51 protein-coding genes (2 of these 51 running past the window's edge) are annotated in these 57,671 nt (G+C 69.2%); 21 read left to right on the top strand and 30 right to left on the bottom strand.

Annotation, left to right across the window (positions count from 1 at the left end):
* Positions 1-507: the 5' portion of a TetR/AcrR family transcriptional regulator gene (locus ALI22I_RS28625; RefSeq protein WP_238598613.1), read on the bottom strand. 54 nt of this gene lie to the left of the window's left edge; 507 of the gene's 561 nt are visible here — the first part of the coding sequence; it begins with the start codon at positions 505-507; the stop codon falls past the left edge of the window.
* Positions 504-1,769: a glutamate-5-semialdehyde dehydrogenase gene (locus ALI22I_RS28620; protein ID WP_083752074.1), complete on the bottom strand. Its 1,266-nt coding sequence runs from the start codon at positions 1,767-1,769 to the stop codon at positions 504-506. The genes ALI22I_RS28625 and ALI22I_RS28620 overlap by 4 nt, the downstream gene beginning before the upstream one ends.
* A gap of 220 nt (positions 1,770-1,989) precedes the next feature.
* Between ALI22I_RS28620 and ALI22I_RS28615 the strand changes: the two genes are divergently transcribed.
* From ALI22I_RS28615 to ALI22I_RS28605, 3 genes are all read left to right on the top strand, one after another.
* Entirely contained in the window at positions 1,990-4,068 is a 2,079-nt protein-coding gene (locus ALI22I_RS28615; protein ID WP_077008628.1) for a RecQ family ATP-dependent DNA helicase, read from the top strand.
* 24 nt (positions 4,069-4,092) lie between these two features.
* Positions 4,093-4,638: a GNAT family N-acetyltransferase gene (locus ALI22I_RS28610; RefSeq protein WP_077008627.1), complete on the top strand. Its 546-nt coding sequence runs from the start codon at positions 4,093-4,095 to the stop codon at positions 4,636-4,638.
* 61 nt (positions 4,639-4,699) lie between these two features.
* Entirely contained in the window at positions 4,700-5,971 is a 1,272-nt protein-coding gene (locus tag ALI22I_RS28605) for an MFS transporter (protein WP_077008626.1), read from the top strand.
* Here the strand turns inward: ALI22I_RS28605 and proB are convergent.
* The 6 genes from proB to ALI22I_RS28575 form a co-directional block, all read right to left on the bottom strand.
* Complete coding sequence (proB, locus tag ALI22I_RS28600) at positions 5,968-7,098, bottom strand: glutamate 5-kinase (RefSeq protein ID WP_179118391.1); 1,131 nt, start codon at positions 7,096-7,098, stop codon at positions 5,968-5,970. The two genes, ALI22I_RS28605 and proB, sit on opposite strands and share 4 nt — an antisense overlap.
* Entirely contained in the window at positions 7,095-8,552 is a 1,458-nt protein-coding gene (gene obgE / locus ALI22I_RS28595) for a GTPase ObgE (RefSeq protein WP_077008625.1), read from the bottom strand. Before obgE ends, proB begins: the two co-directional genes overlap by 4 nt.
* 96 nt (positions 8,553-8,648) lie before the next feature.
* Positions 8,649-8,912: a 50S ribosomal protein L27 gene (gene rpmA / locus ALI22I_RS28590; protein ID WP_077008624.1), complete on the bottom strand. Its 264-nt coding sequence runs from the start codon at positions 8,910-8,912 to the stop codon at positions 8,649-8,651.
* Positions 8,913-8,926: 14 nt separating this feature from the next.
* A complete protein-coding gene (gene rplU / locus ALI22I_RS28585) occupies positions 8,927-9,241 on the bottom strand; it encodes a 50S ribosomal protein L21 (protein ID WP_077008623.1) in 315 nt (104 codons plus the stop codon).
* Between the two features lie 383 nt (positions 9,242-9,624).
* Positions 9,625-12,519: a translation initiation factor IF-2 N-terminal domain-containing protein gene (locus tag ALI22I_RS28580; protein WP_077008622.1), complete on the bottom strand. Its 2,895-nt coding sequence runs from the start codon at positions 12,517-12,519 to the stop codon at positions 9,625-9,627.
* Between the two features lie 191 nt (positions 12,520-12,710).
* The gene (locus ALI22I_RS28575) at positions 12,711-13,454 is read right to left on the bottom strand and encodes a TIGR03936 family radical SAM-associated protein (protein WP_077008621.1); all 744 of its coding nucleotides are present in this window, start codon (positions 13,452-13,454) and stop codon (positions 12,711-12,713) included.
* Positions 13,455-13,700: 246 nt separating this feature from the next.
* Here ALI22I_RS28575 and ALI22I_RS28570 point away from each other — a divergent pair, with 246 nt between their 5' ends.
* Positions 13,701-15,197: a S8 family peptidase gene (locus ALI22I_RS28570; protein WP_077008620.1), complete on the top strand. Its 1,497-nt coding sequence runs from the start codon at positions 13,701-13,703 to the stop codon at positions 15,195-15,197.
* A 7-nt stretch (positions 15,198-15,204) separates the two neighbouring features.
* On the opposite strand, the gene ALI22I_RS28565 is transcribed toward ALI22I_RS28570, so the two are convergent.
* Both ALI22I_RS28565 and ALI22I_RS28560 read right to left on the bottom strand, forming a co-directional pair.
* Positions 15,205-17,910: a helix-turn-helix transcriptional regulator gene (locus tag ALI22I_RS28565; protein WP_143532475.1), complete on the bottom strand. Its 2,706-nt coding sequence runs from the start codon at positions 17,908-17,910 to the stop codon at positions 15,205-15,207.
* Positions 17,911-18,163: 253 nt separating this feature from the next.
* The gene (locus ALI22I_RS28560) at positions 18,164-18,697 is read right to left on the bottom strand and encodes a sigma-70 family RNA polymerase sigma factor (RefSeq protein WP_077008618.1); all 534 of its coding nucleotides are present in this window, start codon (positions 18,695-18,697) and stop codon (positions 18,164-18,166) included.
* Between the two features lie 281 nt (positions 18,698-18,978).
* Here ALI22I_RS28560 and ALI22I_RS28555 point away from each other — a divergent pair, with 281 nt between their 5' ends.
* Positions 18,979-19,911, top strand: coding sequence for a ferredoxin (locus tag ALI22I_RS28555; protein ID WP_238598612.1), 933 nt, complete (start codon positions 18,979-18,981; stop codon positions 19,909-19,911).
* A gap of 42 nt (positions 19,912-19,953) precedes the next feature.
* Here the strand turns inward: ALI22I_RS28555 and ALI22I_RS28550 are convergent, their stop codons facing one another.
* Genes ALI22I_RS28550 through ALI22I_RS28530 form a run of 5 tightly spaced genes read right to left on the bottom strand, consistent with a single transcriptional unit; the run spans position 19,954 to position 25,034 of the window.
* Entirely contained in the window at positions 19,954-21,918 is a 1,965-nt protein-coding gene (locus ALI22I_RS28550; protein WP_077008616.1) for a TIGR03960 family B12-binding radical SAM protein, read from the bottom strand.
* A gap of 32 nt (positions 21,919-21,950) precedes the next feature.
* Positions 21,951-22,361: a DoxX family protein gene (locus ALI22I_RS28545; protein WP_077008615.1), complete on the bottom strand. Its 411-nt coding sequence runs from the start codon at positions 22,359-22,361 to the stop codon at positions 21,951-21,953.
* Between the two features lie 44 nt (positions 22,362-22,405).
* Positions 22,406-23,299 carry an ABC transporter permease gene (locus ALI22I_RS28540; RefSeq protein WP_083752073.1) on the bottom strand — a complete coding sequence of 298 codons (894 nt, stop codon included), beginning with the start codon at positions 23,297-23,299 and terminating at the stop codon, positions 22,406-22,408.
* On the bottom strand, positions 23,296-24,084 hold the full coding sequence (locus ALI22I_RS28535) for an ABC transporter permease (RefSeq protein ID WP_077008614.1): 789 nt from the start codon (positions 24,082-24,084) through the stop codon (positions 23,296-23,298). The genes ALI22I_RS28540 and ALI22I_RS28535 overlap by 4 nt, the downstream gene beginning before the upstream one ends.
* A complete protein-coding gene (locus ALI22I_RS28530; RefSeq protein WP_077008613.1) occupies positions 24,084-25,034 on the bottom strand; it encodes an ABC transporter ATP-binding protein in 951 nt (316 codons plus the stop codon). Before ALI22I_RS28530 ends, ALI22I_RS28535 begins: the two co-directional genes overlap by 1 nt.
* A gap of 26 nt (positions 25,035-25,060) precedes the next feature.
* Between ALI22I_RS28530 and ALI22I_RS28525 the strand changes: the two genes are divergently transcribed.
* On the top strand, positions 25,061-25,639 hold the full coding sequence (locus ALI22I_RS28525) for a GNAT family N-acetyltransferase (protein WP_077008612.1): 579 nt from the start codon (positions 25,061-25,063) through the stop codon (positions 25,637-25,639).
* Between the two features lie 131 nt (positions 25,640-25,770).
* Positions 25,771-26,283, top strand: a complete 513-nt coding sequence (locus tag ALI22I_RS28520; RefSeq protein ID WP_077008611.1) for a GtrA family protein — start codon at positions 25,771-25,773, stop codon at positions 26,281-26,283.
* A gap of 66 nt (positions 26,284-26,349) precedes the next feature.
* Here ALI22I_RS28520 and ndk read toward each other — a convergent pair whose 3' ends face one another.
* Entirely contained in the window at positions 26,350-26,760 is a 411-nt protein-coding gene (gene ndk, locus ALI22I_RS28515; protein ID WP_077008610.1) for a nucleoside-diphosphate kinase, read from the bottom strand.
* 214 nt (positions 26,761-26,974) lie between these two features.
* On the opposite strand from ndk, the gene ALI22I_RS28510 reads away from it, so the two are divergent.
* On the top strand, positions 26,975-28,417 hold the full coding sequence (locus tag ALI22I_RS28510) for a recombinase family protein (protein WP_077008609.1): 1,443 nt from the start codon (positions 26,975-26,977) through the stop codon (positions 28,415-28,417).
* 126 nt (positions 28,418-28,543) lie between these two features.
* Complete coding sequence (locus tag ALI22I_RS28505) at positions 28,544-29,368, top strand: alpha/beta hydrolase (protein WP_077008608.1); 825 nt, start codon at positions 28,544-28,546, stop codon at positions 29,366-29,368.
* A 3-nt stretch (positions 29,369-29,371) separates the two neighbouring features.
* Here the strand turns inward: ALI22I_RS28505 and ALI22I_RS28500 are convergent, their stop codons facing one another.
* On the bottom strand, positions 29,372-31,012 hold the full coding sequence (locus ALI22I_RS28500) for a helix-turn-helix domain-containing protein (RefSeq protein ID WP_202971085.1): 1,641 nt from the start codon (positions 31,010-31,012) through the stop codon (positions 29,372-29,374).
* 278 nt (positions 31,013-31,290) lie between these two features.
* On the opposite strand from ALI22I_RS28500, the gene ALI22I_RS28495 reads away from it, so the two are divergent.
* From ALI22I_RS28495 to ALI22I_RS55690, 9 genes are all read left to right on the top strand, one after another.
* Positions 31,291-31,683, top strand: coding sequence for a recombinase family protein (locus ALI22I_RS28495; RefSeq protein ID WP_077008607.1), 393 nt, complete (start codon positions 31,291-31,293; stop codon positions 31,681-31,683).
* A 70-nt stretch (positions 31,684-31,753) separates the two neighbouring features.
* On the top strand, positions 31,754-32,011 hold the full coding sequence (locus tag ALI22I_RS49665) for a hypothetical protein (protein WP_143532474.1): 258 nt from the start codon (positions 31,754-31,756) through the stop codon (positions 32,009-32,011).
* A complete protein-coding gene (locus ALI22I_RS47970; RefSeq protein WP_083752072.1) occupies positions 32,008-32,175 on the top strand; it encodes an FxLD family lanthipeptide in 168 nt (55 codons plus the stop codon). The genes ALI22I_RS49665 and ALI22I_RS47970 overlap by 4 nt, the downstream gene beginning before the upstream one ends.
* Before the next feature lie 85 nt (positions 32,176-32,260).
* A complete protein-coding gene (locus tag ALI22I_RS28485) occupies positions 32,261-35,326 on the top strand; it encodes a lantibiotic dehydratase (protein ID WP_077008606.1) in 3,066 nt (1,021 codons plus the stop codon).
* Positions 35,323-36,561: a lanthionine synthetase C family protein gene (locus ALI22I_RS28480; protein WP_083752088.1), complete on the top strand. Its 1,239-nt coding sequence runs from the start codon at positions 35,323-35,325 to the stop codon at positions 36,559-36,561. The genes ALI22I_RS28485 and ALI22I_RS28480 overlap by 4 nt, the downstream gene beginning before the upstream one ends.
* Positions 36,558-37,772: a methyltransferase, FxLD system gene (gene fxlM, locus ALI22I_RS28475; protein WP_077008605.1), complete on the top strand. Its 1,215-nt coding sequence runs from the start codon at positions 36,558-36,560 to the stop codon at positions 37,770-37,772. Before ALI22I_RS28480 ends, fxlM begins: the two co-directional genes overlap by 4 nt.
* Positions 37,773-38,793: 1,021 nt before the next feature.
* Positions 38,794-40,029, top strand: a complete 1,236-nt coding sequence (locus ALI22I_RS49660; RefSeq protein WP_143532473.1) for an ImmA/IrrE family metallo-endopeptidase — start codon at positions 38,794-38,796, stop codon at positions 40,027-40,029.
* A gap of 65 nt (positions 40,030-40,094) precedes the next feature.
* Positions 40,095-40,448, top strand: coding sequence for a hypothetical protein (locus tag ALI22I_RS49655; protein WP_143532472.1), 354 nt, complete (start codon positions 40,095-40,097; stop codon positions 40,446-40,448).
* A 193-nt stretch (positions 40,449-40,641) separates the two neighbouring features.
* Entirely contained in the window at positions 40,642-40,959 is a 318-nt protein-coding gene (locus ALI22I_RS55690) for a transposase family protein (protein WP_443216972.1), read from the top strand.
* 205 nt (positions 40,960-41,164) lie between these two features.
* Here the strand turns inward: ALI22I_RS55690 and ALI22I_RS28465 are convergent, their stop codons facing one another.
* From ALI22I_RS28465 to ALI22I_RS28435, 7 genes are all read right to left on the bottom strand, one after another.
* The gene (locus ALI22I_RS28465) at positions 41,165-42,868 is read right to left on the bottom strand and encodes a relaxase/mobilization nuclease domain-containing protein (RefSeq protein WP_077008603.1); all 1,704 of its coding nucleotides are present in this window, start codon (positions 42,866-42,868) and stop codon (positions 41,165-41,167) included.
* A gap of 7 nt (positions 42,869-42,875) precedes the next feature.
* Positions 42,876-43,445, bottom strand: a complete 570-nt coding sequence (mobC, locus tag ALI22I_RS28460) for a plasmid mobilization relaxosome protein MobC (protein WP_077008602.1) — start codon at positions 43,443-43,445, stop codon at positions 42,876-42,878.
* Positions 43,446-43,702: 257 nt separating this feature from the next.
* Positions 43,703-44,968, bottom strand: coding sequence for a DUF3987 domain-containing protein (locus ALI22I_RS28455; RefSeq protein WP_143532471.1), 1,266 nt, complete (start codon positions 44,966-44,968; stop codon positions 43,703-43,705).
* Positions 44,965-45,147, bottom strand: a complete 183-nt coding sequence (locus tag ALI22I_RS28450; protein WP_077008600.1) for a hypothetical protein — start codon at positions 45,145-45,147, stop codon at positions 44,965-44,967. Before ALI22I_RS28450 ends, ALI22I_RS28455 begins: the two co-directional genes overlap by 4 nt.
* A 56-nt stretch (positions 45,148-45,203) precedes the next feature.
* Positions 45,204-45,413 carry a helix-turn-helix domain-containing protein gene (locus ALI22I_RS28445; protein WP_238598610.1) on the bottom strand — a complete coding sequence of 70 codons (210 nt, stop codon included), beginning with the start codon at positions 45,411-45,413 and terminating at the stop codon, positions 45,204-45,206.
* Between the two features lie 36 nt (positions 45,414-45,449).
* Positions 45,450-46,004: a hypothetical protein gene (locus ALI22I_RS28440; protein WP_077008598.1), complete on the bottom strand. Its 555-nt coding sequence runs from the start codon at positions 46,002-46,004 to the stop codon at positions 45,450-45,452.
* A 430-nt stretch (positions 46,005-46,434) separates the two neighbouring features.
* Positions 46,435-47,142, bottom strand: coding sequence for a DUF6218 family protein (locus tag ALI22I_RS28435; protein ID WP_077008597.1), 708 nt, complete (start codon positions 47,140-47,142; stop codon positions 46,435-46,437).
* 299 nt (positions 47,143-47,441) lie between these two features.
* Between ALI22I_RS28435 and ALI22I_RS28430 the strand changes: the two genes are divergently transcribed.
* Positions 47,442-48,392 (top strand): exonuclease domain-containing protein, encoded by a 951-nt coding sequence (locus tag ALI22I_RS28430; protein ID WP_143532469.1) that lies wholly within the window; start codon positions 47,442-47,444, stop codon positions 48,390-48,392.
* Between the two features lie 521 nt (positions 48,393-48,913).
* On the opposite strand, the gene ALI22I_RS28425 is transcribed toward ALI22I_RS28430, so the two are convergent.
* A complete protein-coding gene (locus ALI22I_RS28425; protein ID WP_077008596.1) occupies positions 48,914-50,122 on the bottom strand; it encodes a Shedu immune nuclease family protein in 1,209 nt (402 codons plus the stop codon).
* A 265-nt stretch (positions 50,123-50,387) separates the two neighbouring features.
* Here ALI22I_RS28425 and ALI22I_RS49650 point away from each other — a divergent pair, with 265 nt between their 5' ends.
* The gene (locus tag ALI22I_RS49650) at positions 50,388-51,674 is read left to right on the top strand and encodes a hypothetical protein (protein WP_143532468.1); all 1,287 of its coding nucleotides are present in this window, start codon (positions 50,388-50,390) and stop codon (positions 51,672-51,674) included.
* Positions 51,675-51,936: 262 nt separating this feature from the next.
* Here the strand turns inward: ALI22I_RS49650 and ALI22I_RS28420 are convergent, their stop codons facing one another.
* Genes ALI22I_RS28420 through ALI22I_RS28405 form a run of 4 tightly spaced genes read right to left on the bottom strand, consistent with a single transcriptional unit; the run spans position 51,937 to position 55,251 of the window.
* Complete coding sequence (locus tag ALI22I_RS28420) at positions 51,937-53,442, bottom strand: hypothetical protein (RefSeq protein ID WP_077008595.1); 1,506 nt, start codon at positions 53,440-53,442, stop codon at positions 51,937-51,939.
* Complete coding sequence (locus ALI22I_RS28415) at positions 53,439-54,425, bottom strand: hypothetical protein (protein WP_077008594.1); 987 nt, start codon at positions 54,423-54,425, stop codon at positions 53,439-53,441. Before ALI22I_RS28415 ends, ALI22I_RS28420 begins: the two co-directional genes overlap by 4 nt.
* Positions 54,422-54,628 (bottom strand): hypothetical protein, encoded by a 207-nt coding sequence (locus ALI22I_RS28410; protein ID WP_077008593.1) that lies wholly within the window; start codon positions 54,626-54,628, stop codon positions 54,422-54,424. The genes ALI22I_RS28415 and ALI22I_RS28410 overlap by 4 nt, the downstream gene beginning before the upstream one ends.
* A complete protein-coding gene (locus ALI22I_RS28405; protein ID WP_077008592.1) occupies positions 54,625-55,251 on the bottom strand; it encodes a helix-turn-helix domain-containing protein in 627 nt (208 codons plus the stop codon). Before ALI22I_RS28405 ends, ALI22I_RS28410 begins: the two co-directional genes overlap by 4 nt.
* Before the next feature lie 130 nt (positions 55,252-55,381).
* On the opposite strand from ALI22I_RS28405, the gene ALI22I_RS28400 reads away from it, so the two are divergent.
* The gene (locus ALI22I_RS28400; RefSeq protein WP_077008591.1) at positions 55,382-55,918 is read left to right on the top strand and encodes a hypothetical protein; all 537 of its coding nucleotides are present in this window, start codon (positions 55,382-55,384) and stop codon (positions 55,916-55,918) included.
* An 84-nt stretch (positions 55,919-56,002) separates the two neighbouring features.
* Here the strand turns inward: ALI22I_RS28400 and pulA are convergent, their stop codons facing one another.
* Positions 56,003-57,671 carry the 3' portion of a pullulanase-type alpha-1,6-glucosidase gene (pulA, locus tag ALI22I_RS51240; protein WP_238598620.1) on the bottom strand. It continues 3,845 nt past the right edge of the window, so only the last 1,669 of its 5,514 coding nucleotides appear in the window; its start codon lies off the right edge, out of view — the gene reads right to left on this strand; it ends in the stop codon at positions 56,003-56,005.

Below are 57,671 nucleotides of genomic sequence, written 5' to 3'. Positions count from 1 at the left end.
CGCCACGTCGGCGCTGTCCGCGCCGGCGAGGGGCTGTTTGCCGAACACGGTCCGCAGCACACCGATGCCCACTATCCACGCCAGCACGAGGTCCGCGCGCAGCTGAGCGTCGTCCGAGTCCGTGAGGGACGCCAGAGCGCGCGCGTACTCCTCCCCCAGTTGCCGCCGCACGAGCTCGGCCGACGAGTCGTGGTGCGAGGACCGCAACACCGCGTACAGCGGGTGGTCCTCGCGCCTCGGCTTCTCCTCCAACATCCGCAGCAGCACGTTGCGCAACAGGTGCTCGGCGGGCGAGTCCTCCAGCAGCTCACGGCTCTGCGTGGCCAGCACGGTCGCGAACAGGGTGTCCTTGCTGCCGAAATAGCGGAACAACAGGGCCTGGTTCACGCCCGCCAGGTTCGCGATGTCCCGCACCGTGGTGCGGTCGAACCCGCGTTCACCGAACAGCTTCGTGGCGGCGTCCAGCAACGCCGCCTTGGTCGCGGCGGCGTCCCGGGGCCTGCTCACGATGTCGACCGGACGTGCCCCTCGCCCCAGACCACCCACTTGGACGAGGTCAGCTCGGACAGGCCCATCGGGCCGCGGGCGTGCAGCTTCTGGGTGGAGATGCCGATCTCCGCGCCCATGCCGAACTCGCCGCCGTCGGTGAACGCGGTGGACGCGTTGACCATGACCGCCGCCGCGTCGACCCGCGTGGTGAACCGGCGGGCCGCGGCCAGGTCGCTGGTCACGATCGCCTCGGTGTGGCCGGAGCCGTGCTCGGCGATGTGCTCGATGGCCTCGTCGATCGAGCCGACCACGCGGGCGGCGATGTCCAGGGACTGGTACTCGGTGTCCCAGTCCTCGTCGGTCGCGGTCTGCACCCTGGGGTCGCTCGCGAACCGGTCGTCGCCGTGGACGGTGACGTTCTGCGCGATGAGGGCGTCGGTGATGCGGGGCACGAACTCGTCCGCGATGGACGCGTGCACCAGCAGCGATTCGGCCGCGTTGCACACGCTGACGCGGCGGGTCTTGGAGTTGAGCACGATGCGCTGCGCCATGTCGAGGTCGGCACTCGCGTCCACGTACACGTGCACGTTGCCCACGCCGGTCTCGATGGTCGGCACGGTGGCCTGCTGCACGACGGCGTTGATCAGACCGGCGCCGCCGCGCGGGATCACCAGGTCGACCAGGCCGCGCGCGGTGATCAGGTGGGTGACCGAGGCGCGGTCGTGGCACGGCAGCAGCTGCACGGAGTCGGCGGGCAGACCTGTGGTCTCCAGCGCGTCGCGCAGGATCGCGACCAGCGCGGTGTTCGAGTGCTCGGCGGTGGACGAACCGCGCAGCAGTGCCGCGTTGCCGGACTTCAACGCCAGGCCGGCCGCGTCCACGGTGACGTTCGGGCGGGCCTCGTAGACCATGCCGACCACGCCCATCGGGACGCGGACCTGCTTGAGCTCCAGACCGTTGGGCAGGATCGAGCCGCGCAGCACCTCGCCGATCGGGTCCGGGAGGCCGGCCACCGTCTCCAGGCCCTGGGCCACGCCCTCGATGCGCGCCTCGGTCAGCGCGAGGCGGTCCAGCAGGCCCTGGGTGAGCCCGGCGGCCTTGCCCGCTTCGAGATCCTTGGCGTTGGCCTCCAGCACCTCGGTGGCGCGGGTGCGCAGTGCGGCGGCCATCTCGTGCAGTGCGGCGTCCTTGCTGTCACGGGTGGCGAGGACGAGCTCGTTGGCGGCGACACGGGCGCGCCTGGCTGCGGCGTGCACCTGTTCGCGCAGGTCATCAGTCACGTCCTCCAGCCTACGGTCACCCGGTCGTGGCTGTCTTGGAGGTTCTCACTGGGCTGGACGCCGCTGAGCAGCGGTATCGATCGAGTGATCGCGGGTGGCGGTGGTGCGGGACCGGGCCTCGGATTGTCGGGGGCACCTGTCATGGTGTGACGCGAGGTCGCCCCGGACGACCGACTTTCCCGGCGACCGAGCCGTCCGAGCGAGCGAGGACAATCCGACAATGGACGACAGCGCACTCCGCGAACTGGCCGAGGAACGGCTGAGGGCTTTGGCGGGCCCACAGGCCGTGCTGCGGGACGACCAGTGGACGGCCATCCACGCGCTGGTGTCCGGGCGGCGGCGGGCGCTGGTGGTGCAGCGGACCGGGTGGGGCAAGTCCGCCGTGTACTTCATCGCCACGGCGTTGCTGCGGTCCCTGGGCGAGGGGCCGACGGTGATCGTGTCGCCGTTGCTGGCGTTGATGCGCAACCAGGTCGACGCCGCCGCGCGGGCGGGCGTGCACGCGGCGACGATCAACTCGGCCAACACCGACCAGTGGCAGGACGTGCAGGACCGGGTGGCGTCCGGTGCGGTCGACGTGCTGCTGGTGTCGCCGGAGCGGCTGAACAACCCCGACTTCCGGGACACCGTGCTGCCGTCGTTGACCGCGTCGGCGGGGCTGCTGGTGGTGGACGAGGCGCACTGCATCTCCGACTGGGGCCACGACTTCCGGCCGGACTACCGGCGGCTGCGGACGTTGCTGACCGAGCTGCCGGCCGGGGTGCCGGTGCTCGCCACCACGGCCACGGCCAACGACCGGGTGGTGCGGGACGTGGCCGACCAGCTCGGGCTGGGCGCCGGCACGGACACGCTGGTGCTGCGCGGGCCGCTGGACCGGGAGAGCCTGCGGCTGTCGGCGGTGCGGCTGCCCACCGCCGAGGCCAGGCTGGGGTGGCTGGCCGAACGGTTGGAGCAGCTGCCCGGCTCGGGGATCATCTACACCCTGACGGTGGCCTCGGCGGACGACGTGGCGGCGTTCCTGCGTGAACGCGGGTACGAGGTGACGGCGTACTCCGGGCGCACCGACCCGGCGGAACGCCAGCGCGCCGAGGAAGACCTGCTGGCGAACCGGGTCAAAGCCCTGGTGGCCACGTCGGCGCTGGGCATGGGGTTCGACAAGCCGGACCTGGGGTTCGTGGTGCACCTGGGCGCGCCGCCCTCCCCCATCGCCTACTACCAGCAGATCGGCCGCGCGGGTCGTGGGGTGGAGCGGGCCGAGGTGCTGTTGCTGCCCGGCCCGGAGGACAAGGACATCTGGGCCTACTTCGCATCGCTGGCGTTCCCACCGGAACGGGTGGTGCGGCAGGTGCTCGACGTGTTGCCACCGGACCGGGCGATGTCGACGGCCGCGTTGGAGCCGATGGTGGAGTTGTCGCGCACCCGGCTGGAAGTGGTGCTGAAGGTGCTCGACGTGGACGGCGCCGTGCGGCGGGTGCGCGGCGGCTGGGTGTCGACGGGACAGCCGTGGTCCTACGACGCCGAGCGGTACGAGCGGATCGAGGCGGCGCGGCAGGTGGAGCGGCAGGCGGTGCTGGACTACCTGGCGACCGACGGCTGCCGGATGGAGTTCCTGTTGCGGCAGTTGGACGACCCGCACGCGGCGCCGTGCGGGCGGTGCGACAACTGCACGGGGCAGCGGCCCTCGGCGGAGGTGTCGGACACGGCGGCGTCGGCGGCGCGGGAACGGCTGCTGCGGCCCGGTGTCGAGGTGGAGCCGCGCAAGCTGTGGCCGACCGGGATGGCGGCGGCCGGGGTGTCGTTGTCCGGGAAGATCCCGCCGGGCGAGAGCGCGGCGACGGGGCGGGCGTTGGGGCGGTTGACCGATATCGGCTGGGGCAACCGGTTGCGGTCGCTGTTCGGGGCGGAGGACCAGGAGATCCCGGAGGACGTGTTCGCCGCGTGCGTGAAGGTGCTGTCCGCGTGGGGTTGGGCGGAACGGCCGGTCGGTGTGGTGACGGTCGGGTCGCGGACCAGGCCGGCGCTGGTGGGCAGCTTCGGGCAGCGGATCTCGGCGGTCGGGCGGCTGCCGCTGCTCGGGCAGGTGTGGCTGGGCGAGGCCACGCACCGGGCGAACAGCGCGCAGCGGTTGGCCGGGTTGGTGAGGGAGTCCGGCGTGCCCGATCTGTCCACTGTGGATGGTCCGGTGTTGTTGGTGGACGACCGGATCGACACGGGGTGGACGATGACGGTGGCCGCCCGGCTGCTGCGGCGGGCCGGGGCGTCGGCCGTGCTGCCGTTCGCGTTGGCGGTGACGGCTTGAGACCGACGACATGGGGCTGACGACGTGAGACTGACGACGGAACGGTTGGTGCTGCGGCCTTTCACGACGGCCGACGCGCGGACGTTCGCCGCGTACCGGTCGGACCCGGACGTGGCGCGGTACCAGGGGTGGGACGCGCCGTTCTCCTTGGCACAGGCAGAGGAGTTCGTCCAGGAGGTCGGCGCGGCGGACCCGACCGCGCCGGGGTGGTACCAGTTCGCGGTCGAGACAGGCGGGGTGCTCGTCGGCGACGTCGGGGTCGGCCTGCACGAGAACCTGATGCAGGCGGACATCGGGTACACGCTGGCGACCGCGTACCAGGGGCGCGGGTACGCGACCGAGGCCGTAGGACGGGTGCTGGCGCACCTGTTCGAGGAGCGCGGGTTGCACCGGGTGGCCGCCGAGTGCGACGCCCGCAACGAACGATCGGCGCGACTGTTGACCAGGCTCGGTTTCCGACAGGAGGGACACCGGGTGCGGAGCACGTGGACGAAGGGAGAGTGGACGGACGACCTGCTGTTCGGCCTGCTCGGCACCGAGTGGCGGGCCGCAGCTGACGACGGGGTGTGAGCGCAACGGGGTTCGGTGAAGGACCTACCGACTTCTACGGCTTTGTGGTTGTGTCCCACCCATGGCTGCCGTGGAGATCGGGACCCCGCACCGCCTGCCCGTCCGCAAGCTCGTCGCGGCGAGTATCGGCAACGCCATCGAGTGGTACGACTGGACCATCTATGCGACGTTCAGCATCTACTTCGCCACCCAGGTCTTCCCCAAGGACAACCCGAGACTCGCACTGATCAACACGCTCGCGGCTTACGCGATCGCGTTCTTCTTCCGACCGCTGGGCGGGTACCTGCTCGGCCGGTTCGCCGACCTGCGCGGGCGGCGGACGGCGATGCTGTTGACCATCGTCCTGATGGCCGGCGGTTCGGTCGCCATCGGAGTGCTCCCGACCTACGCGCAGGTCGGGTGGCTGGCGCCGATCCTGCTGCTGCTCGCCCGCGTCGCGCAGGGCCTGTCGCTGGGCGGTGAGGTGTCCAACGCCTCGGCGTACCTGGCGGAGATTGCGCCGCCGGAGCGCCGGGGGCGGTACTCGGCGTTCTTCTACATCTCCACCGGCGCCGCGGTGCTGGTGGCGTCGCTGCTCGGGTTCACGCTGGCCCGCACGCTCGACACCGCGCAGCTGTCGTCCTACGGCTGGCGCATCCCGTTCCTGGTCGGCGGTGTGCTGGGGCTGGTGGGCCTGTGGTTGCGGCGCAGCCTGGAGGAGACCGAGCAGTTCGAGCACAACAAGGTCAAGGCGCAGCAGCTCAAGAACCCGCTGATGACGACCCTGCGTGAGCACCCGAAGGCGGTCGGGCGGCTCGTCGGCTTCACCATGCTGTCGACGCTGTGCTACTACACGTTCTTCAGCGCGCTGACCCCGTTCGCGGTGTCCAAGCGCGGCGCGGACGCGGTGGACGTGTTCCTCGCCCTGTCGATCGCCACGGTCCTGTTCATCGCCCTGCAGTACCCGATGGGCGCGCTGTCGGACCGGTTCGGCCGCAAACCGCAGCTGCTCGCCTGGTCGGCCGCGACAGCGCTGCTCGTGGTGCCGCTGTCCACGCTGATCGGGCCGGGCGTGGGCAACCTGCTCGTGGTGTTCTGCGTCGGCCTCGGCCTCTACACGGCCATGACGTCCATCGCGCCCGCCGTGATGAGCGAGCTGTTCCCGACCGAGCTGCGCGCCCTGGGCATCGGCTCCTGGTACAACCTGACCGTGGCGCTGTTCGGCGGCACCGCACCGCTGGTGATCCAGGCGTTGCCGGGCACCACGTTCTTCCTCTACGTCGCGATCGGCGCCGTCATCGCGTTCTTCGTGATCCTCACGATGCCCGAGACCAAGGGCAGCGAACTGCGTTAAGGCCGCAATGGCACCAAGTCGTCGGCGTGCACGACCTCTCGGCGCTGCTCCGCCGGGAGGTCGTGGCTGGACCGGCCGATCAGCGCGGGCAGCTCGGCGGCGTCGAAACCGACCACGCCGCGCGCCACCACGTGCCCGGACAGGTCCACCAGCTCCACCACGTCACCGGCCTCGAACGCGCCCTCGACACCGGTGATGCCGGCCGCCAGCAGCGACCGCCGTCGGCCCACGACCGCGGCCACCGCGCCGTCGTCCAGCCTCAGCCTGCCGGTCGCGCCGGCCGCGTACCCGAGCCAGAAGCGACGCGCGGACAGCCGGGACCCGGTCACCGCGAACGCCGTGCCGACGTCCGCCGAGCTCAACGCCCGCATCGCGTCCGCCGCGCCGGCCAGCAACACCGGGATGCCCGCCGACGCCGCCAGCCGTGCCGCGGCCAGCTTGGACGCCATACCACCGGTGCCCAGCCCGGACGCGCCGACCGAACCCGCCCGCACACCGTCCACATCGGACGCGCCGGCCACCTCGGTGATGCGCTGCGCGCCCGGCTGACGGGGATCGCCGTCGTACAGCGCGTCCACGTCGGAGAGCAGGAACAACGCGTCCGCGCCCACCAGGTGCGCTACCAGGGCGGCCAGCCGGTCGTTGTCGCCGAACCGGATCTCCTCGGTGGCGACCGTGTCGTTCTCGTTCACCACCGGCACCGCGCCCAGCGCGAGCAGCCGGGAGAACGTGCGCTGCGCGTTGCGGTAGTGCGAACGCCGCACCACGTCGTCCGCGGTCAGCAGCACCTGCCCGACGGTCAGCGAGTACCGCCCGAACGAGTTGGCGTAGGCGTGCGCCAACGCCAACTGCCCGACGCTCGCCGCCGCCTGCTGCGTGGCCAGGTCACGGGGCCGCTTCAGCACGCCCAACGGCGCGAGTCCGGCCGCGATCGCGCCCGACGACACCAGCACCACCTGGCTGCCCGCCGCACACCGCGCCGCGACCGCGTCCACCAGCGCGTCCAGCCGCGACGGGTCCAGCCCGCCCGCGGCGGTGGTCAGCGACGAGGACCCGACCTTCACCACGACCCGGGACGCCGCGGACACCGCCTGCCGGGCCTGCGACGCCGCCACCGAACCGATCACTCGTCGTCGTCCTCTTCGAACTCGTCGTACGTGCCGGGGATGCGGCGGGCCTTCTTGGCCGCCAGGCGGTCGGACGCGCCCACCCGGTTGTTGGCCTCCAGCCGCGCGTCCGTGCCGCGGCCGGTCAGGGTCATCGCGATACCCGCGGGCGTCGTCGGCTCCCAGTCGAACACCAGCTCACCGATGGTGACCTGGCAGCCCGGCTCGGCACCCATCTTGACCAGCTTGTCCTCGACGCCGAGGCGGTTGAGCCGGTCGGCCAGGTAGCCGACGGCCTCGTCGTTGTTGAAGTCGGTCTGCCGGATCCACCGCTCGGGCCGCTCGCCCCGCACGATGAAGCCGCCCTCCGTCTCCGGGTCCTCCACCACGGTGAAGCCCTGGTCGTCCAGGGCCTTGGGCCGCAGCACGATCCGGGTCGACTCCTGCTTCGGCCGCGACGCCCGGTACTCCTCCACCACGCGTGCCAGCGCGAACGTCAGCTCCCGCAGGCCCTCGCGGCTGGCCGTGGACACCTCGAACACCGGCAGCCCGCGGGCCTCGATGTCCGGGCGCACGATCTCCGCCAGGTCCTTCGCCTCCGGGATGTCGATCTTGTTCAGCACCACCACGCGGGGCCGTTCGGCCAGGTCGTCGGCCAGGGAGGGGGTGTACTTCGCCAGCTCCTCCTCCAGCGCGTCGATGTCCGACAGCGGGTCGCGGCCCGGCTCGTAGGTCGCGCAGTCCACCACGTGCACCAGCACCGCGCACCGCTCGATGTGCCGCAGGAAGTCCAGGCCCAGGCCCTTGCCCTCGGCCGCGCCGGGGATCAGACCGGGCACGTCGGCCATGGTGAAGACGGTCTCGCCGCCGGTGATCACACCCAGGTTCGGCACCAGCGTGGTGAACGGGTAGTCGGCGATCTTCGGCTTGGCCGCGGACAGCACCGAGATCAGCGACGACTTGCCCGCCGACGGGAAGCCCAGCAGGCCGACGTCCGCGACGGACTTCAGCTCCAGCACCAGGTCCTGCGCCTCGCCCGGTTCACCCAGCAGGGCGAAACCGGGGGCCTTGCGCGCCTTGGACGCCAGCGAGGCGTTGCCGAGACCGCCGCGGCCGCCCTGGGCCGCGATCAGCCGGGTGCCCTCGCCGACGAGGTCGGCGACCATCTCACCCTCGGGGGTGAGGACCACGGTGCCGTCGGGCACGCGCAGTTCGAGGTCCGCGCCGTTCGCGCCGTCGCGGTTACCACCCTGACCGCCCTTGCCGCTGCCCGCGGCGGCGTTGGGGCGGAAGTGGAAGTCGAGCAGCGTGTGGACCTGCGAGTCGACGACCAGCACGACGTCGCCGCCCTTGCCACCGTTGCCGCCGTCGGGACCACCCAGCGGCTTGAACTTCTCGCGATGCACGGAGGCGACCCCGTTGCCCCCGTCACCTGCGGCGACGTGGATGACGACCCGGTCGACGAAGCGGGACACGGGGATTTCCTTTCCCAAGAAGCAACGAGGGGCGAGAGCCGGAATGCACCGGTCCCGCCCCTCGTCGGAGGTCGTTCCGTCTTACGCCCGAGGCGCTTAAGCAGCTACCTCGACCGGGACGATGTTCACGGTCTTGCGACCGCGCTTCGAGCCGAACTCGACCGCGCCGGGCGCCAACGCGAACAGCGTGTCGTCCTTGCCGCGACCGACGTTGACGCCGGGGTGGAACTTGGTGCCGCGCTGGCGGATCAGGATCTCGCCGGCCTTGACGACCTGACCGCCGAACCGCTTCACCCCGAGGTACTGGGCGTTCGAGTCACGGCCGTTGCGGGAGCTGGATGCGCCCTTTTTGTGTGCCATGGCTAGTCAGATCCTCACTTACCGGTGATGCCGGTGACCTCGACGCGGGTCAACTTCTGGCGGTGACCCTGGCGCTTGTGGTATCCGGTCTTGTTCTTGAACTTGTGGATGCGGATCTTGGGGCCCTTGGTCTGCTCGACGACCTTGCCGGTCACCGAGATCTTCGCCAGGGCGTCCGCCGCGGAGGTGACGTCTTCGCCGTCCACGACGAGGAGCGGCGCCGCGAAGGTGATCTCGGTGTCCGGCTCGCCTTCGAGCTTCTCGACCTCGATGACGTCGCCGACAGCCACCTTGTACTGCTTGCCGCCGGTCTTGACGATCGCGTACATCGGGACGGAAGTCTCCTGCTACTCGACGGGACGGGATCGCGCGCGCCTCGGCTCCGCTGAAACTAGCGAGCTGGGCTTCACGCGACAGGGCCCACCGGACGGCGGGCCGTGTATCAGGTTACGTGGCGGTGGACTGCGTGGTCAAACCGGGGTCTTCGAACCGGGATCGCCCAGGTCAGAGCCGGTAGCGGGAGCGGACGCAAAGCCGGGGCGGGGGTACCCCTCGGCGCGGGCCCCTCGCACGTACCCAACCACGAGGCACCGACAAATTCGGAAATCCGGGTGGTCCTCGCGTTCGGGAGCCGATTCGGGGGCGAGCGGGGCCGCACACGGCGAACCGCTGCTCAGCCAGGCTGAACAGCGGTTCGCCGGGTAGTGCCGGGTCAGCCTTCCTTGACCGCGCCCAGGGGCGGGCCGGCGGGCCTGGAGGCGGCACGGCGGGCCGTGCGGCGACGTGTGGTCACCGCCGGGGCCGTGGGCTCCTGGGCCCGACCGTTGAGCGGCTGCTCGACCGAAGAATCGGTCGGGATGGGCTCGGCGGTCCGCTGGGCCGGGGCGGGCGACTCGACGTGGGCCGGGACGCTCTCCTCGACGGGCGCGGCCGGGGGTTCCACCTCTGCCGCGGGTGCGGCGGGAGTGGGCTCGGCTGCCGGGACCGGCTGAGCCGCCGCAGCGGGCTCAGGGGCCGTCTCGGCGCCCGTCGTGACCGTGCCCGCGGCTGCGGCAGGGCTCGTCGGGGCGGCGGGCTGGGCGGGCTCGACCGTGGGCTGCACAGCGGGCTGCTCCGAGACCACCGCAGCGGGGGTCGCGGGCTCGTCGCCGTGCTTGACGACCGCACCCGCTTCCCTACGTGCCCGGCGGCGCTGGCGGCGGTCGCGCCTCGGGGTCTCCGGCGCGGCCTCCTCCTCGACCACGGCGGCCACCGGCTCGTCCGAAGTGGACGGCTCGGTGATCGCCTCGGGCTCCTCGGTGGGCTCCACGGTCAGCTCGGCCACCGGCTCCGGGGCCTCCGCGTTCTTCCCGCGACGCGACTTGCGGCCACCGCCCTGCGGCTGTTGCTGCTGCTGCGGCTGGCCACCACCGTTGCCGTTGCCACCACCGGTGCCGTGCAGGTGCGCGGACGGGTCGGTGGTCACGACCACGCCACGCCCGCGGCAGTGCTCGCAGGTCGTCGAGAACGCCTCCAGCAGACCGGTGCCGACGCGCTTGCGCGTCATCTGCACCAGACCCAGCGACGTCACCTCGGCCACCTGGTGGCGGGTCCGGTCCCGGCCCAGGCACTCGGTCAGCCGGCGCAGCACCAGGTCGCGGTTCGACTCCAGCACCATGTCGATGAAGTCGATCACGATGATGCCGCCGACGTCGCGCAACCGCAGCTGGCGGACGATCTCCTCGGCCGCCTCCAGGTTGTTCCGGGTGACCGTCTCTTCCAGGTTTCCACCCGAACCGGTGAACTTGCCGGTGTTCACGTCGATCACGGTCATCGCCTCGGTGCGGTCGATGACCAGGTAGCCGCCCGACGGCAGCCAGACCTTGCGGTCCAGCGCCTTGAGCAGCTGCTCGTCGATGCGGTACTCGACGAACGCGTCGTTGTTGCCCACGTGCCGGCGCAGCCGTTCCTGGAGGTCGGGCGCGACGTGGCGGACGTACGCGTCGATGGTGTCCCACGCGTCCGAGCCCTGGACCACGAGCGTGGCGAAGTCCTCGGTGAACAGGTCGCGGACGACCTTCACCAGCAGGTCCGGCTCTTCGTACAGCAGCTGCGGGGCCTGGGCCTTGGGCACGTCGGCCCGGTCCTTGATGACCTGCCACTGCGCCTGCAGGCGCGTGACGTCGCGGGCCAGCTCCTCCTCGGCGATGCCCTCCGAGGCGGTGCGGATGATGACGCCCGCGTCCTCGGGGACGACGCGCTTGAGGATGTCCTTGAGGCGCTTGCGCTCGTTGTCGGGCAGCTTGCGGCTGATACCGGTCGCGCCACCGCCGGGCACGTAGACCAGGAAGCGGCCGGGCAGGCTGATCTGGGTGGTCAGCCGGGCGCCCTTGTGACCCACCGGGTCCTTCGTGACCTGCACCAACACGCTGTCACCGGTGGACAGGGCCTGCTCGATCTTGCGGGCCTTGCCCTCCAGGCCGGCCGCGTCCCAGTCGACCTCGCCCGCGTACAGCACCGCGTTGCGGCCGCGGCCGATGTCGATGAACGCCGCCTCCATCGAGGGCAGCACGTTCTGCACCCGGCCGAGGTAGACGTTGCCGACCAGCGAACCGCTGCCCGACGAGGTCACGAAGTGCTCGACCAGGACGCCGTCCTCCAGCACGCCGATCTGCGTGCGGTCACCGCGCTCGCGCACCACCATGGTGCGCTCGACGGCCTCGCGGCGGGCCAGGAACTCGGCCTCGGACAGCACCGGGGCACGGCGGCGACCGGCCTCGCGGCCGTCCCGGCGACGCTGGCGCTTGGCCTCCAGCCGGGTGGAGCCGCGGACGCTGCGGACCTCGCTCTGCGCGGCCTCGGAGTCGGCCTTGTCGTCACGCGCGTCACGACTGGGGGTGGTCTCCCGGACGTGCACGACCGTGTTCGGCGGGTCGTCCTCGCTCGGGGCGGCTTCTTCCTCGGCGCCGGTCTTGCGGCGACGGCGACGCCGACGGCGGCGGCTGCCCGCGCCCTCTTCGTCGGCCGACGCGTCGTCGGCGGCTTCGGTCTCGGCTTCGGCTTCGACCTCGGCGGGCTCGTCGCTCGGCTCGTCCTCGCCGTTCTCGTCGCCGACGCCCTTGCCACGACCGCGGCCACGACGGCCACGACGGCGGCGGCGACGGCCTTCGCCCTCGTCACCCGCGTCGTCGGCGGCGTGCTCGTCGGAGTCGTCCTCGGTGTCGTCGAGGTCCTCGTCCCGGCTCACCGGGAGGGCTTCCTTGACCTTGACCACCGGCGTGGGCGGCAGGAACATCGCCGACGGCGGGGCGAACAGGGGCACCAGCGGCGCGACCTCGCGGGCCACCGCCACGGGTTCCTCGGTGTGTTCGTCCACCTCGCCGGTGACGATGTCGTCCCAGCCCAGCAGGCTGTCGGCGACCTTGAGCGCGAGATCCCGGCTCACGCTCGACTGAACGCCCTTGACCGGTTCACCGAGATCGGCGAGGGCGGCCACGACGTCCTTGCTGCTCGCACCGAGCAGCTTGGCCAGCGCGTGCACCCGCAGCTTGGCGGGTAGGTCCGCCAAGTCCGGAGGTGTGGCGTTACCCCCGCCGGCGATGCCGGCAGGCTTTTCCGTGTTCGACAATGCAGCTCCTCCGCCCCCGGGCGCGTCCCAACCGACGCGGCCGCGCAGGGGCCTCTCTTGTCCACTCACCGCCGCGGCTGGCGGCGGGAATCCTTGCCTCGCGCTGTGGCGCCCACCCGTGGGGCACGCGGCACAGCAGGTCCTCATAACTTAAGTCGACGACGCCGTCAGCGCCGTTCCGCACCACCCGGTCAGACCTCCGCCGCCCTGTCCAGGGCAAGCGGGTCGACCAGGCCGCCTTCGTCGTCCAGCCGCCCCTGCGCCATCCGGGTCGCCTTCGCGGGCACCGGCGGAACCAGGTCGGCGACGACTCGGAGCGCGCTCAGCACGTCGTCGGGTCTCACGGTAGGGGTTGTCTGCCGTACGACCGTCATGAGTATCCCACACGGTTGTGACAAATCTCGTGCATCGTGTCCCGCGTCGCTCGAATGCACCTCTACCTGGTGCCCCACCTCGGCAGACACGATCGCCGGACGCACGTCGAGGATCTTCTTGCCGTCCTTGGTCAACCGCTCGACCTCGACGGACTCCGCGGCGAGCAGCGCGGCCACGGCTTCGGTCAGCTCTTCGGGCGACACGCCGGGCAGCTCCACCCGCCAGGCGCTGGCCTCGATCCGCTCCGGCAGCGTGCCGCCGGCCGACTGGACGACCTCCAGCACGTCGAGGCCGGGCGGCAGCACGGCGTCCAGCGCGGTCCGCAGCGCCTCCGGGTCGACCGCGTCGACGACCTGGACCTCCACGTACTCGGCCTCGCTGGCCACCCCGGTCGGCGCCGCACCCACCCACGACACCTTCGGATGAGGGCTGAACCCCTGGGAGTAGGCCATGGGCACACCAGCCCGGCGCAGCGCGCGCTCGAACGTGCGGGCGATGTCACGGTGTGACGTGAACCGCAGCCGGCCGCGCTTGGCGTAGCGCAGTCGGAGTTTCTGCACAGGTGCGGCCGACGGGTTGGTGGGCTGGTGGCGACTCAGGGCTACTCCTTTGGGTAACCGGGTGGCTCACGATGGGGTGAGCACCCCAACGGTCCACGTTCCTACTCCACCAGGACGGTACCTTGGACATGTTCGGGACCGTTGCGCTTGTCTGCTCAGCCCCGTCTGGCTACCGTCCGGCAACAGCAGTCCGATTGACGGCCAGCCGTCCGGGCCACCCGACCGGTCCAGCCCTGGAGGTCCCCCGTGCCTCTGCACCGCCGCGTCCGAGCGGTCGCGGTCAGCGCCGCACTGCTCGCGACCGGGTGTTTCGCGGTGAGCACGCCCGCCGCGGCCGACCCCGACGAGCCGGTGACCGCGGTGGACTGCGTCCAGCCCGGTCCGACGCTGCGCTACCTGGTCGTGTTCTCCCCCGGCACCATCGCGCCGCTGGCGCAGGCGCAGGTCCTCGCCGCGTGCGGCACCACCACCCGGTACTACCCGCAGATCGCGGTGGCCGTGGCCGTGTCCGCCGATCCCCGGTTCGGCCAGAAGATCGGCGCCGACCGGGCGTACAGCGCACAGCTCGACGGCCTGTCCAAGCGCAACGGCGCCCCCGCCCAGCCGGCGGAAGGGCGGCAGAAGCGGGAGGACGAGCCGACCGGCACGCCCACCCAGGCGGGCGCGGTGGACCGCACCGCCGAGCAGTGGGACATGGACCTGATCCAGGCGGCCGAGGCGCACGCGGTGAGCACCGGCAGCCGGGACGTGGTGGTCGGCGTGCTCGACTCGGGCATCGACCCGACGCACCCAGACCTGGTCGGCGCGCTGGACCCGGCGCTGTCCGCGGGCTGCACGACCGGGGTGGCCGATCCGTCGCCCGCGGCGTGGGCGCCGACGACGTCCGGGCACGGCACGCACGTGGCGGGCACGATCGCGGCGGCCGACGACGGCCTGGGCACCACAGGGGTCGCGCCGGGCGTGCGGATCGCGTCGGTGAAGGTCGTGGACGACGCCGGGTTCATCTACCCCGAGTACGCCGTGTGCGGGTTCATGTGGGCCGCCGAGCGGGGCATGACCATCACCAACAACAGCTACTTCATCGACCCGTGGGTGTTCACCTGCCAGAACAAGATGGGCCAGTCCGTGGTCTACGAGGCGGTGCGGCGCGCGGTCGAGTACGCGACCGGCCAGGGCGTGCTGACCGTGGCGGCGACGGGCAACGCGGCGGCCGACCTGACCAAGCCGGGCCGGGACGCGTTGAGCCCGACCAACGCCGCGCCGGAGGACGTGAAGCCGCGGCCGGTGGACAGCACCTGCCTGGTGCTGCCCGCGCAGCTGCGCAACGTGGTGGCGGTGTCGTCGGTGGGCGCGGACAAGGTCAAGGCCGGGTACAGCTCGTACGGGCTGGGCGCGGTGGACCTGACCGCGCCGGGCGGCGACCGCAGGCAGGTGCCGGACGACGACAAGAGCGGGTGCGTGCTGTCGACCGTGCCCGACGCGGGGTACGACTACTCGTGCGGCACGTCGATGGCCGCGCCGCACGTGGCCGGGGTGGCGGCGCTGCTGGCGTCCACGCACCCCGAGGCGAGCGCCGGTGAGCTGACCCGGATGCTCAACGCGCGGGCGGAGACGCTGCCGTGCCCGGCGGACTACGACCTCAACGGCACCGGCGTGCAGGACGCCTACTGCACCGGCTACTCCGAGTACAACGGCTTCTACGGGCACGGCATGGTCGACGCGGTGGCCGCCGTGCAGGAGTGAGCCGGGGTCAGGCCGAGTACTGGTCCTGGTGGCGGCGCAACGCGCCCGCCAGGTCGGCCCGGCCGGCGATGCCGAGCTTGCGGTAGGCGCCGGACAGGTGCAGCTCGACCGTGCGGCGGGTGAGGAACAGGGCTTCGGCGATCTGCCGGTTGGTCAGGCCCTGCGCGGCCATGCCCGCGACGCGGGTTTCCTGCTTGGTCAGGCCGTGCACGGTGCCCTGGGCGGTGGCCGGCTCGCACGCCCGCAGTTCCTCGGCGGCCCGCCGGATCAACGGCTTCGACTCGCACCGGGCGCTCAGCTCGACGGCCTGCCGCAGGTACGGGATGGCGCGTTCGCCCTGGCAGCGGCGGCGCAGTTGCGCGCCCAGCTGCAGCAGCGCCTCGGCGTGCAGCAGGCGGGCGGGCGAATCGGTCAGGTACTCCACCGCCTTGTGCAACGCGCGGGTCGCGGCTTCGTCGTCGGTGGTGAGCCCGACGGAGATCAGCGCGGTGCCCATGGCCCGCGGGGTGCCCCAGCGCTTGGCGCGGGCGAGGTCTTCGGCGGCCAGTTGGGCGGCCACCTCACGGCGTCCCAGCGCGAGGTGTGCACGTACCGCCAACGCACGCCACGGCAGGATCGCCGGGCTGTCTATTTTGGACGCGGTAAGTCTTCGCCCGCATTCGAGCAGGTCCGCCAGCGCGCCCTGCGGGTCGCCGGTGGCGAGCTTGAGCTTGCCCCGGGCGTACAGCGTCACGTTGTGCTGGAACAGCTCCGGCAGCTCGTCTGCGAACCCGTAGCGCGCCAGCAGCTCCCGTGCCTCCTCGAACCGGCCGAGGTCCACCAGGACCTCCGCCAGCCGGGCCGCGCACAGGATCGCCATGGGGCACACCGCGACCGCGTCCAGTTCGTCGAACAGCCGCAGCTGCCACTTGAGGAACGTCTTGGCGCGCACCAGTTGCCCGCGGGCGAGGAAGTCCATGCCGTGCGCCATCGACACGACGGTGCCCTTGCGGAGGTGGTAGTCGTGCGGCTCGGCCTCGTTGCCGATCATGCGGCGGAACCGGTCGGACAGGTCCGGCGCGTCGGCCATGAAGGCCGTGCTGACGGTGAACACGAAGGGCTGCACGAAGATGTCGTAGCGTTCGCCGTCCAACGCCTCGGACGCGTACCGCAGGGCCTCCTCGGCCGACTCTCCGCGTAACGCGTGCCCGAGCGACATGACCGCGGAGTGGATCTGCTTCAGCCGTGGCGCCTGCGGCACCTCCGACTCCAGCTCGTCGGTGAACATGCTGGCGCGCAGCGCGAGGCCGACGTTGTTGCCCATGCCCGCGAGGTAGGACATGACCCGCAGTTCCCACGACTCGTCGTGCTCCTGCGACGTGAGCCGGGACACCAGTTGCAGGCCGATGGACAGCGCCAGCCGGGCCTCCGGGGCGCTGCACAGCCGCAGCAGCATGGTGACCGACTGGCCGGCGGCGGACCGGGCATCGTCGGCGTGGGCCAGTGAGTCGCGCAACCGGGCCATGCCCGCCGCCTGGTCGACCAGGAACGTGATGTGCACGAGTTCCAGTTGGACGGCGAGGCGTTCGTCCGACGACAGGCGTTCCTCCAGCGCGCGCTCCAGGTAGTCCTGTGCGTCGTCCAGCCGGTCGTCGTAGGTGGCTTTGCGGGCCGCGCGCCGCAGGACCTCCACGCCCCACGGGAGCGGCACGGCGCGCGCTCCGCGCAGGTGTTCGGCGATCCGCCCTTCGGACGCGCCCGAGTCCCGCAGCAGCACGGCGGCGCGCGCGTGGTCGGCGGCCTTGGTCGCGACCGGCAGGTCCGCCAGCACGGCGTTGCGCAGGTACACGTGGCGGAAACCGAGCGGGTAGTCGTCGCGGAACACGCGCAGCCGCACCAGGCCGTCGATGACCCGCAGTGCCCGGCGTGGTTCGACGTCCGCCATCGCGGCCAGGCGGTCCACGGTCGCGTCCTCGGCCAACACGGCCGCGGCGCGCACCACTTCGACCGCGCCCTCGTAACGGTGCAGCCGCACCCGCAGCGCCGCCCCGATCTTCTCCGAGCCGAGCGCGTGCACGTCGGCCGTGGTCGCACCGGGACGGTCGCGCAGCTGTTCCACCAGTGCCCCCAACAGCTTGGGGTTGCCCTTGGTGACTTCCCGGCAGGTCGCCGCGGGCGCGTCGCCGACGAGCTCGGCGACCGTGTCAACGTCCAATCCGGCCAGTTCGACGTGCTCGTGGTGCTCGGCCGCCAGTTCCGGCAGCGTCACCTCGCCGACCGGCGACTGGCCGGTGGTGGCGGCGAGCACGACCGCCAACGGCTGGTCGGTGACCCGGCGCAGCACGTAGGCCAGGCAGCGCAGGGACCAGCTGTCCGCCAGGTCCACATCGTCCACGACCAACAGCAGCGGCCCGCGGCCCAGCGCCTCTCGGACCACTCCGTAAAACCAGTCGAGCGACTCGGCCTGCCCGTCGCGCAGGCCCACGGCGAGCCGCCCGATCACGCCGCCGCGCAGATCGCTCTCCAGCCGGGCGCCGGCCGCGGCCGCCACCGTGAAGCCGAGGTCGCGGGCGTCCTCGGCGATCGCGCTCAACAGGGCCGACTTGCCGATGCCGATCTCCCCGCCGACCAGCAACGTCGAGGTCCGGCCCGGCAGCACGCCGCGCAGCAGCGCACGGGCCGCGCGCAGTTCGCGGTCCCGGCCCGGCAGTCTGGTCGGGTTCGATGCTGTCACCGGAGAGCTCCGATCCGCTGCGACGCAGCCGGTGCGGATGATCGGGACCACCACGGTAGGACACCTGTCCAGTCCCCCCGGTACCGAAGGGCCGTGATCGCCGCAGCGAGATTTCCTTCGGTACCCACCGTAGAGACGCCTCGCCGATCTTCGGCGAGAATCGGGTTCCGACTTCGGTATCCCGATTCACCGACCGCGCGAACAATACGTACGCCGTGTCCGGATATTTGCCGAGGGGCCGCTGTTAGCTTTCTCAGTTCCACTCTCGCAACGCGCGACGCAGGATCTTCATCGCGTTATAGACCCGTGACTTCACGGTGCCCTCCGGAATGCCCAGGATCACTGCCGCCTCGCGCACGGTCCGACCGCGCACGTACGTCTCGTAAATCGCGGCACGGTGTTCCTCGCCGAGCTTGCCGATCACGTCGTTGAGCACCATGGCGGACAGCCGCCGTTCGGTCTCGTCCGGGACTTCGACCGTGTCCGGGCTGGTCAGCTCCACTTCCTGAGGTCTCGACTGCCTCGTGCGCCACCCGTCGATGACGATCCTCCTGGCCACTGTGAGCAGCCAGCCCCGCAGCATCCGCGGGTCGCGGACCAGCGTCTCGGCGTTCTGCCACGCACGGATCAAGGTCTCCTGGACCACGTCCTCGGTCCACTGCCGGTCGTGGTTGGTCAGGCCGAGCACATGGGCGTACAACGTGCCCTTGAACTGCGCGTACAGCGCGGTGACGAGTTCTTCTCCGGCTCGTCTGTCGTCCACCCGGACACCGCCCATTGAATTCATGGAGTACCAAACCTCCCAGAGTTCTCGCGCGGCGGGGCGAATAAGACAGTGGGGAACGTACTACAACACAAGGCCGCGATCCACCCACTGCACAGTCGGTTTCGGGGACGTTACCAACCGTTCTAGGGGCCGCATCGTGTTGACCATCCGGGCGGTTCTGGAGTAGCGGTGTGATGCAGATCACATATCTCAATTGAACCTTCTGTCGAACCGTCGCACACGACGTTCGTAGTTCCTCACTAGAGGGTGGATCGGTTCTTTAACAGGGGGGAGCACACGTGGTGCTCGCAGTCTCGGAACAGGACGCCGCCGTGTGGGACGTCGCCACGCTGTCCGGGCGGATGGCCTACGTCACGATGTGCCTGACCGCGTGCTGGGGCGTGCTCACCGCCACCGGCTGGGTCCGCAAGATCACCGGACGTGCCGCGCTGCGCACCACGCACCAGGTGCTGGCGACGTTCGCGATGGCCACCGCCGTGGTCCACGGGATGGCGTTCGTGCTGCTGGAGAACGGCTCGCTGGCGATCTACCAACTCCTGCTGCCGCTCGTCGGCGGCGGTGAGGTGCGGCACGCGCTGGGCGTGGTGGGGCTGGAGCTGATGATCGCGGCCTCGGTGACGGCCGCGCTCGGGCGCACCGTGTTCTACCGCAACTGGCTGCGCCTGCACCGGCTCGCGTACATCGGGGTGTGGCTCAGCGCGATGCACGCCTGGCTCGGCGCCGCCGCCAACGGCCACGTCGCCGTGGTGTGGCTGGGCGGGATCACCGTGCTGATGCCCGCGATAACGCTGACCATGCTGCGGTTCCTGCCGCCGCACGTGCTCGTGCGGATGGGCGTGATCGAGGCCGCACCGCCACAGGCCGAGAACGACGAACCCCGGCCCGACGAACCCCGGCTCGGCCAACGGCGGCTCGACCAACAGCGGCTCGATGACGACCAGCCGACGGTGGAGAACGGTCCGACCGGGCTCCGGGTCGCCGTCGACCACGCCCGGTGCCGGCACTTCGCGCTGTGCCAGGACCAGGCGCCCAAGGTGTTCCGGGTGCTGGACGACGGCCGGCTGCGCTACGCGCGCAACCCCGACGCCGACCAGACGCCGCAGGTGCACGCGGCGGCACGGGTGTGCCCGATGCGCGCGATCCGCGTCAACTCCGCCGACACCGAAGTCCCCGTCCCCCCGGCACCGGTGTCAGCCAGGCACCGCGCTCGATGAGCGGCCAGGATCACTGAGCGACGGTCATCACCGAGGGCCGGATCAGCCCTGCGTCAACGCCGGGTTGCGCACGGGGGACCCCTTGCCGACCGGCGAGATCGGCAGCAGCGTCCGACCGGTGGGGCCGACCTCGATGTCGGTGCCCATCGCCGGGCACACACCGCAGTCGAAGCACGGCGTCCAGCGGCAGTCGTCCTGCTCACGCTCGTCCAGCGCGTCCTGCCAGTCCGCCCAGAGCCATTCCTTGTCCAGCCCCGAGTCGAGGTGGTCCCAGGGCAGGACCTCCAGCTCCTCGCGCTCCCGGGTGGTGAACCAGGCCAGGTCCACGCCCAACGGCGGCAGCACGGCCTCGGCGGCCTGCACCCAGCGGTCGTAGGAGAAGTGCTCGGACCAGCCGTCGAACCGGCCGCCCTCGCGCCACACCCGCTCGATCACCAGGCCGATGCGCCGGTCGCCGCGCGACAGCAGTCCTTCGATCAGCGACGGCTTGCCGTCGTGGTAGCGCATGCCGATGTTGCGGCCCAGCGCGCGGTCGGAGTTCACCGCCTCGCGCAGCTTGCGCAGCCGGTCGTCCACCGTCTCCGGGTCGCACTGCGCGGCCCACTGGAACGGCGTGTGCGGCTTGGGCACGAACCCGCCGATGGAGATGGTGCAGCGGATGTCCTTGCGGCCGGAGACCTCCCGGCCCGCGCGGATGACGTTCTTGGCCATCTCGGCGATCTGGACCACGTCGTCGTCGGTCTCGGTGGGCAGGCCGCACATGAAGTACAGCTTCACCTGCCGCCAGCCCGCGCTGAACGCCGCGCTGACCGTGCGGATCAGGTCTTCCTCCGACACCATCTTGTTGATCACGCGCCGGAGGCGTTCGCTGCCGCCTTCCGGGGCGAACGTCAGGCCGGAGCGGCGGCCGTTGCGGGACAACTCGTTGGCCAGGTCGATGTTGAACGCGTCGACCCGCGTGCTGGGCAGTGACAGGCTGGTGTTCGTGCCCTCGTAGCGGTCCGCGAGGCCCTTGGTGATCTCGGCGATCTCCGAGTGGTCCGCGCTGGACAGCGACAGCAGGCCGACCTCCTCGAAACCGGTCGCCTCCAGGCCGCGCTGCACCATCGCGCCGATGCCCTCGATGGACCGCTCGCGCACCGGGCGGGTGATCATGCCCGCCTGGCAGAACCGGCAGCCGCGGGTGCAGCCGCGGAAGATCTCCACGCTCATCCGCTCGTGCACGCTCTCCGCCAGCGGCACCAGCGGCTGCTTCGGGTACGGCCACGCGTCGAGGTCCATCGTGGTCCGCTTGAACACCCGGTACGGCACCCGCTCGCGGTTGGGCACCACGCGCTGGATGCGGCCGTCCGGCAGGTACTCCACGTCGTAGAAGCGCGGCACGTACACGCCGCCGGTCTCGGCCAGCCTGGTCAGGATCTCGTCCCGACCGCCCGGCCGGCCCTCGGCCTTCCACGCGCGGACGATGTCGGTGATCTCCAGGACGGCTTCCTCGCCGTCACCGAGCACCGCGGCGTCGACGAACGGCGAGATCGGCTCCGGGTTGAACGCCGCGTGCCCGCCGGCCACCACGATGGGGTGGTCCTCGGTGCGGTCGGCGGCGTGGATCGGGATGCCCGCCAGGTCGAGCGCGCTGAGCAGGTTCGTGTAGCCGAGTTCGGTGGCGAAACTCACGCCGAGCAGGTCGAAGGCGCCGACGGGCCGGTGCGCGTCCACGGTGAACTGCGGGACGCCGTGCTCCCGCATCAGCTTCTCCAGGTCGGGCCACACCGCGTAGGTCCGCTCGGCCAGCACGTCCGGCTGCTCGTTGAGGACCTCGTACAGGATCATGACGCCCTGGTTGGGCAGCCCGACCTCGTAGGCGTCCGGGTACATCAGGGCCCACCGCACGGCGGCGGAGTCCCAGTCCTTGACGGTGGCGTTGAGCTCCCCGCCGACGTATTGCACCGGCTTGGACACCCTCGGCAGCAGGGGTTCCAGGGCGGGGAAGACCGACTCGACACTCACGCCAATCAGGGTAACGGCAGCGTCGGCACGCGTCAGAACAGCGGTCCGGTGATGGTCAGGCCCAGTTCGGACCCCGCGCCCGCGTACAGGCCGAAGAACAGCAGCGCGGCGCCGGCGAGGGACAGGTCCTTGCTGAACTGGGTCATCGCCATCTGCTTGGCCTGCGGGTCGGTCTCCTTCCAGAACGGGTGCATCAGGAACGCCGTCGGCAGCAGGAAGATCACCAGCAGCAGGGCGCCGAGATCCGCCCACACACCCAGGAGCAGCATCAATGCCCCGACGATCTGGAGCGCACCAGTGCCGAGGGTGGCGATTTTCGCCGACGGGACGCCCTTGGAACCGGCGTACCCGGCCATGGCGTCGGTCTGGGTGAAGTGGCCGATCGCGGAACCGACGAAGACGAACACGAACAGGATGCGGCCGACGAGTGCGATGACATCCATGGACGGACCTCCGGTACTCGGGGTTCGTCCAGTGTTCGACCACTTCAGGTGAGCAGCAACTTGCCGAGCCTCCGAGCCGCGACAACCACTCCGATGGCCGCCATCACGACGAAGTACACGACGTGGCCCAGCGCGCCCCAGCCGACGTAACCCGTGGTCAGCGCTCTCATCAGCTCGATCGCGTGGTACAGCGGCGTGCACTGGACCACGGTCTGGAGCCAGCCCGGGTAGACCGACAGCGGGTAGAAGGTGGTCGAGAACAGGAACAGCGGCATCACGGCCAGCTGCACCAGGTCGAAGTCGTGCCACGACCGCATGAACGTGGCCGCGGCCATGCCGGCCGCCGCGAACGCCAGCGCGACCAGCAGGCACACCGGCAGCGCCAGCAGCGCCCACGGCGAGCTGATCAGCCCGAAGCCGAGCATGACCACGATGAACCCGCCCGAGTACAGGCCGCCACGGATCAGGCACCACGCGGCCTCGCCGAGCGCGATGTCGACTGGGCCCATCGGGGTGGCCAGCACCGCGTCGTACACCTTGGCGTACTTGAACTTGAAGAACAGGTTGAACGTCGCCTCGAACACCGCGCCGTTCATCGCCGACGCCGCCAGCAGCGCGGGCGCCACGAACGCGGCGTAGGGCATCGGCCCGCCGGGGCCCTCGACGGTGGTGACCAGTTGCCCGAAGCCGAAGCCGAGGGAGAGCAGGAAGAACAGCGGCTCGAAGAAGCCGGAGATCACCGACATCCAGGCGCGCTTGCTGACCAGGTAGGAGCGTTCGACCAGGACGTGCGAACGGCCCGCGTACAGGCCGGGCGGGATGATCCGGAACAGCAGGCCGTTACTGCTCTTCGGCGCGGCCGGCGGGTTCGCGGTGTCCAGGCCGTCGGTGTCCGGGCCGTCGTTTCGCGACGCCTGCGTGGAGGACTCGCGGGTCATACAGCCAACCTCCGGTGGAAGTAGCGGCGACCCAGGACGATGCCGAGCACGACCAGGGCGGACAGGTAGGCGACGTGGCCCGCGGCGGGTAGCAGGCGCAGGGTGCCGAACGTGACGCCGCGGGCGAGTTCGATGCCGTGCCAGACGGGCGTGACCCAGGCCAGCGGGTGCAGCCAGTCCGGTAGTTGGCTCATCGGGAAGAACCCGCCGGTGAACAGGGTCATCGGCATCACCAGGAAGCGGAAGATCACGTTGAACGAGTCCGGTTTCTCCCTGGTCGCGGTGAAGGCGACCACGGGCGCGGTGAACGCCATGCCGGCGAGCACCGCGAACGGCACGGCCAGCACCGCCGACGGGTTGGTGATCGCGCCGAGCGCGACGGCGATGCCGAGGAACACCGCGGTGCCGGCGGCCAGGCGCAACGCGATCCACAGCAGCTGGCCGTAGAGGACCTGGGCGGGGGTGATCGGAGTGGACACCACCCCCTGGTACGACCGCTGCCACTTGAACGCCGAGAACACCGCCCAGGTGGACTCGAACACGGCGTTCTGCACGGCGGTGATCACCAGCAGCGCCGGTGCCAGGAACACCACGTACGGGTGGCCGCCGGTGGCCTCGCCCGCCTGCACCTGGGAGCCGAACCCGACGCCCATGGCCAGCAGGAACAGCACCGGCTGGAGGAAGTTGGAGATGACCGTGGCCCGCCAGTTGCGGCGGTACCAGGTCCAGTGGCCCTCCACCGCGACCAGCGCGGCGCGGAACGGGCCGAGGACGTGCACGTTCATCAGTCCACCAACGTCCGGCCGGTCAGGCGCAGGAACACGTCCTCCAACGTGCCGCGGCGCACCAGGCTGGACACCGGCCGCACGCCCCGCGCGTGGGCCGCGGACAACGCCGCCTCGCCGTCCGCGGTGTAGAGCAGCACCCGGTCGGGCAGCACCTCGACCCGTTCGGCCAGGTCACGCACCTCGGCGGCGCTCTGCTCGCCCGGCGGGAAGCGCAGCTCCAGCACTTCCCTGGTCGAGTAGCGGCGGATCAGCTCGGACGGTGAGCCCTCGGCCGCGATCCGGCCGCCGTCCATCACCACCAGCCGGTCGCACAGCTGCTCGGCCTCGTCCATGTAGTGGGTGGTGATGATGAGCGTGACGCCGGACTGCTTGAGCCGGAACAGCCGGTCCCACAGCAGGTGGCGGGCCTGCGGGTCCAGGCCCGTGGTCGGTTCGTCGAGCAGCAGCAGGTCCGGGTCGTTGACCAGGGAGCGGGCGATGGTGAGCCGCCGTTTCATGCCGCCCGACAGCGGCTCCACCTCGGCGTCGGCCCGGTCGGTGAGCTGGGCGAACTCCATCAGCTCCACCGCCCGCTCGCGCACCGCCGACCGGGACAGGCCGAAGTAGCGGCCGTAGACCTGGAGGTTCTGCCGGACGGTCAGCTCGGTGTCCAGGTTGTCCTGTTGCGGCACCACGCCCAGGCGGGCGCGGATCTTCGGGCCGTCCACGTCCGGGTCCATGCCGAGCACGCGCAGCTCGCCGCCGGTGCGCGGGGACACGCAGGCGACCATCCGCATGGTGGACGACTTGCCCGCGCCGTTGGGGCCGAGGAAGCCGAACGCCTCTCCCTTGCTGACCTCGACGTCGATGCCCCGGACGGCTTCGAACGAGCCGAAGTGCTTGGTCAGGCCCTTGGCGTGGACGAGGGTGGAGGTCACGACCGTCACGTTAGCGGCGGGGCCCGACATTCCCGGAGCGGTTTTAGGGTGGCTCCGTGAAGATCGACCTGATCTGGCCAACGGTGGCCGATGAACAGTTGCGGGCCGAGGTGCACGAGGTGCTGCACGCGGTGGTGGCCGCCGGCGGCGCGATCGGCTGGCTGACCCCGCCGGGGCGTGCGGAGACCGACGCGTGGCTGGACCGCGTGCTCGGCTCACCGCAGGACGGCGCGCTCGTCGTGGCGCGGGTGGACGGTGTGCTGCGCGGCACGGCGACGTGGCGGCGGTCCGACAGCGAGGTGTTCGGGCACATGGCCGAGGTGCGGCGGGTGACGTCGCACCCGGCGGCGCGCGGGCTGGGGTTGGGTTCGCGGTTGGTGCGCGCGGTGATCGAACACGCCCGTGCGGCCGGGTTGGAGATGCTGACGCTCGGCGTGCGCGGCAACAACCACGGCGCGATCCAGCTGTACGAACGCCTGGGGTTCCGCGAGTGGGGCCGGCTGCCGAACGTGATCGCGGTGGGCGACATGCGGTTCGACGACGTCCGCATGTACCTCCCGCTCGGCCACCGCGAGGGCGTCGTGCTGCACGGCTCGGCCGCGGGCGGCCTGGGCTCGTCGCCGCGGCGCTCCTAGGCCACGATTCGTGCTGGCTGCGGCCTTGTCGACCATGCCTGTGCCGCGGATCACCGCTCCACGACGAGGCTCACAGCCCGTACACAGGAAACGCACAGGGCTGAGCGACCCTCACAGATCAGACTCTGACCATGATGCTGACGGGCAAGGACGGACTCCTCGGACAAGCGGCGAAGTTCGCTTCGGTCGGAGCGGTGTCCACGCTCGCCAGCATCGCCATCTACGCGGCGCTGCGCGGGTGGATGCCCGCGATGACCGCGAACGTGGTGGCTGTCACGGTGACCACAGTGGCGGGTTCCGAACTGCACCGCCGGTTCACCTTCGGCGGCGCGCACGCCGCCGCCGGCGGCCGGATGCTCACGCAGAACGTGATCAGCGGGCTGTGGGCCTGCACGTCCAGTTCGCTGGGGTTGTACCTGGTCGCGTCGCTGGTCGTGACGCCGACCGTGGACCAGGAGTCGGCCGTGCTGCTGGCGATGAGCGTGATCGGCGGGCTGGTCCGGTTCGCCGCCCTGCGCCTGTGGGTCTTCGCCGGCGGTCGTCGGACGCAGCGCCTCGGGTTCACACCGGGCCGCTGGTCGGGCGCCGCTCAGAGGTTCGCGAACCAGACCCTGATCCCGGCCTCGGCCGCCCAGCGCTCCTAGGCTTTTCCGCCCGTCACGACGAACGGCCCGGAACCACACGGTTCCGGGCCGTTCGGGGGTGGCAGCTCAGAGGTTCGGGAACCAGAGCTTGATCTCGCGCTCGGCGGACTCCGGCGAGTCCGAGCCGTGCACCAGGTTGAACTGGACCTCCAGGCCGAAATCGCCCCGGATCGTGCCCGGCGTGGCCTTGTCGACCGGGTCGGTGCCGCCGGCCAGCTGGCGGAACGCCGAGATCGCCCGGCTGCCCTCCACGACCAGCGCGACCAGCGGACCACCGGTGATGAACTCCACCAGGTCGTTGTAGAAGCTCTTGCCGTCGTGCTCGGCGTAGTGCTGCTCGGCGGTCGCGCGGTCCACGGTGCGCAGTTCGAGGGCGGCCAGCGTGAGGCCCTTGCGCTCGATGCGGGAGATGACCTCGCCGACCAGGCCGCGGCTGACGCCGTCGGGCTTGACCAGGACCAGGGTGCGCTCGCTCACGGCGGTCAGTACTCCTTCGTACGGGATTGTGCGACTGGGTCAAGGGTAGCCGCAGGTGCGATAGTGCCCCCCGTGACCACCGAAAAGCCCCACGCGGACACCGTCCTCGTCACCGGTGCCGCAGTGATGTTCGTGCTGTTGCGCCTGCTCGCGGTATCGCACTACGAGTGGCACACGACGTTGGATTACTGAGTACCGCAGTTACAGTAACACTATGACCGGCCGTTCCCATGCAGGCTCGTACGGACGTCAGTCCGCAGGCAACGCCTCCCCTGTCGTAGACCAACATCGCGTCAACGAGGCGGCGTGCGGCGAGCACGGATGGGAGACCGTCGAGCGGTACTCGGACTACGTCTCGGCGTCGCGCTTCGGGAAGAAGAAGCGTTCAGACTGGGGGAAGCTCGTCGCGGACGTGAAGGCGGGCCGACTCGACGTCGTGGTGATGTGGGACCTCTCCCGCGGCGACCGCACGGTGTCGAGTTGGGCGGAGTTCGTGGACCTGTGCCGGGAGCGTGGCGTGCTGATCCACGCGACGGCGCACTCACGTACTTACGACGCAAGGGTTCCACGGGACTGGCGCACGTTGATGGACGACGGTGTCGAGGCGGGCTTCGACTCTGAGCAGAAGTCCCTTGTGGTCCGCCGTGGCATCGCCGGCGCAGCGCTCGCCGGCAAGTCCCACGGTCGCCCTGGCTACGGCTACACCCGCCGGTACGACCAGACCGACCGCAGGCTCTACGTCGACGTTCCCGACGAACGGGCCGACATCGCTCGCGAGATCATCACGCGGTGCGCCGCCGAGGAGCCCCTGAAGCACATCGTCGAAGACCTGAACTCCCGCTTCCTCGGGCCAAAGGGCAAGCCGTGGTCGTCCGTGGCGGTGAAGACGATCGCCACCCACCCGCGGTACATCGGGATGCGCCGCCACAACGGAGAGCTGTTCCCGGCCAACTGGAAGCCCATCATCGACGAAGCCACCTTCCACCGAGCGGTAGCGGTCCTCACCGCCCCCGACCGGAAGAGGTCGGCACCTGCCTCGATGAAGCACTTCCTCAGCTACATCGCCAGCGCCCCGTGCGGTCTGCCGCTCAACGTCGCACCGGAGGGCAAGCAACGCCCTGCCCGCTACCGGTGCTTCCACGACACCTGCGTCTCGGTGCGCGTGGACGATCTCGACGACATCGTCACCGACGTCATCCTCAAGCGCCTCTCCCGCCCTGATGCCCGAGGGCTGTTCGTGCCACCGGACGGTGAGGCGTCCGAAGCACAGGCTGAGGTCTCGCGCCTACAAGCCCGGCTCGACGAGGCCAGGGCGTCGTTCGCGTCGCCGAACGGCATCTCAGCCGTTGCGCTGGCAGCCCTGGAGCACGCGGTTCAGCCGCAACTGGAAGCCGCACAGCGACGCGTTGCGGAACTGACCACCTGCGCGGCGGGCCTGGAGTTGCTGGGTGACGGCCGTTTCACGGTCGATGTCGGTGCGCCGCGCTGGGAAGCGCTGTCGCTCGCCGGCCGCCGATCCATCGCGAAGACCCTCTTCGAACGCATCGAACTCGGCCCATCGGACCGGCGTCTGACCCGCTGGGACAGCCGTGAGGACCGCTTGCTCGCGGCAGTCGAGCGCACGACGTTCGACTGGCGAGTCGCCGAAGTCCGCTAGTTACTCCGGCTCGCCGAGCGTTCATCGGCGCATCTCGACGAGTAGGCGGGCATCAGGCTCTCGATGTTGCTGTGCATACACCGGCTCGGGATCATGGATGGTGCAGCCGACGAGTTGGAGCCGTAGATGCAGCCTCGGAGCACGAGCGCCACTGTCCGCACGCTCGATGGTTTGCACCTCGCTGGCACCCTTACCTCGCCCGCCAGCGCGCCGTCGCATGCCGTGCTGCTGGTACACGGGGCCGGCGTGACGCGGGAAGAGGGCGGCTTCTTCACCCGGCTGGCTGACGGACTGGCTGGAGCCGGTGTCACCTCCCTGCGCTTCGACCTCCCTGGCCACGGCACGAGCGAAGGGCGTCAGGAGGACCTGACCTTGTCCTCGATGCTCAACGTCATCCGCTCGGGACTCGACCACCTGCGCGGGCTGGCCGAACTGTCGTCAGTGAGCTTGGTGGCGGCCAGCTTCTCGGGCGGCGTGGCGGCGTACTACGCGGCCAAGATGCCCGCCGAGGTGTCCAGGCTGGTCTTGTTCAACCCGCTGATCGACTACAAGAAGCGGTTCGTGGACGAGAAGCGGGCTTGGGAAGGTGGTCAGATCAGCGAGAAGGCCGGGCAGCAACTGCTCGAACAGGGCTTCGTCGGCCACTCGCCGACGTTCAAGCTCGGCCGGCCGATGCTCAACGAGGTGTTCTGGCTTCAGCCGCGGGCGACCCTGGGGGATGTCGCCGCCCCGACGCTCATCGTCCACGGCACCGAGGACACCTTCATCCCCGTCGAGTCGTCACGGGCAGCCGACAGCCAACTGACCTGCGAACATCAGCTGATCGAGTTGGAGGGCGCCCAACACGGGTTCGCCGTCCATGATGATCCCGAGTACGCCGACCCGCAGAGCCAGCAGTGGCAGGCGTCCGTCATCGCCGCCGTGACGCAGTGGGTGACGACGCACCGTTAGCTATTAGCCGTGAACGGCTTCGTGCAGGCCCCGTACGGCCGGCCGGTTCCGCCAGGGCTTGAGGACATGGAGTACCCGGACCAGCTCGCGTTTGGTTCGCTGTGAGTTGGCGTCCTTGGCACGGCGGGCCGACGCCACGCCGGTGACAGCGGCTTGATCCGGTTCACCGGCCAGCGCCAGCGATGCGGCCATCCACGACAGGAAGAACCCGTAGTCCCGCGGCGAGAAGTTCTGCTCGGTGAGCGTGCGTTCGTAGAGGGCGACTGCGCGGCGGGGCTGCCCCGCTTCGGTTTGGCAGATGGCGGCCTGCATGGTCAGGAGCGGTGCGCCGTAGTGCGCCCCCAGGCCGCGTTCATCAGGCCGATCTTCGGCTTCGGTGAGCAGCCGTCGCGCTTCATCCAGCTTGCGCTCGACGGCGTCGATGGAGGCTCCTAGCATGGCGTCGGCCCGCGCTTCCTGCTGCACCGCCTCGGCCTTGACCCGCTTGGGCAGATCAAATGACGGGTGCTGGGCAGCCTGGCTCAGCGTCAGCATCCGCATGGGATCGCGCTCGTCGTAGGCGAGCTGTGCCTTCTTGACCAGGACGTAGCCCTGCATCGGCATGTCGCCGGCTTCCTGTGCCCACTCGATGGCGCGGTCGTGCCAGTAGAGCGCCGTGGCGAGGTCACGTAGGTCGCGGTACAGCCACCCGGCGAACTCGGCCACGTCGGCACCCACCGCCAGCAACTCCCGGCGGACGTTCGTCTTCACGTCCCGGGCCTGGTGCTCGATGGCGCCCAGCAGTCCGAGCACCACCGGCAGCGTCCCGTGGGTGCCGACCATGCCGTCGTCCGTCTTGCACGCCACCAGTTGGTTCCTGAAGTACTCGACCACCGTGCCGTCGACGTATCGACGCGCGTCGTCGAGCGCGGCGGCGAGCCGCGGACTCTCCGGCAGGCCGAGCGCGGGCAGCGTCGAGATGCTCAAGCCGTGTTTGATCAGCGATCGGCGGTTCAGTGGACTCATGTCGCCCCATTCGGTGGCCGTGACGGCAGTGTTCCCTGACTGCCCGGTGGCCTCACCGAGCTGGTCAAGGATGGCGTCGAGGCCACTGGCAGTCGCGGTTCGCGCATCGAGCGGCAGCAGCACCGGGCGACCATTGATCATCACTGGCAGCACGAGCCCGTGCTTGTCCTGGCTCGCTGGCGCTTCATCGGGCAGCGGTGTCGCCTGGTGCTGTCGCACCGCCGAAGCCTTGTCGCCGGGCTCTGGCGGTGCGCTCGGCATCCGAAACCACAGTAAGTCGCTGGGGATGCCCAGGACATGCGCCCAGCGCATGAGCTTCTTGAGGCTGTTGATCTCCTCGCCGTTCTCGATGTGGCTCAGCCTGGCCTGGGAGATGCCGCCCCACGACGCGACAACCTCTTGGGGAATGCCCCGGCCGTGGAAGGGATGGGTACGGAAGGCCCGGATGACCGCGCCCATGTCACAGGCGGCGAGCGCCTGCCGCATCGTCGGGTGCTGCCAGAACTCGGCGGGCACCACTGGGGGCTGTGCTTGGAGCTGCCGCGCGACCTTCATGCAGGCGTGGCACAGCGAGTTTCGGTTGTCGCGGGCAAGTCGTGTGCCGCAGCGACAATGGCGAACTTCCTGCTGCCTGCCCATGTCAGCAATCCCCGCCCGGTTCCCCCGTAGTGACACTGCGCCAGCCCGGTCACATTACGCGCACGCAGCGTAGCCGGTGATGAGTTTTCCGCATAGGCACATGCGGACGAGCGCGACCGCAAAACAGCAGGTGAGGTCCACTCTCGTCACAGGCACCTGACGCCGGATGAACCCCACTGGATCTTCCCCGACTGATCCCGGTGGACGCGCCCCCGGCGTCGGGTGCCGCCCTACCTCGTCGTCTTGGTGGTGCGAACCCGGGAACAGGTGCCTACGTCATGACAACCAGCGGCAACACCCGCGACGCCCACCAGGTGGTGTGGGGATACCTGCACACCGAGCAAGCCGACGAGATCGAGATCGCGGCGTTGCGACATGAGATTGCCGCGTTCTGCCGCAGGCGTGGCCTCAAGCTGGCCGGCGTCCGGATCGACCGTCGGCTTCCGACTGACCAGATCGTGCGGCCGGGGTTCAGCGCCCTGCTGGAAGTCCTCGAACTGCGGGAGTCGTACGGCGTCGTGGTGCCTCACCTGGACCGGTTGTCCGAAGAGGTGAACGCTCGGGCGTTGTTGACGCAGCGCATCAAGCACACCGCCACCGAACTCATCGTCATCGACGACGAGTTGCCGACGCCCGATGCCGACACCTGGGCGAAAGGCCGTCATGGATAAGGCACAACTCGTCTACATGTCCTGGCTCACGAGCGTCAACAGCTCCCTTGGCCGGTACATCGGGCGCCTCATGAACGACGCAACCGGGTCCACCACGACGTCCTACACCGTGCCGCTGGCCGAGGTCGAGCGTGAACTTGGCGATGAGCTGATGCAGCTTGCCCGCGTGCTGCTGGACAAAGCAGAGGGGACGGCGCAACCGGACGACGACCACCCGCCACCTGAGTCTCGCCACACGAAAGGTTCCCGGCCCGAAAGCCTTGCTCTCACACGCTTTCCCGGCCGGGTTGACAACGATGCACCCACCCGACGAAGGGGAAAATCATGACCGCGACGATCAACGCCGAGGCGTTGGCCGTGGACGATCCGTTCGCTCTCCACATCCAGGTCATCACTGACGCACCGAACGGTGCGCAGGGCGCGTGCACCAACGGAACCGATGACGGCTGCGACCCCACCTGCGCGTCGGCTTGCGTCACCGGCGGCGTGTGAGGACGACCGTCCGGTTCGACTCAGAGGGCCGGGTCCGCCCGGCCCTCTGGCTGCCCGTCCCGCGCTGCACATTCCGGAGGAACGGATGATTCCCGCTGGTAAGAAGCCGCTGTACCGGCACACGGGTGTCGCGCTGCTGCGGGCCGCGGCGGCGCCGCTGACCGACGCGCCCGACCGGTGGCCCGACCTGACCGACATCCCGTGCTGCCGGTTATGGCTGGACCGGATGTGGTCGCGGCCCAGCTTGGCGGAGGCCGTGCGGCAGGCCAGCCCGTCGCTGGCCGACCGCGTCGACGCCATCCGGGCGGGACAGACGATGCCCGACAGGCAGATCCGCAGCGCGACCCTGTCCACCGCGCGGTACGCGCTGCGCGGTATCGGCCGCCCCACGCCCTTCGGCCTGTTCGCGGGCGTGGCCCCGGCGACGGTGTCCGGCACGGCCCGCGTCCGGTGGGGCGAGGACCACCGAGCGGCCGTGCGGGTCAACACCGAGTGGCTGGCCGACATCACCGCCCGAGCCGAAGCCGTTCCGGAGCTGCTGGAGCGCCTGGAGGTGACGATCAACGACCTCGCCGTGCGGCGTGGTGACCGTCTCGAAGTCCCGCACGGGCCGAACCGGGTGGCGATCCGGTACACCAGCGTGGTCGCGGCCGTCCGGGACGCGGCCTCGACCCCGGTCCGGTTCGGTGTGCTGGTCGACAAGCTCGCCGAGGACTTCACCGCCGATCGGCGCAAGGTCCTCGACACCCTCACCGACCTGGTGCGGCAGGGCCACCTGCTGACCGACCTGCGCGCGCCGTTCACGGTCACCGACCCGTTCGCCCACCTGGTTGCCCGGTTGCACCACGCCGATGCCCGCGCCCTGCCGGGCATGTCGGACCTGCTCGGCGAACTCGACGCCGTCTTGGCCGAGCTTCGCCACCACAACGACCAGGCGACCCCGCTCGCCGAGCAGCACCGCCTCCGCGCCACGCTGCTGGAGCACATGCGACGGCTGTCCCCGGCGGGCCGCACCCCGCTGGCGGCGGACCTGCTGCTGGACTGCGACGTCCGGGTGCCCGACGGCGTCGTGCGGGAGATGGAACGTGCCGCCTCGGCGCTGCTGCGCACGACCCGGCACCCGACCGGCGACCCGGCCTGGCGGAACTATCACGCCGAGTTCGTCGACCGGTACGGCACCGGCACGCTGGTGCCGCTGCTCGACGTCGTCTCCCCGGACGCCAGCCTGGGCTACCCGGCCCGCTACGACGGCAGTGTGCTGTCCCCGCCGGTCCCAGGGTTCGCGCGGCGCGACGAGCGGCTGGCGGCGCTGGCGTGGCGGGCGATGGCCGACGGCACCCGCGAGATCGTGCTGACCGACGACGACATCGCCAGGTTGACCGACGAGGACTTCGACGAGCGGTACATCCCGCCGCACGTGGAGTTGTCCGCCCGCGTCCACGCCACCAGTGCGTTGGCGGTGGAGCGCGGCGAGTTCACCCTCACCGTCGCTCCTGCCCGCTCGGCCGGGACGCTGACCAGCCGCTTCACCCCGATGGCCACCGGCTCCGGGCTGGCGGAGGTCTACCGGGCACTGCCCGCCGCGACCGAGGGCGCGCTGCGCGCCCAGTTGAGCTTCGGCCCGAAGTACGCGCCCGCCGAGAACGTCTGCCGCGTCCCGGTCTACCTCGACCACGTGATCCCGCTGGGGGAACACCGCGCGCCGGGCGATCCCGCGACGCTGATCACCGTGGAGGACCTGGCGGTCACCGCGACCCGGGACCGGCTGTACCTGGTCAGCCGGTCCCGGCGCCGGGTGGTCGAGCCGCAGGTGTTCCACGCGCTCGCGCTGGACAAGCAGCCGCCGCCGCTGGCGCGGTTCCTGGCCGAGCTGCCGCGCGCGTTCGGCGCGGCCTGGTACCAGTTCGACTGGGGTCCGCACGCGAACCTGCCGGTGCTGCCGCGGGTGCGCTACCGCCGCATCGTGCTGTCTCCGGCGCAGTGGCGGCTGGCCACCGCCGACCTGCCGCCGGGTCCGGCCGGTGACGACGGCTGGCGGCAGTTGCTGGACCGGTGGCGGCGGCTGTGGGGCTGCCCCGACGTGGTCGAGCTGCGCGACGCGGACCGCACCCTGCGCCTCACCCTCGACGAACCGGCCCACGCCACCCTGCTGCACGCTCACCTCGTCCGGCACGGCCAGGCCGTCCTCTACGAGGCCACCCCCGCCGCCGACTACGGCTGGATCGACCACCACGCCCACGAGATCGCGTTGCCGCTGGTCACCGCCCGCCCGGCTGCCCCGAACCCGCTGCGCGGTGCACTGCCCGAGGTGAACAACACGCACGGGCACCTGCCCGGTGCGCCCGACTCGGGCTGGCTCACGGCGAAGATCCACACCCATCCGGAGCGGATGAACGAGATCATCGCCCGGCACCTGCCAGCGCTGCTGGACGGACTCGACGGCGACCCGTGCTGGTGGTTCCTGCGCTACCACAGCACCCGCGAGACCGACCACCTCCGGCTGCGTCTGCGCACCGACCCCGGCCACTACTCTGCGTGCACCAACGCGCTCGGGGAGTGGACGCAGCGGATGCGGCAGGCAGGCTTGATCGGACGGCTGGTGCTGGACACCTACCACCCGGAGGTCGGCCGCTACGGGCACGGCGCGACGCTGGCCGCGGCCGAGGACGTCTTCGCCGCCGACTCCCGTCTGGTCGCCGCCATGCTGCGGGACCTGCCCGCCACGGCGGCGCACCCCACCGCGCTGACCGTGGCCAGCATGGTCGGCATCGTCGAAGGCTTCCTCGGCGGCCCCACCGAAGCGGCCGACTGGCTGACCGGCCGCCGGGTGCGCACCACTCCCGCGACCGACCGCGCGGTGACCGACGAGGCGATCCGGCTGGCCACCGACCCGGCCGCGCTGCGCCGGCTGCCCGGCTGGACCGAGCCGGTCGAGCGGGCGTGGCGGTCCCGTGCCGACACGCTGACCGCCTACCGTGTGCAACTGCCGTCCGACGCGGACACCGACGCCGTCCTGGAATCACTGCTGCACATGCACCACAACCGGGCCATCGGCATCGACCCGGACAGCGAACACGCGTGCCGCCGGCTGACCCGGCACGCAGCCCTCGCCCGGCGAGCCCGCCGGCCACGCGACGGCGGCGGCCGATGACCGGTACCGACCTGCCCAGCCCACCGGCAACGGCGGCACCACCGGAGCAGGATCCCTCGCCGGACTGGGGACAATCGCTGTCCTTCGGGGCGGCCGGGATCGCGTTGCTGCACGTCGCCCACGCCCACGCGGGCCTCACCGACTGGATCGCCGCCCACCGGTGGGTCGCGGCGATGACCCGCGGCCCGGTCACGGCGCACCCCGACGCCTGCCTGTTCCGGGGCGCTCCGGCGGTCGCGTTCGTCCTGCGCGCCGCCGACCGACCCGCCTACACGTCCGCGATCGACACGCTCGACCGCCACGTCACCAGACTCGTCCGGCAGCGCCTGGACGCCGCCCACCAGCGCATCGACCGGGGCCGCCTGCCGCGACTGCGCGAGTTCGACCTGATCAACGGCTTGACCGGCCTCGGCGCGTACCTGCTGCACCAGGGCGGTGACGACGCGCTCGCGCGGGAGGTGCTGTCCTACCTGGTGCGGTTGGCCACCGAGCCCGTGACCGTCGACGGCGAAGACCTTCCCGGCTGGTGGACCGACAACACACCCGCCGACCTCCCCTCGCCGCAGTGGCCCGGCGGCCACGCCAACCTCGGCATCGCGCACGGCATCGCCGGCCCGCTGGCGCTGCTGGCCCACGCGACGATCGGCGGCATCACCGTGCCCGGACAGGCCGAGGCGATCGACCGGATCTCCCGTTGGTTGGACCGGTGGCAGTGCGGCACCCTGACCCGGCCGTGGTGGCCGGGCACGATCCGGCCGACGGAATGGCGCACCGGGTCCGTTGACCAGCATGGACCGCAGCGGCCGTCCTGGTGCTACGGCACCCCCGGACTCGCCCGCGCCCAACAACTCGCCGCCCTGGCGCTGGGCGACCGACGCCGGCAGCGCGCCGCCGAGAACGCGTTGACCGCCTGCGTCACCGACAACCAGCAGTTGGCCCTGCTCGACGACGCCTCCCTCTGCCACGGCTGGGCCGGACTCGTCCAGGCCGTCCGGCGCGCCGCCGCCGACGCCGGACCCGACAGCGAGCTGACGGCCCTGCTGCCACGGCTGCACACCCGCTTCGAGCACCACCTGCACGGCCGCCGACCGGTCACCGGCGACGGCCTTCTCGAAGGCACCGTGGGCATCGCGCTCACCCGCCACGCGGCCACCGCGCCCGCGTTCCGGTGGGACGCGTGCCTGCTGCTCGCTCCACCACCTGCTGCGACATTGGACATGGAAGGAATCGGATGACCGCCACCACCGACACCGGGCCGGACGAGCTGCGCGACCGCATGGTCGACCACATCGCCGAGGCCGGACACCTGCGCTCGGCCGCCGTGGAGCACGCGCTGCGCACCGTGCCACGGCACCTGTTCGTGCCCGACGCGACCGCCGAGGACGCCTACGCCAACAGGTCCATCACCATCAAGCCCGGCGAGCCCGGCGGCAGGCCCGCGAGCTGCATCTCCGTGCCCACCGTCGTGGCGATGATGCTCGGCCAGCTCGACGCCCGTCCCGGCGACCGCGTCCTGGAGATCGGCGCCGGCACCGGCTACAACGCCGCCCTGCTGGCCGACATCGTCGGCGACACCGGCCAGGTCACCACCATCGACATCCACCCCGACGTCACCACCCACGCCCGCCGCGCCCTGGACGCCACCGGCTACGACCGCGTGCACGTCGTCACCGGCGACGGCGCGCTCGGCCACCCCGACCACGCCCCCTACGATCGGATCGTCGTCACCGTCGGCCCGTGGGACCTGCCGCCCGCCTGGCTGACCCAGCTCGCTCCCGGCGGCCGACTCGTGGTGCCGCTGACGTGGCGCGGGCAGACCCGCAGCGTCGCCTTCGTCAAGCAGGACGACGGCGTGCTGCGCGCCACCGACAGCCAATTGTGCGGCTTCATCCCGATGATCGGCGACGGCCAGGACGGCGAACGCAAAGCCCGCATCGCCGCCGACGTCGACCTGCACTTCGACCCCGACCAGCCCATCGACCCGGACACCCTGCACGGGGTGCTCGCGCTGCCCGCGACCACCGTGTGGTCCAGGGCTTCGATCGTGCCGATGGAGTCCACCGACCTCATCTGGCCCCGCCTGACCGGCGCCGAACCAGGAACCTGCCGCTTCGCCGCCACCCAGGCCGCCGTCGAGGCCGGACTGTGCGACCCCGCCTTCCCCTACAGCAGCCCCGCCCTCGTCGAAGGCGACTCACTGGCCTACCTGACCCTGCGCCGACCCGCACCCGACGCGACCGAACGCCGCTTCGAGCTCGGCGCCACCGGCCACGGCCCCGCTGGCGAACAGCTCGCCGAACGGCTGTGCGCCGTGATCCGCGCCTGGGACCACGACCGCACCGCACAACCCATCATCAGCGCCTACCCTGCCGACGTCGCCGACGAGGACCTGGATGACGGGCAGGTCCTCGACAAGCGGTTCGTCCGCCTGGTGGTCTCCACCTGATCCGACCCGACGACCATGCTGTCGACCTCATACGAGCCACTGCCCATCACCCAGGAGATCGACATCGAACAGCCTGATGCGGGCAAGATCACAGAGGCTGTGCCGAGGATGGATCACATCGGCGGGCACATCACCCACGTGACCGAAGACGTGTACCGGTCCCGGCGTCGGCGAGGCACGGCCAGCGGCCCCCGGAGGAACCCGCAAAAGATCAAAGCAGCGCTCGCCGCGCGGCAGACCAACAGGATGACCAAGACCAGCGGCAGACTCGCCTTCCAGCGTGGTTCCGGGGGTTCCTGTCACCCCGACGACCTCCCGAAGGGCTATCGCACAAGCTGGGGAACCTGCAAGCCTGGCACCGCTCCGCCAGTTGGGCCGGCATGTCGCAGGCTCCCCAGCTCGCGCGGTAGGGCTGCGCCAGGCCGACGAGATGACAGGAAGCCCCCTCCTTTGCGTAGGTCCGGGAGAGTGGCACGGCAAGCAGTTGATCAGCCGGCCGTCCGGCCGCATCGGCGCAGGTGCGAGTAATGAGCGTGGAGGGCTTGGGACGAGCGCCAGGTGCTTGCCTTGCCGAGGTGGTCGGGGCGCTCGACTGCCGCACCTGTGCAGATACGTAACGTCGAGCGTTCAGGTGGCCGCAATTCGATCCTTGTCGGCTGATTAAGTTCCAAACCCCGTCATCTCTATGCGAATGGAAGCGGGCCGGCATCAGCGCTCCAACAAGACTGGCTACTGAACCGGCCGCCCCGACCTGGCCGAGAACTGGGACGCCCAACCCTCCGTCCCCGCTGACCCGCGCGTGTCGAACCTCCAGACCTCGCGTGTCGAACGCTCAGGACCCCCTACTTAATGAAAAATTCTACCGCTGCGATTTCCGGCTAGATCACACGAAGCATCACACTGCGACAAGCGAAGTAACCCGGAGCTGGCGGTAGGTAACACTGGGTGACCTTCGGTCGATATGTGTTTGCAGGAGAAGCTCGCCGGCACCATCGCTTGTCGCACTATAGGGGGTTGCTAGTTGAAAGAGAACCCATACTGGGAGTATATCAGGGCCAATGTAGAGCCAAGCACGGATCGTAAGCGACCTTCTCCGGTCATACATATTAATGAATTCAAGCAAGCTGTCGAGCTTGTTGGCGCCCTGATGGACCGCCATCTATCCGTTTACCCTGATGCGCTCGGGTCGGATGAAGACTCAAATGGCACCTTCTGGGATATCGATGGTTACGTCGGTCCCGCGCTTGACTTCATGACTCCTGCAACGCCCGAGGCGCAGGAATGGAAGTCCCATCGATTGAAGTTGGCCACGTATTACTACTTGTTGCGATCGGCTGTAGTCCTGGGAATCGACGTAGAGGCAGAAGCATTCAAGTCACTTTGCGCGACTTCCCTGGAAGGTGCGAAGTCCTTGCTGGCAGCAAATCTTGACCTGCCTAATGCGTGGTGGATTACCGATTTCAGGGAAAGAATTAAGGGTGCTGGTGTAGCCTCACCTGAGCGACTCGAAAAAATTTCAGTTCAGACGGTAATTCGTCCTCAGATCTACGCGTACAGCTTTCCTGGGTCACGCAGAATAGAAGTTTCAGCGATTGTTCGCGAGCATTTGAGAACTGTCAACCTCATTTTGCTAACGATTTCGAGGGGACTCCTTGATCCAGCGACAAGAGCAGACACTCTAGCCACTGGCGAGAATGTCATAGAGCTCTTGTTGCCCTATGTGTTCTCATTGTACTTTCCGAATGTTGATCACAGCTCACTTCCGGTGCCGCGAACGCCGAGCCGCGAGGTGTTCCTTCAGGCATGCGAAGTCAGCCAGATCCAGTCGCATTTTCTACTCGCTCATGAGTATGCACACATGCTTCATCATGAGGGTCGGAGGCCTAGCATTGAACTGGAACTCGAAGCGGATAACTTCGCGTACGACCTGTTACTAGACTCATCGGAGTTCTTTAAAGGTCGGCATCGACACCAAGCTTATATGAGTGTGCGTTGGTTGTTTTTGTATCTGTCTCTCGATAGGATAGTCGGCGCAGTTCTTTCTGACTACGAACCCGACTGGATTGACACGCCGATTAGAGACCGGGATGCTCTGCTCGTGCCGCGGACATCTACAGTGACCGCAGCAGCCGAGGAGCACAATCTGCGACTTGCAGGTGATTCCCTCCTATTTCACGCAAAGCATGACCTGAGAGAACGGGGCGTTGACTGGATCAAGGAACAGGCGCGCATATTTCAGAAGAAAAATTGTATCTAGTTTTATGCCCACTCTGGGGTTTTCCGATATTTTGCCGTTGTTGATCTATTTCCAAAGGGGTTTGCGTGTCTGACGTTGAGCGCCAGTACTTCATCTTGCATTTGGAGGTAGATTCAGGAGGGCGGCCCGTAGTCGAACCAGATCATGCCCTTATTGACACCCCTGACATGCTCGTGAAGGTCCTTGATGACGACAAGGAAGGTCATGGATTCGGACTGGCCGAGGTCCTAACTATTGCAGTTTCCGTTGGCGCTGGCGTGGCATCCGACTTGATTGCCTCATCAATCAAATCGTCGGTCAAGGCCGTTATTCGGCGAGTGAAGGGGAGGGGTGGCGATGATGGTGATGGCACCATTGACGGCATGACGCGTGTCGTCGAATCAGAGCGGAAACAGAAAAGTGATGATTCTGAAGTCTAGGGCATTAGAAGGTTGATCTTGGAGTGACAGTGCAACAGCCCCGCCTGGGTAGGGCCGGTTTCCTCTCACAGAAACGATCCACCACGAAGAGGCGGGGCTGTCGCGCTACCAGTCTATGACCGGGCTCGACCACGCTCAGATCTAGGAATTGGTCGCCCGGATCCACCAGGTCCTGACGTCGTCGGACCGGCCGGTGGGATGTCCCAAGGTGCTGGATCTGCACCGATCGGTGCTGCTCACGCTCGTGCTGTTACGCCAGAACCTGTCCCAGACCGTGGCAGGGGACTGGTTCGACGTCTCCCAACCCACCGTCTCCCGCATCTTCCGACGGATCGCCCGCTCATCGGCCAGGTCACCTGCCCCACATGCCACCCCGAACCGCAGCACCGCCCACACCACACCACCGCCGACCAGTGCGCTGCCGGCCACCCACCACGCGCGACTCCGACCGACCATCACGACAACCCCCTCAACCCATCGGCCGCCACGCCCACGGACCGACACCCAATGATCGCATCCCATCAGCCCACCGCTACCGAACCACGTGTGACCGCGATATCCACTCGTCTACGGCCGCTGGCGTCCATAGCTCAACGAACTTGACGTCCGTCTGCACCTGGCCGCTACTGTGCACGTCTTCCCGTACTTACCTGTGCGCACCAGGGTGCACCGACACATGCAGGCGACTTTGGAATCCGACAGCGATGCCGACGGGATCAGCGGGTCTGCCCGCCAGGCAGCGGCTGGTGGGGCTTCGTGTGCGTCGGCGGGCGCTGCCGGAGTCGGGGCAGGATTGAGGCGAGCCGGCGATGGCCGTCCTCGACCGCGTGCCGTTCAGGGGCCGGACGCCGTTCCAGGTCGGGTCCGGTGCGTGCGGGCGGATCGCGGGGTGTACGCAACTCGTGGGCGTCAGCCTCGTAGGGGCGTAGCAGCGTCGTGGCGTCGTGCACGTGCGCGTCGGGTGTGCCACGTGGGGCGCTGGCGTCGAACCAGGCGCTGACGGCGATGACCAGTACCGCGAGCACGATCAGGATCAGTAGCAGCAGCGTCAGTTCCGGGTCGCCGGCGGTGCGGGCGACCACGCGCGCGGCCGACGCCAGTTCGGGCAGCAGCGGGTCCGGGCGGCGCACCGGGCGGCGGGTCGGTGCGGGTCGGGTGAGGCGGGCGGCGGCCGCGAGGTCCTCGGCGGCCCGGCGGGCGTGCTCGCCCACTGGGCGGCCCTGCTCGTCGACCCCGCCGGCTGGCCACAGCACTGCCACGACCGTGGCCAGCCCGGCTGCCTGGTCGAGCGCGTGGTGCAGCCGTGCCGCCCGATCTGAGGGCGCGGCCGCGCTGGCGGGCGGTGCGACGAGGCCTTCGTCGACCAGGGCGTCGAGGGTGTCCAGTGCCTCGTGTACGCCCTGTTCGGTCATCCGGCGTCGCCACCGCGGCAGGGGCCCGTCCGCCGGTTGCGCCCGCCACTGGCCGGGTGCGGTGAGGGCACCGACCAGCGCCGACTCACGTGTCGGTGTGCGTTCGCCGTCCGGGCCCAGCGGCGGCCGTGCGGCACGCCACCGGTCGATCACCTCGCCCAGGGCCAGGTCGCGGGCGAGCTGCCCGCCGGACAGCCGCAGCGCCGGGACGTCGGCGGGCACCTTGTCGCGTGCCAGTTCCTCGCGCGTGAGCGCCACGGTGTAGCCCACGACCCGCCGGCCGGCGGGCATCAGGCCGTCCGGGCCGACCTCGGCGGTGACGAGGTCGATCTCGACCCCAGCGCGGGTGAGGTTGTCGACAAACTCGCCCGGGTCCGTGGCCCCGGCCGCCGCGGCCCGCACCTTGCGTTCCAGGACGCGCCGCTGCGGTTCGGGTTCCTTGTGGTCGCGGTGCGCGCGTTCATACTCGGCGCGGGTCAGCTCCCGGGCGCCGGTGCCCGAGCGTCCGGTGTGCACCAGGTTCAGCCGCTGCTCGACCTCCAGTGCCCACGCTCGCGCTTTGCGCTTGCTGTGGTCCAGCCGGGCGACCCGGCCGTCCTCGCCGACCAGTTGCACCACCAGGTGGATGTGGTCGTTGTCGTTGCGGGAGGTGCCGTGGTGCACCGCCACCCACCGGCACCGATCCAAGCCGAGCCAGGCGACGAACTCCTCCGCGAGCCCGCGCCACACCGTGTCGCCCAGCAGCCCGTCCTCGGCGTGGACGGAGATGGGAACGTGCAGCACGTGACCGGCCTTGACGTGCTTGCCGCGCAGTCGGCGCGGCGCGTCCAGCTGGCGCACCAGCTCACGGCGCTCCACTGTGCCGGGCCGCACGGTGTCGTCGAACTCCAGCAGGCTGGTGTCCCACGCGGCCACCAGGTGCGGGTCGGTGTGCTCGCCGATCGGGGCGAACAGGTACTTGAGGGTGCCCTCCAGCCCGTGGTGGCGCGGCAGCAGCTTGGGCAGCATCCCGGCCTCACTCCCGCCGCCGGGTGGGCGCGCGGTGCACCAGGCGGCGCGGGTCCAGCAGGTCCAGCCAGGCGTCGAGTCTGGTTGCCTGCCGCTCGTGGCGCTCCAGCGCGGCGGCGATCTCCGACGGGCCCACGACTTGACCGCTGTTGGCCGCGCGTGCGAGCTGGTTGAGGTTGGTGCCCGCGCCGTAGGCCATGCGCCGTACCTGTGCCAGGTCGGCTGCCAAGTCCAGTGCGTCCCCGCGTGACAGCCGAGCCCGTTCCCGGTCGGCCACGCCGGTGCCGGTGTCGAGCGGGAACCGGGCGGCCAGGTGGCAGAAGGCCGCCACGTCCACCGGAACCCCAAACCTCGCGGCCAACGCCGCGGCGCGCTGCTCGACCTCGGCCAACTCGGCGTCGGTAAACCGGATCAGCACCTGCCGCTTGCGGCCGTGCCTGACCGGTGTCAGGCGCCCGGTCGGGCCCAGCAGGCCCGCCACAGACGGCGGCAACCCGCCGTCGGTGTCCCCCGTGTCCGGCAGTACCGCCGCCGCGTCGTGCGCACCGGGGTGCGCGTGGTCGTCGTGCGCGTGCATCAGGCCCCCCGACCTGTCGGGGCGTTCGCCGCGCCCCCCAGCGCGCCGCGCCCCACACCCGCGACCCTACCCGCGCCCTGGCCGCACCTCCGGTGTCTGCACGGCCGGTGACCAGGCACTTCCTCTCCGGCTAGCGCAGCTAGCCGGAGAGGACATCTTGCCTCCGGTGGGAGGTGCGGCGCCTCAACCCCTCCCACCGGAGGGGTGCGGGCTACGAGGCGACGAAGAAACGAAACAATTCGCCGATCGACCGGCCGCTAAGGCGTGGCACGCCGGTACCGGATCGAGGGCCGTCCACGCACTCCTGAGTGCCGGAACTCCACGTACTCGCCGGTCGCCATCACCTCGTGGAGCAGCTCGTCGAGTACCTGCTTGGCCAGGTTGCGTCCGAACAATCCGGAGACCTCAGCGCGGCTCAACCCGGTCTGGCCTGCGCCGTCCAGAGCCCGGCGCAGGGTGTCCACCCTCGGGTTGCACAAGGTCCGGTCCAGGACGTATTTGGCGGTGCCGATCGAGTAGCGCACCAGCCCCGCCGCCGCCTGAAGGTCTCCCACGTCGACGTGGGAGCGGTCGTCCAGGACGGCGTAGAGGGCGGCGATGCGGCGGCAGTAGGGCAGCGCCCGGCGGGCGAACTCGGTCCAGGCACCGTCCTCGTCGTCAGCGCAGCCCAGCTCCTCGTACAGCTCGTCGTCCCACAATCGGCTGGCGTCGGTGTCGTCGTCCAGGCCCACCTTGCGGTGACGGGAGGCCCGCTCGATGGCCTCACGCAGCCGGGCACCCAGCTCCGAGAGGAGTTCGGGTGCGATTCCCTCGGGCCGCGGGATGCGTTTGGAGCGTTCGACGTAGACGGGCAGGAAGCGGTTGAAGGTGCCGCCGGCCATCTCGGTCGCAGCCATCCTGAGCCGGAACTCCTGGGGCGTGATGTGGCCGATGATGGCGATGTGCGAGGACGAGGCGCGCAGTGCGAGGCGGTTCATCACGGCCAACGGCCTGCCCGACCAGCCTTCGCGTGCCACCGCTCCGATGGTGTTGCCCTCCCGCTTGGCGCGGGCCATGACGGAGCCGAACTCGGCTTCGAGGATTCTGAGCCGCTTGTCCTCGGTGCCGCCCGGGTCGTTCTCGTCGCGGGGGTCGCGGATGCGTTCGATCAGCCCTTCGCCGGAGGACAGGCCGCTGACGAACAGATGCGCGGCTTCGGGCACGGCGGCCAAGGTGAGCCGGTCGGCGGTGTCGGTGGCGTCGCCTTTGCGGCCAGCGCCGGTGCGGCCGAACAGCAGTGGCCAGACGATCAGCGGGTGCCGGGCGTTGCTGATCTGCACGTGTGGTCCGGCGCCGATGAGGGCGCTGACGTTGGCCATCAGCGAGACCAGCACCCCGACCGGGTCCGCCTCGGTCGTCGGGTCGGCCGCCGACACCAGCTCGCCCAGCACGCCGCGGTAGACCACCGGGTCCACCGCGGGCGGTGCGGGCGGCAGTTCGGTCCTTTTATTCTTTCGTTCGTTGGACTCCTCGGAGTGGGTCATGCGCGGCCGTCCTCGTGGTCGGCCGCCTTACGGCTCGCACGCCCGGCGGCGGGAGCGACGCCGTTGAGGATCGCCGCGAGCCGGGCACGCTGGCTTGCGGTGAACGGCGGTGCGGCGCGCACGATCCGCTCGATATACGCCTCCAGGCCCGCCTCGGTGGCGGCTTGGACGCCCGTCACCGCACGCCGTGTCCGGCACGGCTTGCGTCCTGTACCGGCCTGCTTGCGGTGGCCCGTCATCGGGACTCACCGGCCTCGGTAACCACACGCCGCGCGGCGGCGTAGGCGTCGAGATCGGTGACGGCGACCCGCACGGCCCGCCCAATGCGGACGTGCGCGAGTTCACCGGACCTGACGGCACGGCGGATCGTCGCCTCGGACACAGAGAGGCGTGCCGCCGCGTCCCCCACGGACAGGTAGACGGGTTTGATGTTCTTGTCTGCCACGGTGTGGCCCTTCCGATGCGGGAAGGCCACGACGGGCTATGTGATTACAGCGCTCCCCCAAGCGCGCATAGCCCGACGCGGCCCTCGCTGCACAACAGCGGCGAGGGACCAACGGCGGCCCGGCGCACGGGCGACACGCGGCTCGGCGAGCACAAGTCGGCCTGGTGGATGCCTCGTCCGCGGCGGCGGCGCATTCGAGACCGGCCACGTCGGACGATGCGGCACGAACCGCGGACCAAAGATCAAGAGCAGGAGCGCGCGCAGCGCGGCCGGGTACTTCCGGGCACCCAGCGCGGCCCAGAAAAGCAGCAGCCTGATCAGCCCGATGACCGCTTCGGCGTCGCTGAGCACCTTCTCCTGCTGTGCTCGTGAGGAGCCGGGGTAGTACGACGTGGTGATGCCCAGTTCCTGCGGAGTGATCGACGCCAACGCCTTGCTGGACAGCGTGGACAGCGCGAACAGGTCTTCCTGCACCGTGTACGGCAGGTCGTCCGCTCGCTTCAGCAGCCTTCGCCGCTTCGCATGACCCGCCGCGATCCGCGCCCGCATCCGATCGTCGCGTTGGACGAACGCCTCGAACCCGGCCGCCATACCTCGCGGCCACTCCTCGTCGGGAGGCTCGGTCTGCGCGAGGCGAAGCGCGCGAAGGCTGCCGACAGCCCGTCGAATCTCGCCGACCGAATAGGAATCCGGTGCGGCGGACGACGGCACGGCCAACCGTTGCGGCGGTCGTTCCCCCACAATCCTGGTGTTCTTACCAGCCCCCATGAGACCACGTTAGACCACACAGGACAGTTGGTCGAAAAACTCGCGAGCAGTGTCGAGATCGCTACTGCCCGTTGATCAACGGCGATACTTGAGAGGGCGCTCAGAAAGTGATGGCATGGATTGGGCAGGGCCTCGGCAAAGTCGTGTGATGCCCGTACCCTGGAAGGGTGCTGGCGATCAAGCGCTTGTGCTCCTGGGCAGCGGCCAGGCTGCGGCTACGGTTCGACGAAGACAGAGCCGCCTGGACCGGGACTCATCGCTGGCTGACGTAGGCGTCAGCCAGGCGCGCCTCCCATTTGGGTGCTAGCACGGTGGGTTGTCCGAAGGTGGCGCGGAGGTAGACGCGGCCCAGTGCGACGGCGGTTTCCCTCCAGCGCTGCACTACCCATCCGCCCAATCGGGCGATGCGAAGCGCTTCGGTCGCTGCCACCGTGGGAGCGATGAGTTCTCCGAGTCCCGTGAGGCGCTCGAAGTGCTCGACCGTGGCCGGCAGTGGGTCTGGCAGGTCGATCGCCCACTCCAGGTCGACGATGTTCTTCTTGGTCGCCTTCTCCTCGGCGACGCGTTTGGTGTACGCGGACCGGATGTCGGCGACTTCTGCCAGTAGACCGGGGAGGGCGACTGCGCAGGCGCTCCAGTCAGTGCGGGGAACACCCGCTACCTCTTCCAGCGCCCGTAGCGTGTTGGCCGCTTCGGCGGGGTCCCAGGCCAGGAGTGCCTTCTGCTTGCATAACGTGAGCAGGCTTCGAGCGGTCTCGGCTTCGGTCAAGGCCATTGTGGCGGGCTTCACCCATGCCCCGGTCCTCACGCCCTCGGTGTCGAGATGCCAGATCGCGACGGCGTCGTCTTGACCGGATCCAGCTCGGCAGACGATCACGTGTCCGATCATGGTTCGGTCATCGCCGGCTCGGGTGGGCAGCAAGCCGAGTGAGCTGTGCTCCAGCGGTTCGGTGGTCATCATCTCTCCTACGCGTGGACGTGTTCAAGACACCGCCCACGCGGATGACCTTCGCCCATGACGTGTCCATCGCCGTGGCGCGCCGTTCGTTTCACCGCAGCACCAGCAGGACCCGGGCGCGTCCATAGTCGCGCCGATGTCGTGGTGAAGGTTGGGCCGGCCCGAGCCGAGCAAGGACGCGACATCTCGACGGTTCCCTGCGATCGAATCCTCAGACGTAACCCTCGACCGACGTGTCCCGATGGGCTGTTGACCGCCCACCGCGCCAGAGCATCCACGCGTATGTGCTCCGGGACCGAGTCGTGGACGCTCCGGCCGCAGATGAGGAGATCATGAGCAGAGAATGGGTCGCAGTCGACTTCGAGACCGCCAACTGGTCACGAGGAAGCGCCTGCGCAGTCGGCATGACCCTGGTGAAGGACGGGGCGGTCACCGACCGGTTATCCACCTACATCCAGCCGCCGGGCGAAGGTGGCTTCCACCCGTACAACACGTCCCTGCACGGCATCACCGCCGAGATGGTTCACCGCGCCCCGCAGTGGCCGCAGGCACTCACACAGATCATGGACTTCGCTGGCGACCGCACGCTGGTCGCCCACAACGCCGCCTTCGACATGGGCGTGATCCGCGACGCCTGCACGGCGAGCTCCGTACCGTGGCCTGAGCTGCGCTACGCCTGCACCCTGGTCGTATCCCGCCTGACTTGGCAATTGCTGACCTATCGCCTGCCCTTTGTCGCCGATGCCGCGGGCATTGTGATGGGCGAGCACCACGACGCGCAGGCTGACGCGGACGCCGCAGCCCACGTCATGCTTGCGGCCATGCGGCTTCACCAGGCGGACACCATCGACGATCTGCTGGACGGCCTGCGGGTCCGCTACGGACAGCAGACCAGCGACTCCTGGACCGGCGCCCGACGACTCGAATCGTCCACGCGACGGGAGATCCCTACCGCCAACCCCGACGCCGGCCCCGACTCGATGCTGTATGGCCTGAACGTGTGCTTCACCGGAACGCTGACGACGATGACGCGCGCGGAGGCCCATCAGCGACTCGCCGACGTCGGAGGACAGGCGATACCCGGAGTCACCAAGAAGACCGACGTGCTTGTGGTGGGCATGGCGCACCCGTCTCGATTCGCCGTGGGGATGAGCGTCAGCAGCAAACACCGCAAAGCTCAGGCACTGCTGGACCGTGGCCACAAGATCGAGATGATCGGGGAAGCCGACTTCCTTGAGTGGCTCAGCAGTTGAACGTTGAATAGCCAGTGCGAACCGCTGGCAGCGATCGCCGAATCCTCTCCATAACCGAGATCGACAAGATCTTGGTGGAGACCAAGACCGTGGCCTGATCACCTGCGTTAACGCGACGCTAGCGGAACCGCTCCTGCTCGGCGGTCAGCCGCCCGTCCCGGGCCGGCCCGTTGAACAGCCAGAATGCGCCCGGGAAAAGCCGCGCTCATGCCGAACCGTCCCCTGGAACCGCACGTAGACCGTTCCCGTCATGGACACGATTGTGGTGGATGGCCACCCCGGCCCGGACACGACGAGAGGCCCAGGTCGAGGTGACCTAGGCGTTCGCGCTACGAGCACATCCGGGAACTTCTTTCGAACCCGTTCATGGCCTGGATGAAGCGGGCGGAGCAACCAAGAGGCTCACCCGTAACCGCTGGGGACACCCCATAAGCCGCGACTGATCGTCAGATCGGCCAGCATCGCCCCGCTCGGTATCGTCCGAGCGAGGCCTTCCTCGTTGGAGCGGCCGAATGACAGTCCTACGTGTCCTGGACGATAAAGCTGGCTCGCTCGTAAAGCTCATCGAAGGTGATGATCTCAACGTCCTGGACGGAATGTCTGAAAAGATCGAATGAGGACAGCTTCTCAGGGTTCACTCCGCCGCCAGTCTTGAACTCGTCAAGGCTTCCAATAACAAGGACTTGTCGGGGGCGGATCGCAGAGAACTGGATGCCCATTGGCGTGCCGTCGTCTTCGTAGAGATCGTGCAACACCTGCGAGATACCCAGTAGCGCCTTACTGGCGGTCTTCTGGACCTGTGATACCCCACCGCTGACCTCGGATGAAACTTGATACACATCCGGCGGGCGGTATGGTACCTTCTCCAGTAGCGACTTAAGGTGAGTCTTGATCTCACAGAACAGCAGACTGCCGATGTACCCCTTAGAGCGCATGACTGCGTCGGCCCGCTTACCCGCGCCCGTAAATATATTCGCTCCAGATGTGGCGCGTTCCAACTTTTCGGGGTCAAGCGGCGTACATGCAACCAGCTTAAGGCCATAGCCAAATATCCAGGTGTTCTCCTCGAAGAAGTCTTGCCAGACAGCTTCTGGCCCTTTCTTCCCCCTGCGTGCACGCTCCTCCTCAAAAAACGCAGGATCGTTCAGTAGCTTCTCGAACACGGCAAGCTGGGCCTTGCGGTTGCTGATGAGTAGTAAGTCCTCTTCGGTCAGCTCTCCACCCAGCGCGATACGAACTGCTTCGAGCACCGTCTGCTTGTCGCTGGATTCAAGCAGTCCGGCGAGCTGTGCGCCGCCTTCCGTTACTACCCGAAAGTTGTCGTCAGGGATGTCCACCTCGGCGAAGCTTTGCAGGAAGTGAATCAGCTTCCACATGTTCTGGTGGCCGTCGCTCGTGTCAACCGTTGCTTTGATTATCTTTGTGACTTCGTCTTCAGGCACCGAGTGTTCGAGCGGCTTCCTCTGAGGGTTCGACTTATCCTTCTTCCAGAAGCGCAGCCGAGGGGAGTACTTGCCGTCCTTCTTAATAAGATTTACCTGGCACAGGGTCGCTACCCGTGGCCGGTCGTCAAGGACGAAGTCGGTAATTAGACGGTTGACCCTCGTGTCGAAGAAGTAGTAGAACTTGTCATCGTTTTCACTGCGACGGATCTCAAGACTGCTGAAGTCTCCGTCAGAGACAGGAAACTCGGTATCATTCAGCTTGTAGACGGCGGAGAATCGTGTCATGGCAGTGTGTCCTTTGACAAGCAGTTATAACTTAACGTCACCTTATTGTGCGATCTTTTCGTTGAACGGACTACTTTCGTTACTGCTTCAAGATCGCCATCACTGATCTCACCCGAATGGGTGAATCCAGGGCGAGGAGCGAGTTACCTGCGTGCGACGGTTGATCCTCGGGCCGACTGAAGCCCTTGTCTGCGCCCGTGGACGCGACCCTGCTATATATATAAGTCATGTATGGCAACTTGAATTGTTGCCGTACAATGCCGACATGAAGCCCGCCGCACGCGCATTCTTTAGGACCGGAATGATCTCGCTAGAACATGCCAGTCATCATTACGACAAAAGCTCCGAGGCTGACGTCGTGCAGGTCGTGCTATCGCTCGACTTCGGTATTGAGATGCTGCTGAAGGCTGCGGTTCTCAATAATGGCAGGACCATCATGAAAGGCACCAAGTCAATGACTCTTCTTGAAGCCTTGAAGGATGCCGGACCGTACAAAAACGGGTCAACGGTAGAAATCCTGCATGAGCGACGCAACAGCTTGCAACACTTCGCGCAGCAGACTGACGCGGCTACATCACGAGATCTTTACGAGGGCGCCATCCTTTTTGTCGAAGAGTTGCTTACGGACAATCTCAATGAGAAGCTACCACCCTTGGTGAGGGTGCCGTCGGGCCGGGTTTATGTTGTACCGTCCACCGATCTACTAGCGCCAGCCGACGTACTGCAAAGAGATGTAGACACAGATGCGGGGGTAGTGGTCTGGGCGCAAGGGGTACCTGGAAGCAACGCCCTGGCCGTGCACGCTCGCCTGCCTAGCGGTGAAATTCGACAGCTCACGCCGAACGACGAATTCGAGTACATGCCTCACACGAACGGTCGGGCGGTTGTTGCCTACCGACAGTCGGGCGGGGTTGTTTACTACGACCTAGAGAAGGACAGTCGAGAAGTCCTCAGCGAGACCGGTGGACCTACTGACGTCAACGAGGAGTGGATCGCAGCGCAGGGCTTGTCTATCGAAGGCGGCCTAGGGGGCGGCGTATGGCTCTACAATCTCTCGGCCAAGAAGTGGACTCAGGTTACCGAAAGCGCCAGTAGTAGTAGCGCTTGCTTGAGCTCTCAGTATGCCGTGTGGTCAGAATTTGTTGAGCCTGAACATGTGCTTATGCGTAAGCCGCTTAACGCGCTCGATGAGGAGCCCACTGTTCTCGCCCGCGGAGCTGTTCATCCCTCAGTATCCGACGGTAGGGTCGCATATGACGGTCGCGGTGATGTTGAAGGAATCCACATCATCTCAATTGAGTCAGGCGAAGAGCTTTACTCAGTTCCCAACGGATCTTTCGCACACCTCAAGGGGAGCCTCGTTGCTTACCTTCTCAAAGAGGGTGAAAGTTACTGGGCCGTACTTGATGATGTAGTCCGTGGAGAGCGGATCATGGGGTCTGGGAACGTAGGTTTCCCTGTGGGGCGAGGGCCGGTAATCGGCGAGGGTGCGGTCTTCTACGAGTCGGTTACTGGTCGGACTCAACACGCCATCTTCCGGATGCCGATTTGACCTTGACGCTATAGCACTAGGTGCTCACTTGAGGGGAGAGCGCCAAGTCTGTAGCACCGATCAAGGCCGCGGCGGTGCCGAGCATCAGCCAGCGGCCGGCCCGGAAGTCGCGCGAGGTGGTCATCGTGGGCGTTGCTGACCTCGGCGGTGTGCCGAGGTGGTCGGAACAATGCCCCGAGCGGCCTATGCGGGCTTGTAGAAGGGGAAGTCGCGGTGACCCATCGGGTCGGAACGCGGCGTGTTCGTGCAGATCAGCGCCGTCTCATAGCGTCGCTGGGGGTCGGAACAGCCGTGTGGGGTCGGCACTGGCGTGCCGACCCCGCTCCGGCCTCAGCCGCCGTGGATCGCGGTCCGGATCGCGTTCAGGTCGGCGACGCTGACCGGGTTGTCGTGGCCCGGCATCCGCCGCTTGCCCACCGGGGGCACGCCGGCGGCGCGCAGCGCCTCCCCGAACGCCTTGACCTCCCAGCCGATGCGCCCGGCGAGTTCCGACCGGGACACCAGGCCGTGTTCGTCGTCGCCGATCACGTCGGCCAACAGTGCCAACACCTCGGGCAGCTCGTGCACCAGCTCGGCGTCCACAGGCTCCGGAACGGTCGCGCTGATGGTCACCTCGTCGGCCAGGCGCGCGGCCACCGTCGCGTCCCTTGCCATCGGCGATGATCAGCCGCACGTGCGGGTCCAGCGCGGCGGCCGTCAACGGCAGGCGAGCGACGAACGTCTTGCCCTGGCGCGGGATCGCGCCGATCAGCAGCGACGTCCACACCACCGGCAGGGTCACCGCCGCGCCGCGGGCCGTGGTGCCGAACGGCACCGGCCGCCACAGGTCCCACGACGCCGCCGACGCCAGCGGGCTGGGGACCGGTTCGGCGGCGTACGGGTCGGCGTCGCCCACCCACAACGCCAACCTGCCCGCGTGGCCGTCGTCGCCGCGCACCCGCTCCACGATCAGCCGCACCTCGTCCACCGCCAATGCCGAGGCCAGCGACTCCCGCTTGCCGATCACGTCCGACGCCTTGCGCGACGGTGGCAGGTCGAGCGTGAGTGCCCATCCGGCGCCGTCGTGGCGCGGGGCTTTGACCAGCATCAGCGATTCGTCGCGGCCGATCAGCTTGGCGTCGCGGAAGGCGGTGACCAGGTGGTCGCCGTTCATCAGCCACGCCAGCGATCGGGAACCGAGCTGCGTCCTCCGGCCGCCCGCGCCGTCCTTGCGCCGCCCGGCGACCGCCAGACCCACCGTCACTGCGCTACCGGTGACCAGCAGCGGCAGCGAACCGGCGGTCAGCTCGGTGATGAGCCCGCCCAACCCGATCCCGCCGACGGCCACCACCGAGATCACGCCTCGGCGGCGACGCACGACGGCGATCTCCTGCCACTTGTCGGCCAGCCGGTCGGCGGCCTTGGACGCCTCGTAGAAGTCGGCCACCCGCACCCAGACCCACCACGCGCGGGCCGACACCGTCAGGCCGCGTCCGACCGCCGCCGGGTACCGCACCGGCACCAGCACCGCCCGACCCGCCAGCTCCATGCCGGCCTGGCGGGCGGACTCGGCGGTCTGCCACTGGGCGGGCAGGCGGGACACCGCCGACTCGGCCAGCCGGCGGGCGCGGGAACGCTGGTACTCGGCCTCGGTGATCAACTCACCGTCCAAAACCGGCGCAGCCTGCACCACGCTCGTCCCCTCGGCGTCCGCCCCGCTGGACACGGCGGCGTTCGGGAACGGGATCAGCTCGCTGGCCACGTCGTCCTTCTGCTCGGTCAGGCTCACGCCGCACCGCCGCGCAGGGCGTCGCGGACCTCGCGGGCGGTGTCGGTGCCGCACCCCAGCGCCTCCCGCAGCCGGGTGGCGGACGGGTCGGCGGGCAACCGTCCGGCGGTGATCAACCGCCGGGCACGGTCCACGAGTAGGGCCATCCGGTCGTCGGTAGCCCCGTGCTGTGCCGCACCCGTCTCGGGGACGTTTTCCCTGTACTCCGGGCCGGTAGGGGAAGCAGTAGGGCCTACCGGCAAGCCGTGGTCCAGGTCCGCGAACGCCGACCAGACCACCGGCAGCACCGCGACCGCGCCGACCGCGACCAGTGGGCCGATGGCGTGCGCGAGGAGTTGCATCGCGTCGAACCGCGCCCACGGCACCGACACCCACGGCAGGTACGGCCACACGTTCAACGTCAACGTCACCGCGAGCGCCCCGTACTCGACCACCGTCAGGTGCCGGTGCCGCAACACCCGGCCCCGGGTTGCCAGGAATGCCCGCGCGCCGACGATGACCAGCAGCACCGCCGAGATCACCGGTTCCACCGCCCACGCGCCCCACCAGGCCGCGCCCCGCTCGGTCATCGACCGGGTCAGGGTGTGGTGCACGCCCGTGGTCGACCAGCTCAGCGCACCGACCAGCGCCGCCAAGGCCACGACGGTGAGCACCAGGCGTACCCGCGCGGCCTGCCACGCGCGGGCCGCCGAGTCCTGGGCCAGCGCGTGCAGCCGGGCGGCCTCGGCGGCGCGTTTGCGGCTGCGGCGCACCCGGTCGGTGTCGAGCAACAGCGGAGCGGCGTCGGCCTGCAACTCCAGCAGCGCGTGCGCCTCGTCCACCTCGGCGCGCAGCTCCCGGACCCGCCTGGTGGCCGGCGGAACATCGACGGGGATCACGTCCGGTACGGCCGGGGCTTGCCCGGCGACGTACTTCTCCAGTTCGGCCACGGCGCGCTGCACGTCCTCGTCGCTCGGCTCGGGGAAGGGGATGAAGGTGCTCATCGCCGTACCCCGCAGTTTCCGCCGGGGCAGTCCACGATGCGCCAGGTGCGCCGGGCGGCGGCGTTGCGTCCGGACAGCAGGTTGGTCGCGTCGCGCAGCCGCTCGGCGGCCTCCCGGTTCTCCAGGCAGTGCGCCGGAGAGGTCCAGCCGCCGGGGTGCGCCAGGGTGGCGGGCTCTGCGTAGGTGAGGTGCACGCGGCTCATCGGGCACCCCCGCTCCGCTGCGGCGCGCAGCGCGGGCACGGTGTCGAGCGTGTGCGGTCCTCGTCCAGCCAGACCACGCGAGCTGAGACCGGATCGGAGTCGCGGGCGTCGCACTGCCCGCACACCGGAGACACCGCCGAGCGCCCGCCGGGCGCGCTCGGCGCGGGACGGTTCCTTGGACGGTTAAAGGACGGTTCGGGCGTCATGCTGACGCCCCGCTTGGTCGCTGCTGACGCCCCGTTCGGGCGTTGCTGACGCCCCGTGCTGGTCAGCGGGGTGCCATCCTGACGCCCCGCTTCCGCACCTGTGGACAACCTGGCCGACAACACCAGGTCGTACACCTGGGGACGCTGGTCGGCGCGCTCGATCCGGGCATCGCGCACGCGGGTGTTGCCCCTGCGGATCAGATCCAGCTCCTCCAGCGACCGCAGCGCACGTTGCACAGTGCGCCGGGACAGCCGGGTGTAGCCGATCATGCGCTCCACCGAGGGGAACGCCTCGGTCCCGTCGGGACCGGCGTGGTTGGCCAGCGCGATCAGCGTGATCGCCAGTGCGGCGGCGTCCTTGCGGTCGGTCGGGATCGGGGCGTGGTTGAGCGCCCAGTTGATCGCTTCGATGCTCATGGGTGCACCGCCCCGGAACTCGGGTACGGCAGGATGAAGTGCACGGCTCGGACCTCCGACGTCCAGGTCGAGGTCCCGTTCAGGTGTTCGCGCACCTGGCGGGACCGCTTACTGGCACTTCAGTAGATCCATGACTTTCGCGCTGCTGCACACGTTGGACCTGGAGGACGCGCCGGGCTTGTTCCTCGGGACGTTCATGGCGGACGTGTGGGTCAGCAGTGTCGTGCTGGTGGTCATGCTGCCGTTGACGGTGTTCTACGCGATCAGCAGGCGGTCACGCACCGCTCCGCTCGTGGCGGCCGTGCTGGTGGCGTTCCTCGTGGCACACGTGATCGCCTACCACTTGTGGTGGGTGCCGGTGGGCACGGCGGTGGTCACGGCCGTGCTGGTATTCGCGGGCCTCGTACGGCGGCGTCCGGACACGCAGGTCAAATTCGTCCTGCACAGGTTCGGCTACCTCGTGGCCGCGGTGGCGTTGGCGGTCGCGGCAGTGGTGGCCACGCCGTGGGTGCCGTTGGAGCGGATCGAGCTGAACGACGGCGCCATCGAGGCGTACGTGATGGAGACCAGCCCCGGGTTCGTGAAGGTGCTCGGCGCACAGGAGCGGGAGTTCCGCATCCTGCGCACCGAGGACGTCCGATCACGCGTCGAACTGGCCGATCACTGAACCCAAACGCCACTTGTCCGAGATCCGCACACCCGTGCGGGTAAGGGTGATGCCTGCACGCCCGTTACCGCGACGGATCTCACCTCATCGGGTGAGCACCACCACCGAACGGGCCGGGGCCTTGATCGTGTTGCCGTCGATGACGGCCTTGTCGCTGGTCAGGGCGTGGTTCTGCCAGTCGCCGGCGGCTGCGACGGACTTCTCCACCGGGTACGGGTTCACGATGACCAGGACACCGCGCAGGCTGGGATCGGTGTCCGGGCCGACGGTGTCGTCCAGGAGGGCGGCGACCACGCCCGGCTCGGCGGTTGGGAACGACAGCTTCTGCTGCACCAGGGCCGCGTCGTTCAGGGTGAACAGCGGCGAGGACGTGCGGATGCGGAGGAGTTCCACCGTGTTGGCCAGGGCGGCACGCATGTCGGTCGACGAAGGCTTCAGGGTGGCGTTGGCCAGCAGAGGAGTGGCGTAGGGCCACTTGTCCTCGTTGTCCGCCGACGGCGGCAGGCCGCGACCGAAACCGTTGTCCCGCAACGACGGGTCGTAACGGTTGAACCAGTCGCCCGAGTCGTAGCTGTTGCGGTCCAACGACTTCGAGCGCAGGAACTCCGCGCCCGCGTGCAGGAACGGTTGGCCTTGGCCCAGGAGCACGGGTGCCAGAGCGACCTTCTGCATCCGGACGCGGTCCGCCATCGAGGTGGCTACAGGCAGCTTGTAGGTCTGCGAGTCGAACAACGTCTCGTTGTCGTGCGCGTCGATGTAGGTGATCACGTCGGCGGGCCCACCCGTGTACCCGGCGGGCGAGCCGTTGTACGGCACGTCGCGGCCGGAGATCACCCCACCGCCGGTGGACTGGAACTGGTACGACGCCATGTTCCCCGCCATGCCCAGCTTGACCAGGTCGGTGTAGTTCGCCAACCTCGCAGCGACGTCACCGTTGGCCGGAGCGCCGTTCGGGTCCCCTGCCAGACCGGAAGCCAGCCCCTGCACGCGGGGATCGGCGTCGAACGGCCCACCGCCGCGCACCGCGTCCCGCAGCCGGTCGCTGAACGTGCCGATGCCCGTCCCGGCCATGTTCGCCTGCGTGGCCTGCTCGAACCGGGCGTTGCCCGCGACCTCGCCGAAGTCCCAGCCCTCGCCGTAGATCCGGATCTTGCGCCCGTCCACGCCGTCGGCGGCGACGGTCAACGCGTCCAACGCCGCCCGCACGGCCAGGATGTTCGCCTTCGGGTGGTGGCCCATCAGGTCGAACCGGAAGCCGTCCACCTTGTACAGCCGCGCCCACCGCACCACGGAGTCCACGACGAGCTTGCCCATCATGGCGTTCTCGGTGGCGGTGTTCGCGCAGCACGTGGAGTCGGCGACGGTGCCGTCGAGGTTGAGCCGCTGGTAGTACCCGGGCACGACCTTGTCCAGCACGGACGTCGCCGCGTCACCGGAGGCGGCCGTGTGGTTGTAGACCACGTCCACCACCACGCGGTTGCCGTTGTCGTGCAACGACTTCACCATCTCGCGGTACTGCTTCGAACGCGCCCACCCGGTCTGCGCGTCGTCCGTCGCGTAAGAGCCCTCGGGCACGTCGTAGTGGTACGGGTCGTAGCCCCAGTTGAACCCGTCGTTCGCGGCGATCGCCGCCACGCACGACTGCTGGTCCGGGGAATCCGCCGGCAACGACGCCAGGTCGCACGCCGGTTGCTGCTGGTCGGCGCGCTTCTCGGGGATGGTGGCGATGTCGAACGTCGGCAGCAGGTGCACG

This window comes from Saccharothrix sp. ALI-22-I (genome assembly GCF_001984175.1).
Taxonomy (GTDB): domain Bacteria; phylum Actinomycetota; class Actinomycetes; order Mycobacteriales; family Pseudonocardiaceae; genus Actinosynnema.
The sequence above is the reverse complement of the archived record's forward strand: the minus strand, read 5'-3'. Positions and strand labels throughout refer to the sequence as shown.

Bases quoted from the DNA above. Each gene is read 5' to 3' on its own strand.
- ALI22I_RS28615 (WP_077008628.1), top strand. From the start codon at position 1,990: ATGGACGACAGCGCACTCCGCGAACTGGCCGAGGAACGGCTGAGGGCT.
- ALI22I_RS28605 (WP_077008626.1), top strand. From the start codon at position 4,700: ATGGCTGCCGTGGAGATCGGGACCCCGCACCGCCTGCCCGTCCGCAAG.
- rpmA (WP_077008624.1), bottom strand. From the start codon at position 8,912: ATGGCACACAAAAAGGGCGCATCCAGCTCCCGCAACGGCCGTGACTCG.
- rplU (WP_077008623.1), bottom strand. From the start codon at position 9,241: ATGTACGCGATCGTCAAGACCGGCGGCAAGCAGTACAAGGTGGCTGTC.
- ALI22I_RS28560 (WP_077008618.1), bottom strand. From the start codon at position 18,697: ATGAATTCAATGGGCGGTGTCCGGGTGGACGACAGACGAGCCGGAGAA.
- ALI22I_RS28545 (WP_077008615.1), bottom strand. From the start codon at position 22,361: ATGGATGTCATCGCACTCGTCGGCCGCATCCTGTTCGTGTTCGTCTTC.
- ALI22I_RS28540 (WP_083752073.1), bottom strand. From the start codon at position 23,299: ATGACCCGCGAGTCCTCCACGCAGGCGTCGCGAAACGACGGCCCGGAC.
- ALI22I_RS28535 (WP_077008614.1), bottom strand. From the start codon at position 24,084: ATGAACGTGCACGTCCTCGGCCCGTTCCGCGCCGCGCTGGTCGCGGTG.
- ALI22I_RS28530 (WP_077008613.1), bottom strand. From the start codon at position 25,034: ATGTCGGGCCCCGCCGCTAACGTGACGGTCGTGACCTCCACCCTCGTC.
- ALI22I_RS28520 (WP_077008611.1), top strand. From the start codon at position 25,771: ATGATGCTGACGGGCAAGGACGGACTCCTCGGACAAGCGGCGAAGTTC.
- ALI22I_RS28510 (WP_077008609.1), top strand. From the start codon at position 26,975: ATGACCGGCCGTTCCCATGCAGGCTCGTACGGACGTCAGTCCGCAGGC.
- ALI22I_RS28505 (WP_077008608.1), top strand. From the start codon at position 28,544: ATGCAGCCTCGGAGCACGAGCGCCACTGTCCGCACGCTCGATGGTTTG.
- ALI22I_RS28500 (WP_202971085.1), bottom strand. From the start codon at position 31,012: ATGGGCAGGCAGCAGGAAGTTCGCCATTGTCGCTGCGGCACACGACTT.
- ALI22I_RS28495 (WP_077008607.1), top strand. From the start codon at position 31,291: ATGACAACCAGCGGCAACACCCGCGACGCCCACCAGGTGGTGTGGGGA.
- ALI22I_RS49665 (WP_143532474.1), top strand. From the start codon at position 31,754: ATGAACGACGCAACCGGGTCCACCACGACGTCCTACACCGTGCCGCTG.
- ALI22I_RS47970 (WP_083752072.1), top strand. From the start codon at position 32,008: ATGACCGCGACGATCAACGCCGAGGCGTTGGCCGTGGACGATCCGTTC.
- ALI22I_RS28485 (WP_077008606.1), top strand. From the start codon at position 32,261: ATGATTCCCGCTGGTAAGAAGCCGCTGTACCGGCACACGGGTGTCGCG.
- ALI22I_RS28480 (WP_083752088.1), top strand. From the start codon at position 35,323: ATGACCGGTACCGACCTGCCCAGCCCACCGGCAACGGCGGCACCACCG.
- fxlM (WP_077008605.1), top strand. From the start codon at position 36,558: ATGACCGCCACCACCGACACCGGGCCGGACGAGCTGCGCGACCGCATG.
- ALI22I_RS28465 (WP_077008603.1), bottom strand. From the start codon at position 42,868: ATGCTGCCCAAGCTGCTGCCGCGCCACCACGGGCTGGAGGGCACCCTC.
- mobC (WP_077008602.1), bottom strand. From the start codon at position 43,445: ATGCACGCGCACGACGACCACGCGCACCCCGGTGCGCACGACGCGGCG.
- ALI22I_RS28455 (WP_143532471.1), bottom strand. From the start codon at position 44,968: ATGACCCACTCCGAGGAGTCCAACGAACGAAAGAATAAAAGGACCGAA.
- ALI22I_RS28440 (WP_077008598.1), bottom strand. From the start codon at position 46,004: ATGGCGGCCGGGTTCGAGGCGTTCGTCCAACGCGACGATCGGATGCGG.
- ALI22I_RS28435 (WP_077008597.1), bottom strand. From the start codon at position 47,142: ATGATGACCACCGAACCGCTGGAGCACAGCTCACTCGGCTTGCTGCCC.
- ALI22I_RS28425 (WP_077008596.1), bottom strand. From the start codon at position 50,122: ATGACACGATTCTCCGCCGTCTACAAGCTGAATGATACCGAGTTTCCT.
- ALI22I_RS49650 (WP_143532468.1), top strand. From the start codon at position 50,388: ATGAAGCCCGCCGCACGCGCATTCTTTAGGACCGGAATGATCTCGCTA.
- ALI22I_RS28415 (WP_077008594.1), bottom strand. From the start codon at position 54,425: ATGAGCACCTTCATCCCCTTCCCCGAGCCGAGCGACGAGGACGTGCAG.
- ALI22I_RS28410 (WP_077008593.1), bottom strand. From the start codon at position 54,628: ATGAGCCGCGTGCACCTCACCTACGCAGAGCCCGCCACCCTGGCGCAC.
- ALI22I_RS28405 (WP_077008592.1), bottom strand. From the start codon at position 55,251: ATGAGCATCGAAGCGATCAACTGGGCGCTCAACCACGCCCCGATCCCG.
- ALI22I_RS28400 (WP_077008591.1), top strand. From the start codon at position 55,382: ATGACTTTCGCGCTGCTGCACACGTTGGACCTGGAGGACGCGCCGGGC.